Origin of the sequence: Streptomyces sp. NPDC047022, from assembly GCF_040644155.1 — a bacterium.
Lineage (GTDB): Bacteria > Actinomycetota > Actinomycetes > Streptomycetales > Streptomycetaceae > Streptomyces.
This window is the reverse complement of sequence record NZ_JBEYVV010000005.1, coordinates 168,812-226,482: the sequence shown is the minus strand read 5'-3', so window position 1 is coordinate 226,482 and position 57,671 is coordinate 168,812. Positions and strand designations below refer to the sequence as shown.

48 protein-coding genes and 3 pseudogenes (2 of these 51 running past the window's edge) are annotated in these 57,671 nt (G+C 70.8%); 31 read left to right on the top strand and 20 right to left on the bottom strand.

Features of this window, described 5'->3' with window-relative positions; genetic code table 11:
• The 13 genes from ABZ845_RS09085 to ABZ845_RS09025 all read left to right on the top strand — a co-directional run.
• A protein-coding gene (locus ABZ845_RS09085; RefSeq protein ID WP_360975063.1) for a condensation domain-containing protein crosses the window boundary here: on the top strand, positions 1–334 show its final stretch. It extends 1,001 nt beyond the left edge of the window; the window shows 334 of its 1,335 coding nt (coding positions 1,002–1,335); the start codon falls outside the window, past its left edge; it ends in the stop codon at positions 332–334.
• Between the two features lie 47 nt (positions 335–381).
• A complete protein-coding gene (locus tag ABZ845_RS09080) occupies positions 382–6,945 on the top strand; it encodes an amino acid adenylation domain-containing protein (RefSeq protein WP_360975060.1) in 6,564 nt (2,187 codons plus the stop codon).
• Positions 6,942–12,455 carry an amino acid adenylation domain-containing protein gene (locus ABZ845_RS09075; RefSeq protein ID WP_360975057.1) on the top strand — a complete coding sequence of 1,838 codons (5,514 nt, stop codon included), beginning with the start codon at positions 6,942–6,944 and terminating at the stop codon, positions 12,453–12,455. Before ABZ845_RS09080 ends, ABZ845_RS09075 begins: the two co-directional genes overlap by 4 nt.
• Complete coding sequence (locus tag ABZ845_RS09070) at positions 12,452–13,588, top strand: saccharopine dehydrogenase NADP-binding domain-containing protein (protein ID WP_360975054.1); 1,137 nt, start codon at positions 12,452–12,454, stop codon at positions 13,586–13,588. The genes ABZ845_RS09075 and ABZ845_RS09070 overlap by 4 nt, the downstream gene beginning before the upstream one ends.
• Positions 13,585–14,718 carry a Gfo/Idh/MocA family oxidoreductase gene (locus tag ABZ845_RS09065; protein ID WP_360975051.1) on the top strand — a complete coding sequence of 378 codons (1,134 nt, stop codon included), beginning with the start codon at positions 13,585–13,587 and terminating at the stop codon, positions 14,716–14,718. Before ABZ845_RS09070 ends, ABZ845_RS09065 begins: the two co-directional genes overlap by 4 nt.
• Positions 14,715–15,464, top strand: coding sequence for an alpha/beta fold hydrolase (locus ABZ845_RS09060; RefSeq protein ID WP_360975048.1), 750 nt, complete (start codon positions 14,715–14,717; stop codon positions 15,462–15,464). The genes ABZ845_RS09065 and ABZ845_RS09060 overlap by 4 nt, the downstream gene beginning before the upstream one ends.
• Entirely contained in the window at positions 15,461–16,105 is a 645-nt protein-coding gene (locus ABZ845_RS09055) for a class I SAM-dependent methyltransferase (protein WP_360975045.1), read from the top strand. Before ABZ845_RS09060 ends, ABZ845_RS09055 begins: the two co-directional genes overlap by 4 nt.
• 153 nt (positions 16,106–16,258) lie before the next feature.
• The gene (locus tag ABZ845_RS09050; protein WP_360975042.1) at positions 16,259–17,008 is read left to right on the top strand and encodes a glucose 1-dehydrogenase; all 750 of its coding nucleotides are present in this window, start codon (positions 16,259–16,261) and stop codon (positions 17,006–17,008) included.
• Between the two features lie 100 nt (positions 17,009–17,108).
• Positions 17,109–18,008: a methyltransferase domain-containing protein gene (locus ABZ845_RS09045; RefSeq protein ID WP_360975039.1), complete on the top strand. Its 900-nt coding sequence runs from the start codon at positions 17,109–17,111 to the stop codon at positions 18,006–18,008.
• Positions 18,008–19,249, top strand: coding sequence for a pyridoxal phosphate-dependent aminotransferase (locus ABZ845_RS09040; protein ID WP_360975036.1), 1,242 nt, complete (start codon positions 18,008–18,010; stop codon positions 19,247–19,249). The genes ABZ845_RS09045 and ABZ845_RS09040 overlap by 1 nt, the downstream gene beginning before the upstream one ends.
• Positions 19,246–19,968, top strand: a complete 723-nt coding sequence (locus ABZ845_RS09035) for a tryptophan 2,3-dioxygenase family protein (RefSeq protein ID WP_360975033.1) — start codon at positions 19,246–19,248, stop codon at positions 19,966–19,968. Before ABZ845_RS09040 ends, ABZ845_RS09035 begins: the two co-directional genes overlap by 4 nt.
• A gap of 280 nt (positions 19,969–20,248) precedes the next feature.
• The gene (locus ABZ845_RS09030) at positions 20,249–20,875 is read left to right on the top strand and encodes an AraC family transcriptional regulator (protein ID WP_360975030.1); all 627 of its coding nucleotides are present in this window, start codon (positions 20,249–20,251) and stop codon (positions 20,873–20,875) included.
• A gap of 10 nt (positions 20,876–20,885) precedes the next feature.
• On the top strand, positions 20,886–21,272 hold the full coding sequence (locus tag ABZ845_RS09025; RefSeq protein ID WP_360975027.1) for a VOC family protein: 387 nt from the start codon (positions 20,886–20,888) through the stop codon (positions 21,270–21,272).
• A 103-nt stretch (positions 21,273–21,375) separates the two neighbouring features.
• Here the strand turns inward: ABZ845_RS09025 and ABZ845_RS09020 are convergent, their stop codons facing one another.
• Entirely contained in the window at positions 21,376–21,666 is a 291-nt protein-coding gene (locus ABZ845_RS09020; protein WP_360975024.1) for an HPr family phosphocarrier protein, read from the bottom strand.
• The gene (gene dhaM / locus ABZ845_RS09015; protein WP_360975021.1) at positions 21,650–22,042 is read right to left on the bottom strand and encodes a dihydroxyacetone kinase phosphoryl donor subunit DhaM; all 393 of its coding nucleotides are present in this window, start codon (positions 22,040–22,042) and stop codon (positions 21,650–21,652) included. The genes ABZ845_RS09020 and dhaM overlap by 17 nt, the downstream gene beginning before the upstream one ends.
• Positions 22,043–22,103: 61 nt before the next feature.
• Between dhaM and ABZ845_RS09010 the strand changes: the two genes are divergently transcribed.
• The 5 genes from ABZ845_RS09010 (at position 22,104) to ABZ845_RS08990 (ending at position 27,440) form a co-directional block, all read left to right on the top strand.
• Positions 22,104–22,883 (top strand): IclR family transcriptional regulator, encoded by a 780-nt coding sequence (locus ABZ845_RS09010; RefSeq protein ID WP_360975018.1) that lies wholly within the window; start codon positions 22,104–22,106, stop codon positions 22,881–22,883.
• 332 nt (positions 22,884–23,215) lie between these two features.
• Complete coding sequence (locus tag ABZ845_RS09005) at positions 23,216–23,983, top strand: aquaporin (RefSeq protein ID WP_360975015.1); 768 nt, start codon at positions 23,216–23,218, stop codon at positions 23,981–23,983.
• Complete coding sequence (dhaK, locus tag ABZ845_RS09000) at positions 23,980–24,978, top strand: dihydroxyacetone kinase subunit DhaK (RefSeq protein WP_360975012.1); 999 nt, start codon at positions 23,980–23,982, stop codon at positions 24,976–24,978. Before ABZ845_RS09005 ends, dhaK begins: the two co-directional genes overlap by 4 nt.
• A 138-nt stretch (positions 24,979–25,116) precedes the next feature.
• A complete protein-coding gene (gene dhaL, locus ABZ845_RS08995) occupies positions 25,117–25,758 on the top strand; it encodes a dihydroxyacetone kinase subunit DhaL (protein ID WP_360975009.1) in 642 nt (213 codons plus the stop codon).
• Positions 25,755–27,440: a putative PEP-binding protein gene (locus ABZ845_RS08990; protein WP_360975006.1), complete on the top strand. Its 1,686-nt coding sequence runs from the start codon at positions 25,755–25,757 to the stop codon at positions 27,438–27,440. The genes dhaL and ABZ845_RS08990 overlap by 4 nt, the downstream gene beginning before the upstream one ends.
• A 225-nt stretch (positions 27,441–27,665) precedes the next feature.
• On the opposite strand, the gene adh is transcribed toward ABZ845_RS08990, so the two are convergent.
• From adh to xylB, 5 genes and pseudogenes are all read right to left on the bottom strand, one after another.
• Entirely contained in the window at positions 27,666–29,189 is a 1,524-nt protein-coding gene (gene adh, locus ABZ845_RS08985; protein WP_360975003.1) for an aldehyde dehydrogenase, read from the bottom strand.
• Between the two features lie 164 nt (positions 29,190–29,353).
• A complete protein-coding gene (locus ABZ845_RS08980; protein ID WP_360975000.1) occupies positions 29,354–30,631 on the bottom strand; it encodes a GAF domain-containing protein in 1,278 nt (425 codons plus the stop codon).
• Positions 30,632–30,836: 205 nt separating this feature from the next.
• Positions 30,837–30,935 (bottom strand): annotated as a pseudogene (locus ABZ845_RS08975) (N-acetylmuramoyl-L-alanine amidase); the annotation flags it as partial.
• 70 nt (positions 30,936–31,005) lie between these two features.
• Positions 31,006–32,214 (bottom strand): ROK family transcriptional regulator, encoded by a 1,209-nt coding sequence (locus tag ABZ845_RS08970; protein ID WP_360974997.1) that lies wholly within the window; start codon positions 32,212–32,214, stop codon positions 31,006–31,008.
• A gap of 17 nt (positions 32,215–32,231) precedes the next feature.
• Positions 32,232–33,677: a xylulokinase gene (xylB, locus tag ABZ845_RS08965; protein WP_360974994.1), complete on the bottom strand. Its 1,446-nt coding sequence runs from the start codon at positions 33,675–33,677 to the stop codon at positions 32,232–32,234.
• Positions 33,678–33,872: 195 nt separating this feature from the next.
• Between xylB and xylA the strand changes: the two genes are divergently transcribed.
• The 3 genes from xylA to ABZ845_RS08950 all read left to right on the top strand — a co-directional run bounded on the left by xylA (position 33,873) and on the right by ABZ845_RS08950 (position 36,039).
• Entirely contained in the window at positions 33,873–35,039 is a 1,167-nt protein-coding gene (xylA, locus tag ABZ845_RS08960) for a xylose isomerase (protein ID WP_360974991.1), read from the top strand.
• A gap of 133 nt (positions 35,040–35,172) precedes the next feature.
• Positions 35,173–35,679, top strand: coding sequence for a hypothetical protein (locus tag ABZ845_RS08955; protein ID WP_360974988.1), 507 nt, complete (start codon positions 35,173–35,175; stop codon positions 35,677–35,679).
• A gap of 177 nt (positions 35,680–35,856) precedes the next feature.
• Entirely contained in the window at positions 35,857–36,039 is a 183-nt protein-coding gene (locus ABZ845_RS08950; protein WP_360974985.1) for a hypothetical protein, read from the top strand.
• Between the two features lie 83 nt (positions 36,040–36,122).
• On the opposite strand, the gene ABZ845_RS08945 is transcribed toward ABZ845_RS08950, so the two are convergent.
• Together ABZ845_RS08945 and ABZ845_RS08940 are read right to left on the bottom strand one after the other, a co-directional pair.
• Complete coding sequence (locus ABZ845_RS08945; protein ID WP_360974982.1) at positions 36,123–36,995, bottom strand: hypothetical protein; 873 nt, start codon at positions 36,993–36,995, stop codon at positions 36,123–36,125.
• A 192-nt stretch (positions 36,996–37,187) separates the two neighbouring features.
• Entirely contained in the window at positions 37,188–37,721 is a 534-nt protein-coding gene (locus ABZ845_RS08940) for a PadR family transcriptional regulator (protein ID WP_360974979.1), read from the bottom strand.
• Between the two features lie 127 nt (positions 37,722–37,848).
• Here ABZ845_RS08940 and ABZ845_RS08935 point away from each other — a divergent pair.
• Positions 37,849–37,962 (top strand): annotated as a pseudogene (locus tag ABZ845_RS08935) (alpha/beta hydrolase); the annotation flags it as partial.
• A 111-nt stretch (positions 37,963–38,073) separates the two neighbouring features.
• On the opposite strand, the gene tnpA reads toward ABZ845_RS08935, so the two are convergent.
• Entirely contained in the window at positions 38,074–38,502 is a 429-nt protein-coding gene (gene tnpA / locus ABZ845_RS08930) for an IS200/IS605 family transposase (RefSeq protein ID WP_360974976.1), read from the bottom strand.
• A 54-nt stretch (positions 38,503–38,556) separates the two neighbouring features.
• Between tnpA and ABZ845_RS08925 the strand changes: the two genes are divergently transcribed.
• Together ABZ845_RS08925 and ABZ845_RS08920 are read left to right on the top strand one after the other, a co-directional pair.
• The gene (locus ABZ845_RS08925; protein ID WP_360974973.1) at positions 38,557–39,819 is read left to right on the top strand and encodes a transposase; all 1,263 of its coding nucleotides are present in this window, start codon (positions 38,557–38,559) and stop codon (positions 39,817–39,819) included.
• Positions 39,820–39,889: 70 nt separating this feature from the next.
• Positions 39,890–40,000 (top strand): annotated as a pseudogene (locus tag ABZ845_RS08920) (alpha/beta hydrolase); the annotation flags it as partial.
• A gap of 3 nt (positions 40,001–40,003) precedes the next feature.
• On the opposite strand, the gene ABZ845_RS08915 reads toward ABZ845_RS08920, so the two are convergent.
• Positions 40,004–40,603, bottom strand: a complete 600-nt coding sequence (locus tag ABZ845_RS08915) for a class I SAM-dependent methyltransferase (RefSeq protein ID WP_360974970.1) — start codon at positions 40,601–40,603, stop codon at positions 40,004–40,006.
• A 263-nt stretch (positions 40,604–40,866) separates the two neighbouring features.
• Here ABZ845_RS08915 and ABZ845_RS08910 point away from each other — a divergent pair, with 263 nt between their 5' ends.
• Complete coding sequence (locus ABZ845_RS08910; protein ID WP_360974967.1) at positions 40,867–41,472, top strand: ATP/GTP-binding protein; 606 nt, start codon at positions 40,867–40,869, stop codon at positions 41,470–41,472.
• A gap of 156 nt (positions 41,473–41,628) precedes the next feature.
• Here the strand turns inward: ABZ845_RS08910 and ABZ845_RS08905 are convergent, their stop codons facing one another.
• Positions 41,629–41,757, bottom strand: coding sequence for a hypothetical protein (locus tag ABZ845_RS08905; protein ID WP_360974964.1), 129 nt, complete (start codon positions 41,755–41,757; stop codon positions 41,629–41,631).
• A 378-nt stretch (positions 41,758–42,135) separates the two neighbouring features.
• Here ABZ845_RS08905 and ABZ845_RS08900 point away from each other — a divergent pair, with 378 nt between their 5' ends.
• Positions 42,136–42,759, top strand: coding sequence for a hypothetical protein (locus ABZ845_RS08900; RefSeq protein WP_360974961.1), 624 nt, complete (start codon positions 42,136–42,138; stop codon positions 42,757–42,759).
• Positions 42,760–42,908: 149 nt separating this feature from the next.
• Here the strand turns inward: ABZ845_RS08900 and ABZ845_RS08895 are convergent, their stop codons facing one another.
• On the bottom strand, positions 42,909–43,295 hold the full coding sequence (locus ABZ845_RS08895; RefSeq protein WP_360974958.1) for a hypothetical protein: 387 nt from the start codon (positions 43,293–43,295) through the stop codon (positions 42,909–42,911).
• A gap of 242 nt (positions 43,296–43,537) precedes the next feature.
• Positions 43,538–43,966: a PPOX class F420-dependent oxidoreductase gene (locus ABZ845_RS08890; RefSeq protein ID WP_360974955.1), complete on the bottom strand. Its 429-nt coding sequence runs from the start codon at positions 43,964–43,966 to the stop codon at positions 43,538–43,540.
• A 94-nt stretch (positions 43,967–44,060) separates the two neighbouring features.
• Between ABZ845_RS08890 and ABZ845_RS08885 the strand changes: the two genes are divergently transcribed.
• Positions 44,061–44,474, top strand: a complete 414-nt coding sequence (locus ABZ845_RS08885) for a roadblock/LC7 domain-containing protein (protein WP_360974952.1) — start codon at positions 44,061–44,063, stop codon at positions 44,472–44,474.
• A gap of 183 nt (positions 44,475–44,657) precedes the next feature.
• Entirely contained in the window at positions 44,658–45,620 is a 963-nt protein-coding gene (locus tag ABZ845_RS08880; RefSeq protein WP_360974949.1) for a DUF6397 family protein, read from the top strand.
• A 41-nt stretch (positions 45,621–45,661) separates the two neighbouring features.
• Here ABZ845_RS08880 and ABZ845_RS08875 read toward each other — a convergent pair whose 3' ends face one another.
• Both ABZ845_RS08875 and ABZ845_RS08870 read right to left on the bottom strand, forming a co-directional pair.
• A complete protein-coding gene (locus tag ABZ845_RS08875; RefSeq protein WP_360974946.1) occupies positions 45,662–46,534 on the bottom strand; it encodes an acyl-CoA thioesterase II in 873 nt (290 codons plus the stop codon).
• Between the two features lie 19 nt (positions 46,535–46,553).
• Positions 46,554–49,067, bottom strand: a complete 2,514-nt coding sequence (locus ABZ845_RS08870; RefSeq protein WP_360974943.1) for a DUF3516 domain-containing protein — start codon at positions 49,065–49,067, stop codon at positions 46,554–46,556.
• A gap of 144 nt (positions 49,068–49,211) precedes the next feature.
• Between ABZ845_RS08870 and ABZ845_RS08865 the strand changes: the two genes are divergently transcribed.
• Positions 49,212–50,006: a metal-dependent hydrolase gene (locus ABZ845_RS08865; RefSeq protein ID WP_360974940.1), complete on the top strand. Its 795-nt coding sequence runs from the start codon at positions 49,212–49,214 to the stop codon at positions 50,004–50,006.
• A gap of 106 nt (positions 50,007–50,112) precedes the next feature.
• On the opposite strand, the gene ABZ845_RS08860 is transcribed toward ABZ845_RS08865, so the two are convergent.
• From ABZ845_RS08860 to ABZ845_RS08845, 4 genes are all read right to left on the bottom strand, one after another.
• Entirely contained in the window at positions 50,113–50,583 is a 471-nt protein-coding gene (locus ABZ845_RS08860; RefSeq protein ID WP_360974937.1) for a DUF5709 domain-containing protein, read from the bottom strand.
• A gap of 267 nt (positions 50,584–50,850) precedes the next feature.
• On the bottom strand, positions 50,851–52,668 hold the full coding sequence (locus ABZ845_RS08855) for an ABC transporter ATP-binding protein (protein WP_360974934.1): 1,818 nt from the start codon (positions 52,666–52,668) through the stop codon (positions 50,851–50,853).
• A complete protein-coding gene (locus ABZ845_RS08850) occupies positions 52,665–54,485 on the bottom strand; it encodes an ABC transporter ATP-binding protein (RefSeq protein ID WP_360974931.1) in 1,821 nt (606 codons plus the stop codon). Before ABZ845_RS08850 ends, ABZ845_RS08855 begins: the two co-directional genes overlap by 4 nt.
• Positions 54,486–54,670: 185 nt before the next feature.
• Entirely contained in the window at positions 54,671–55,141 is a 471-nt protein-coding gene (locus tag ABZ845_RS08845; RefSeq protein ID WP_360974928.1) for a MarR family transcriptional regulator, read from the bottom strand.
• A gap of 195 nt (positions 55,142–55,336) precedes the next feature.
• Here ABZ845_RS08845 and ABZ845_RS08840 point away from each other — a divergent pair, with 195 nt between their 5' ends.
• Together ABZ845_RS08840 and mltG are read left to right on the top strand one after the other, a co-directional pair.
• Positions 55,337–57,145: an ABC transporter ATP-binding protein gene (locus tag ABZ845_RS08840; RefSeq protein ID WP_360974925.1), complete on the top strand. Its 1,809-nt coding sequence runs from the start codon at positions 55,337–55,339 to the stop codon at positions 57,143–57,145.
• A gap of 43 nt (positions 57,146–57,188) precedes the next feature.
• Positions 57,189–57,671, top strand: partial view of an endolytic transglycosylase MltG gene (mltG, locus tag ABZ845_RS08835; RefSeq protein WP_360974922.1) — the 5' portion only. The gene runs 354 nt beyond the window's last position; only the first 483 of its 837 coding nucleotides appear in the window; it begins with the start codon at positions 57,189–57,191; the stop codon falls past the right edge of the window.

Sequence of the window (57,671 nt, the reverse complement as noted above, 5' to 3'; positions counted from 1 at the left end):
CAACCAGGGTGTCCCGTATCAGCTGCTGCCGTTGCGAGAGGCGCAGAGCCAAGGCGCGAGAGCCGACGACATCGTTTTCCAGATGCTCGCCGAACCGGTCTACAGCACCACCGCGGGCGGACTCGCCCTGGAAGTCCTGGTGCCCGACGGAGTGGGCAGCCGATTCGAACTGGAATTGGTTCTCGTACCGCACCAGGCGGGATTCCACGTCCTGCTCTTCTACAACGAGGGACGGCTCGACGAGACATTCGCGACGGAATTGGTCGAGCGGTACGTCGCGGCCGCCGCACGTGTGTCCCGGAACACCGATCTGACCTTCGGCCGGATCTGCTGAGCACCGCGGGAAACCAGGGGATCTTCATGCGTATAACGCTCGATACGATGCGCAGGGCCGTCGCCGACCTCCTCGGCGAACCGCCCGGCGCCATCGGCGACCAGGACGACCTGACCGCCCTGGGGCTCGACTCGATGGCCATCATGACCCTCGCCGCACAGTGGCGCCGAGAGGGTGCCGAGATCCGCTTCGGTGACCTGGTGGAGCGCCCCCGACTCGCGCAGTGGTGGCGGCTGATGGCACGGAGCGCCGGTACGGCCGCCGACGTGGCGAACCCCGCCGGCGGCGACGCGGGCCCGCGGACGGCTCCACCGGACGAGCGCGCCCCGTTCCCGCTCGCGCCCATGCAGCACGCCTACTGGGTGGGCCGCGCCGACGGCCAGGTGCTCGGCGGAGTCGGCGGTCACTTCTACTTCGAGTTCGACGGTCCGGCCCTCGACCCGGACCGGCTGGACGCGGCGCTGCGCGCCCTCACCCGGCGGCACGCCATGTTCCGTGCCCGCTTCCTGCCCGACGGCACCCAGCGGATCACCGGCACGCCCACCGGCCTCACCGGCACGCACGACCTCCGGTCGAACGACGCCGAGCAGGCCGCCGCCGAACTGGACCGGCTGCGCGCCGGGCTGTCCCACCAGCGGCTGGACGCGGCCGTCGGCCCCCTGCTCGACGCCCGCCTGACCCTCCTGCCGGACGGCACGAGCCGACTGCACCTCGACGTCGACATGCTGGTGTGCGACGCGATGAGCTTCCGCATCGCCCTCGCCGACCTCGCACGGCACTACGCGGACCCCGAGTGGGCGCCCGGCCCCCTCGGCTACAGCTATCCGCGCTATCTGGCGGACCGGGCCGCCCGTCCGCCGGCCAACCTGGAACGGGACCGCGCCTACTGGGCCGGCCGGCTGCCCACGCTGCCTTCCGGGCCCCACCTTCCGCTGGCCGGTCCGCCGGAGCGGCTGGACCGGCCCCGCACCGGCCGCCGCGTCCTGTGGCTGGGACCGGAACAGCGCGAACGGTTCACCGCCCGCGCCCGCGAACAGGGCCTCAGCCCGGCGATGGCGATGGCCGCCTGTTACGCCGGAGTCCTGGCCGCCTGGAGCGCGGAGAAGCACTTCCTGCTCAACCTGCCGCTGTTCGACCGCGATCCGCTTCATCCGGAAGTCCCCGCACTCGTCGGCGACTTCACCAACCTGCTGCTGCTCACCGTGGACGCCACCGGTGAGGAGTCCTTCGCCGACCTGGCCCGCCGGATCCACACCGAGTTCCGTGCCGCCGCCGCGCACAGCGCCTACCCCGGCACCGACGTCCTGCGCGACCTGGCGCGCACCCGCCCCGGCGCCGCGCTCGCGCCTGTCGTCTTCACCTCGGCGCTGAGCATGGGGGAGCTGTTCGAGCCCGAGGTACGGCGGGCGCTGGGCCGGCCGGTGTGGCTGAGCTCCCAGACACCGCAGGTGTGGATGGACCTCCAGGTGGTCGAACAGGACGGCGGTATCAGGATCATCTGGGAGGCCGTGGAGGAGATCTTCCCCACCGGCCTGCTGGACGACATGGCCGGCGCCCTCGGCATGCTGCTCGACCGGCTGACCGCGCCGGACGCCGACTGGACCGAGCCCATGCCGGACCTGCTGCCCCCGGCACAGCGGGCGGTCCGGGCCGCCGTCAACGCCACCGACCGGCCCTGCCCCGAACACACCCTGCACGACCCGTTCTTCACGCTCGCATGCCGGGACCCGGACCGGCCCGCGCTGTTGTGGGCGGACGGCTCCCTGACCCGGGCGGACCTCGCCGGCCGGGCCCTGCGGCTCGCGGGGCTGCTCCGCACGCGAGGGGTGGCCCCGGGCGACACCGTGATGATCTCCCTGCCCAAGGGCCCACTGCAGATCGTCGCGGTCCTCGGCGTCCTCGCGGCCGGTGGGACCTACGTACCCGCCGGCATCGACCAGCCCGAACACCGCCGGAAGCTGATCGAGGCATCCTGCGGCGCGCGCCTGACCGTGACCGAGCGCACCCTCGACGAGGCCCTCGGGGCGACACCGCTGCCCGGGCCCGTCCCCGTATCGCCGGAACACATCGCGTACGTCCTCTACACCTCGGGCTCCACCGGCCGGCCCAAGGGTGTCGAGGTGCCGCACCGCAGCGCCGTGAACACCGTGACAGCGCTCAACGAACGGTTCGGTCTCGGACCCGGCGACCGCACCCTGGCCGTCTCGGCGCTCGACTTCGACCTGTCGGTGTACGACATCTTCGGCCCCCTGTGCTCGGGCGGCTCGGTGGTCTGCGTGCGCCGGCAGGACCGGCGCGACGCGCGTGCCTGGCTCGACCTGGTCCGCGGCCTGGACGTGACCGTCGTCAACTGCGTCCCCACCCTGCTGGAGATGCTGCTTGAGGCGGCCGAGGGCGCCGGCGCCACCGCCGGGATCCGCGTGGCCCTGCTCGGCGGCGACCGGGTCGCCCCCGACCTGGCCGCACGAGCCCGCCGGGCCTTCCCCTCGGTGCGTTTCGCCGGGCTCGGCGGCACCACCGAGACGGCCATCCACTCCACCGTGCAGGAGGTGAAGGAGGCACCCGCGCACTGGACGTGTGTGCCGTACGGCGTCCCGCTGCCCGGCCAGCGCTGCCGGGTCGTCGACCCGCGCGGCCGGGACTGCCCCGACTGGGTGTCCGGCGAGCTGTGGATCGGGGGCGCTTCGGTGGCCCGAGGCTACCGGGGAGACCCCGAACGCACCGCGGACCGGTTCGTGGAACGTGAGGGGCTTCGCTGGTACCGCACCGGCGACCTGGCCCGCTATCTGCCGGACGGAACCCTGGAATTCCTGGGGCGCGCCGACTTCCAGCTCAAGGTGCGCGGCCACCGGATAGAGCCGGGCGAGATCGAGGCCGCTCTGCGGGACCACCCGGCGGTGGCCGCCGCCGCCGTAGTCGGCATCGGGACGCCCGCGACACGACTGGCCGCCGCGATTGTCGTGCGGCAGCCGGCGACGGATGCGGCCCCGGCGTCCGCCCCGGCCGCCACCGGTCCGCTGCCGTCGGCGTACGAGCCGGGGCGGTCGCTCACCGACCTGCTGCGCGACCATCTCGCCGACCGGCTGCCGCCCGCCATGATCCCGGACGTGCTCACCCTGCTCGACGCCCTGCCGCTCAACGTCAACGGCAAGGTCGACCGCGGTGTACTGCGCGACATCCTCGCCGGTGAGCGGCCCGTCACCGGCCACGAGCCGCCGCAGGGCGTCATCGAGAGCAAGGTGGCCGGACTGTGGTGCGAACTGCTCGGCGTGGAGCGGGTCGGGCGTGGCGACGGGTTCTTCGAGCTGGGCGGCGACAGCCTGCTCGCGACCCGGCTGCTGACCCGGCTGCGCGCGGCCGGCCTGCACGGCGCTGATCTCGGCCGCCTGTTCGCCGCGCCGGTGCTGCGCGACTTCGCCGCGGATCTGCGCCTGGGCCGCCCCACCCGGCTGCCGCCGGTCACCCCCGACCCGGCGGCCCGCCACGAGCCGTTCCCCGCGACCGACATCCAGCGTGCCTACTGGCTCGGGCGCGGCACCGACTTCACGCTCGGTGGCGTCGGATCGTACTGGTACTGGGAGTTCGACGGCCGGGACGTGGACCTCAAACGGCTGGAGGACGCCTGGAACCGGCTCGTCGAGCGGCACGAGATGATGCGCGCGGTCTTCGACGAGGACGGCAACCAGCGCATCCTCGAACACGTCCCGGACCTCGCCTTCGAGGTCGGCGAAGCGCCCTCCGGCCACGCCGAGGAGGCACTGCGGGCCCAGCGCGCCGCGCTGGACCACCGGGTGTTCGACGTGACGCGGTGGCCGCTCTTCCACATCGCCGCCATCCGCTACGACGGCGACCGCACCCGTATCGCGTTCGGTTTCGACTACATCGTCCTGGACGCGCTGAGCATCATGACGATCTTCTGGGAGCTGTCCCGGCTGTACGAGGACCCCGCCTGCGCGCTGCCCTCCCTGGACGTCTCCTTCCGTGACTACGTCCTGCAGGCATCCCCCGACCCCGGGGAGGTCGCCGCCGACCGGGCGTACTGGACCGGAAGGCTGCCCGGACTGCCGCCCGCCCCGGCGCTGCCGCTCGCCGTCGCCCCGGAGCACGCCGGGCCGCCCCGGTTCACCAGGCGCGAGTTCTTCGTCCCGCCGAGGGACTGGCAGGCGCTCACCAGCACCGCGCGGAGCTCCGGACTGACCCAGTCGGCCGTACTGGCCGCCGCCTTCGCCGACGTCCTGTCCGCCTGGAGCGCACAGCCCGACGTCACCGTGAACCTGACCCTGTTCGACCGGCGCGAGGTGCACCCGGACATCAACAACATCGTGGGTGACTTCACCTCCCTGCTGCTGGTGGGCCACCGGCCCGAGGACGGCGAGGGCTGGGCGGACGCGGCGCGCCGCTTCCAGCAGCAGATCTGGGAGGGGCTGCAGCACAGTTCGGTGTCGGCGCTGTGGGTGCTGCGCGAACTGGCCCGGCGCACCGGGACGGCCGAGGGGGCCATGCCGGTCGTCTTCACCAGCACCCTCGGGGTCTCCGACCGGCTCGCCGACCTGACCATGCCCTTCGGGGAGCAGGTCTACGGGCTCTCCCAGACCCCGCAGGTGTGGCTGGACTGCCAGGTCGTGGAGCGCGACGAGGGGATCGCGGTCAACTGGGACGCCGTCGAGGAACTGTTCCCCGCCGGGCTGCTTGACACCATGCTCGCCGCCTACGAACGGCATCTGGCCGCCCTGGCCCGGGCCGACTGGCGGCGGCCCGTCCCCGTGGACCTCCCCCCGGACCAGGCCCGCGCCCGTGCCGAGGTGAACGCGACCGGGGCCGCGCTCAGCGGACGACTGCTGCACGAGCCCTTCTTCGCCCAGGCCGCCGCCGTGTCCGGGCGCCCCGCGCTGCTGTGGCGGGACGGGCGCCTGGACCACGGAGAACTCGCCGACAGGGCTCTGCGGGTCGCGGGCGCGCTCACGGCCGCGGGCGTGCGGCCCGGGGACTCCGTCGCGATCGTGCTGCCCAAGGGGCCCGAGCAGATCACCGCCGTGCTGGGCACGCTCGCCGCCGGCGCCTGTTATGTGCCGGTGGGCGTCGACCAGCCGTCCGTCCGCCGCACGCGCATCCTGCGGCGCTCCGGCGCCGTGGCCGTCCTCACCGACGTGGACCAGGTCGCCGCCGCCTGGCCGGACGGCATCGCGGTGCTGGACGTCCAGGACGCCCGGACCAGTGACACCGCCCTCGCCGCGCCGGTCGCCGTGCCGGACACCGCACTCGCCTACACCATCTTCACCTCCGGCTCCACCGGTGAGCCCAAGGGCGTGGAGACCACCCACCGCGCCGCCCTCAACACCGTCGAAGACATCGGTGACCGCTTCGAGGTCGGGCCGCACGACCGCGTCCTCGCCCTGTCCGCCCTCGACTTCGACCTCTCCGTCTACGACATCTTCGGCCTGCTCGCGGCGGGCGGCGCCCTGGTTCTGGTGGAGGAACGCGACCGGCGCGAACCGCACCGCTGGCTCGACCTGGTGCGCGCCCACGGGGTCACTCTGTGGAACACGGTGCCGGCGCTGCTCGACATGCTGCTGACCGCGGCCGCAGGAGAAGACGGCAACCCGCTGGAGCCGCTGCGTCTGGCGCTCGTCTCCGGCGACTGGGTCGGCCTCGACCTGCCCGGCCGGCTGGCCGCCCGGAACCCGGACTGCCGGCTCGTGGCGCTCGGCGGTGCGACCGAGGCCGCCATCTGGTCCAACGCGTACCCGGTGAGCGAGCCGCTGCCCGACTGGCCGTCCATCCCGTACGGACACCCTCTGCGCAACCAGCGCTTCCGCGTCGCCGATCCGACGGGCCGCGACCGCCCCGACTGGGTGCCCGGCGAGCTGTGGATCGGCGGCGAGGGGGTGGCCCGCGGCTACCGCGGCGACCCCGAACGCACGGCACGGCAGTTCGTGGCGCACGAGGGCGTGCGCTGGTACCGAACCGGGGACCTCGGCCGGTACCGGCCCGGCGGCATCCTGGAGTTCCTGGGCCGGGCGGACCAGCAGGTCAAGATCCGGGGGCATCGCATCGAACTCGGCGAGATCGAGGCCGCCCTGAACGAGCTGCCCGGGATCGCCCGCGCCGTCGCCTGCGTGGTGGGGGAGCGCCCCCGGCACCGGATCGCAGCGTTCGCCTTACCGGACGGCGAGGCGCCCCGGCCCGTCGAACTCCGCGCCGCCCTCACCGAACGGCTGCCCGGCTACATGATCCCGGAGCGGATCCGGATCCTGGACCGGGTGCCGCTGACCGCCAACGGCAAAGTGGACCGTGGCGCCCTCGCCGCCCTGCTCGAGGAGGAGCCGGGCCCCACCGACGAGGCGCCCAGGGGAGCGCTGGAGACCGCGGTCGCCGCGCTCTTCGCCGGCCTTCTGGGCGCCGAGCGGGTCGGCCGCACGGAGAGCTTCTTCGCGCTCGGCGGTGACAGCCTCACCGCCACCGGGGCCACCGAACGGCTGCGGCAGACCACCGGCGTCCGCCTCACGCTGCGCGAGTTCTTCTCGGCACCGACCGTCGAGGCGCTCGCCCGACTCATCGAGCACCGGAGCGCCGAGAGCGCCCTGATCCCCATGGAAGAAGGAGTGCTATGAACCTGGCCGGGCTCTTGGCCGAACTGGAGGCCAGCGGGGTCGAGTTGTGGCAGGAGGCGGGCACGCTCCGCTTCCGTGCCCCGCGCGGCGCCCTCACCGCGGAGCGGCGCGCCCTCCTGAAGGCCCACAAGGACGAGGTGCTCGACCTCCTGCGGGCCGGGGACGAGCGGGTCACCGTGACCGCGCGCCCCGCCGAACGCCATGCGCCCTTCCCGCTCACCGACGTCCAGACCGCCTACCTCCTCGGCCGCCGTGACGTCTTCGACTACGGCTCGGTCGCCTGCCACGCCTACGGCGAGCTGCGGTTCGCCGCCCTCGACCCCGACCGGCTGGAAGCCGCCTGGCAGGCTCTGATCGACCGGCACGACATGCTGCGCGCCATCGTCGAGGACGAGGGCGCGCAGCGCGTACTCGCGTCCACACCGCCCTACCGCATCGCGGTGACCGACCTGCGCCCGGCCGGGGCCGACGAGACGGAGGCCGCCCTGGCCGCCATGCGCGCGGAGATGTCACACCAGGTTCTGCCCGCCGGCACCTGGCCGCTGTTCGACCTGCGGATCAGCCTGCTGCCCGGCCACGCCCTGCTGCACCTGTCGATCGACTTCCTCATCGCCGACTACATCTCCCTGCACCTTCTCCTCGACGAACTGCGCACCCTGTACACCGATCCGGACGCCGCTCTGCCCGAACTGCCCGTCACCTTCCGCGACTACCTGCTCGCCGAACGCCGACTGCGCCAGAGCCCGCGCCGCGAACGCGACCGCGCCTACTGGCTGAACCGGATCGACGACCTGCCTCCGGCCCCGCCGCTGCCCCTGCGCGAGGGACCCAAGAGGAGTGGCCCGGCCCGGTTCGAGCGCCACCAGCTCTCCCTGCCGCCGGGGCGCTGGCGGGCGCTGCGCCGCCGGGCCGTGGAACGCGGGCTGACGCCGTCGGGTGCCGTCCTGGCCGCCTATGCCGAGGTGATGGGCCGATGGAGCGGACGCGAGCGATTCACCCTCGACCTCACCCTGCTCAACCGGCTGCCCCTGCACCCGCAGGTCGGCTCCCTCGTCGGCGACTTCACCTCCGTGGAACTGCTGGCCGTCGACCGCCGCCGGGGCACAACGTTCACCGAGCGCGCCACCGCCGTTCTGGAGCAGCTCTTCGAGGACCTCGACCACCGCCTGTTCACCGGCGTCGAGGTGCTGCGAGAACTCGCACGCCGCCGCGGCCAGCAGGCCGCTCTGATGCCGGTCGTCTTCACCAGCGCCATCGGCCTGCGCGACCAGGAGACGCCGGACGGCCCGCCGCACACCGCACACGCCTCGAACACCGCGGCCGCCGGCGACTCGCCGCCCGACGGCGCACTGGTGTACGGCATCAGCCAGACCCCGCAGGTGTGGATCGACTGCCAGGCCATGGAGCGCGACGGCTCCCTCGACATCAACTGGGACGTCCGCGCCGGGGTCCTGGACGAGACGGTGACGGCCGACATGTTCGCCGCCTTCCAGGACCTTCTCGACCGCCTGGCGGACAGCGACGAGGCATGGGAGTCGCCCGCGCCCCTGCGACTGCCGGCCGCGCAGCGGGAGCGCCGGCAACGGGCCAACTCCACCGACGCCCCCCTGCCCGACGCACTGCTGCACGAGGGCGCACTCGCCGCCGCGCTGCGCACCCCCGACGCCCCCGCCGTCATCAGCGGGTCCCACCGGCTCAGCCACGCCGATCTCGCGGCCCGGGCCGCCGCCGTGACACGCGCTCTCACCGACGCCGGCTGCGCGCCCGGCGAACCGGTCGCGGTCGTCGCGGACAAGGGCTGGGAGCAGATCGCGGCCGTGCTCGGCACGCTGGCCGCGGGCGCGGTCTACGTCCCCGTGGACACCCACCAGCCCGCGGCGCGCCGCGAGAGCATGCTGCGCGACGCCGGGGTCCGGCACGCGCTGGTCCGATCAGGCACGGGCCGACTGCCCACCGGAGTCACCGCGATCGCCGTGGACACACTCCCGCCCGAGCCCGCTCCCGCCCGGCTGCCCGAACGGCTGCGCACCCCCGACGATCTCGCCTACGTCATCTACACCTCCGGCTCCACCGGCAGCCCCAAGGGCGTGATGATCACCCACCGCGGCGCGGTCAACACCATCGAGGACATCAACCGCCGCTTCGCCGTGGGTCCCGGCGACCGGGTCCTGGCCCTTGCCAACCTGGGCTTCGACCTGTCCGTCTACGACGTCTTCGGCGTACTCGCGGCCGGCGGCTGCCTGGTCCTGCCCGACCCAGCCCGCCGCGCGGACCCCTCGCACTGGGCGGCACTCCTGGCCGAGCACGACGTCACCCTCTGGAACTCCGTGCCCGCCCAGCTCCACATGGTCGACGAATACCTCGGCACCAGCCCCGTCCCGCTGCCCCGCCTGCGTCTGGCCCTGCTGTCCGGCGACTGGATACCGGTACGGCTGCCCGACAGCATCCGTGCCAAGGTGCCCGGGCTGCGCGTGGTCTCCCTCGGCGGCGCGACCGAGGCGTCGATCTGGTCCATCCACCACCCCGTCGACGGCGCGGTCCCCGAGGACCAGCCGTCCATCCCCTACGGCCGCCCCCTCGCCAACCAGCGCTTCCACGTGCTGGACGCCGACTTCGAACCCTGCCCCGACCTGGTCGCCGGCGACCTCTACATCGCCGGCGCCGGACTCGCCGCGGGCTATCTGCACGACGAGGAGAAGACAGCCGAGCGCTTCGTACGGCATCCGCGCACCGGCGAACGCCTGTACCGGACCGGCGATCTGGGCCGGTATCTGCACTCCGGCGAGATTGAGTTCCTGGGCCGCAACGACCGGCAGGTGAAGATCCGCGGCCACCGTATCGAGGCGGCCGAGGTCGAGGCGGCGCTCCAGGCCCATCCCGCGGTCGCCGCGGGCGCGGTGATCGTGGACGGCGAACGCCCCCTGGAGCGCCGTCTCGTGGGCTTCGCACAGACCGCCCGCCTCGCGCCCGGCACCGTCGAGCGAACCGATGGCGCCCTGGTCGCGGCCGTCGCCGCGGAAGGCGAGGAGATCCGCTCCGGCGTGGACGCCGAACAGGTGGTCGCCTTCGCTCGGCGCCTCGACGAGGCCGCCCTGCTCGCGATGATGGACGTCCTCCAGAAAAGCGGTCTCTTCCCGGACGAAGAGACCCGGCACCCGCCGGCCGACATTCTGGCCGCCGCCAAGGCCGCCCCCAAGCACCACCGGCTGGTCCGGCGCTGGCTCGCCGCTCTGGTCCGCGAAGGGCACCTGGAACACCAGCCGCAGCACGGCTACCGCGCACTGCGCCGCGCCGCTCCGGGTGCCGTCGCCGAGGCATGGCGGCAAGTCGACACCGCACTGCCCTCCGCCCAGGACGGCTCGCAGCTCCTGCACTACTTCCGTACCGCGACCGCCCACCTGCCGCAGCTGCTGCGCGACGAACAGGACCCCGTGCAACTGCTGTTCCCCGAAGGCCGCATCGACATCCAGGAGGCCGCCTACACCCAGGGCTTCCTCAACTCCTACCTCAACCGCATCGCCACCTCGGTGGTGCGCCGCGTCGCCGACGACCACGCACGGCACGGCACGGTACGACTGCTGGAAGTCGGCGCCGGAGTGGGCGGCGTCAGCGTAGAGGCGGTACCCCGGCTGGCCGGAACCGACTGCTCCTACCTCTTCACCGACGTCTCGCAGTTCTTCCTGAACAAGGCCGCCGAACGGTTCGCCGACTTCCCCTGGGTGCGCTACGCCCTGTTCGACATGAACGAGGACTTCCGGCCCCAGGGGATCGAGCCGAACTCGCTCGACCTCATCCTGTGCGGCAACGTCATGCACTACTCCCGCGACGCCACCACGGTCCTGGACCGTATGCGGCAGATGCTGGCGCCCGACGGCTGGCTGGTGTTCATCGAGACCACCCGTGACAACTACCAGATCCTCACGTCCATGGAGTTCCTCTTCGACGCCACCGCCGGCGACTTCGAGGACGTACGCCACGGCAAGGACCAGACCTTCGTCACCCGGGACCAGTGGCTCGCCCTGATCGCCGAGGCCGGCGGCGAGCCGGTGCTCTGCCTGCCCGGCCCGGACGACCCGCTGTCGGCCATCGGCATGCACGTCTTCGCCGTCCGCTTCAAGGCCGACCGGGCCCGGGTCACGCCCACGCAGCTCTCCGCGCACCTCGGAGAACGGCTGCCCGAGGAGATGATCCCGGCGCAGATCCAGATCGTCGACGAACTGCCGCTCACGGACAACGGCAAGGTGGACCGGCGAACCCTGCGCACCTGGCTCACCCCCCGCCGCACCGCCGAGCGGATCCGCGGCGCGGATCCGCAGCCGATGACGGACCTGGAACAGCGCATCACCGCGCTGTGGTGCCGCGTCCTGGACACGCCCGCTCCGGACCGCGACGACACGTTCTACGAGGCGGGCGGCGACTCCCTGCTCGCCGCCCAGCTCGTCGGAGCGCTGAGGGAGGAACTGCCGGAAGCGGAACACACCCTCTTCGACGAACTGCTGCGCGAACTCCTCGACGGCGCGAGCGTGCACCGCCTGGCGCAGATCCTCACCACGGCCCCCACGCCCCGAGCGGCGCCCCAGGCCGCCGGCCCCGCCGCACCGGTGACCCTCGCGGCCTCCGGCGATCCCGGCGACCGGCTCTGGGCGGTCTTCCGCGAGGGCTTCCCCGCCGGCCCCGCCCTCCAGGATCTGTGCGACCTGCTGGAGGAGACCGGACCCCTGCTCGACGTCTCCGCCGCACACCCCCTCGGCGCCCATCTCGACGCCGCCCCGGGCACCGTGATCGAACGCGTCGCGCACGAGCGGGCCCGGCTGATGCGTGCCACCGGGCACACCCGCTTCCGCCTGGTCGGAGCCCACAGCGGAGCCCTGCTCGCGGCCGAGACGGCCCGGCAGCTCACCGAGGGCGGCGCCGACGTCGAACTGACCGTCGTCAGCAGCTACCCGCTGCCCGCGGCGGTCGAGGACCCGGTCCTCGCCGAGTACCTCTTCGCCCTCGGCAGCGGAGTGGACCCCGGCGCCCTGGGCTGGCCAGGGCAGCGGGCGACCGGCGCCGCCCTGGCCGCCGTACTGGCCCGGACGCCCGGCACGGTAGCCGCCGGGGCGCTCGCCGCACTGGACGGCGCTCTCGCCGACACCGCCGCCGCGTTCGCCCGTGCGGCGACCACTCCCGCCGACGAGCGGTGGGCACGTCTCGCCCGGGCCCTGGGCAGCAGCACGGAGGCGGTCCGGGACAGGTACGCCGCCCATCGCCTGCTCGCGCGGGCCGCGGCCGGCCACCGCCCGGACCCGTACACCGGGGACATCACCCTGCTCCTGCACCGCGACGACACTCCGCTGTGGCCGGCACTCGCCGCCGACGCCACCCGCTACTGGACGGAGCTGTGTCTGGGACGCCTGCGCACCCGGCACATCCCGGGGGACCACTTCACCTGCCTGTCCGCCGGCCACACGGCCGAACTGGCCGCCGCCCTGACCGCTCCCGCGACACACCAGGAGGGCACCCGGTGACCCGCACCCTCGCCGTCCTCGGCGGCTACGGCGCGGTCGGCGCGGTGGCCGCACGCGAACTGGCCGCCGCCCACCCCGAGGCAAGGCTGCGCATCGGCGGCCGTCGCCTGGCCGAAGCGACCCGCTGCGCCGACCGCCTCGGCGACCGGGCCGAGCCGTACGCCGTCGACCTGAACAACACCGCGTCTCTCGCCACGTTCTGCGCCGGCAGCAGCGTCGTCGTCAACTGCGCCGGCCCCTCATACCGCGTCCTGGACACGGTCGCCGCCGCCGCCCTCGCCGTCGGCGCCGACTACGTCGACGCGGGCGGTGACGAACCGGTGCACCGCGCGCTGTCCGAGCGCGATCCGGCCGGGCGAGGACGGGCCGCCGTCCTCACCGCCGGCATGATGCCCGGCCTCACCGGCCTGCTGCCACGGTGGCTCGCCGCCCAGGGCGTCGACGAACCCGAACGGCTGCTCGGTTACGTCGGCACCATGGACCGGCTCACCCCGGCCGGCGCCGGCGACTACCTGCTCAGCCTCGGCGGTGCCTACGGCGAGGCCCAGTCGGCGTGGCGCAACGGCACTCGCGTACTGCGCGTCCTGCAGCCGCTCAACGACATCGAACTGCCCTTCTTCCCGGGCACGGTCAGTGCCTATCCCTACCTCAGCTACGAGGTCGAGCGGCTCGCCCGCGACCTGGGGCTGGCCACCGTCGACTGGTACAACGTCTTCGACGGAGGCTCCCGGATGCTCAAGGCACTCGGACGCCTCCAGGGCGCCATGACCGGGCAGAGCGCACTGGAACCGGCCGCCCGTGAACTCATCGACGCGGCAGGGCTCGACCTGTTCGGACGGGACCCGTACCAGCTGTTCGTGCTGGAACTGACCGGCCGCAGCGCGGGCCGGGAAACGGTGCGCGCCTTGGTTCTGCGCGGCACCGACACCTATGAACTGACCGGCGCGGTCGCAGCCTTCGCAACGGGCGCGCTGCTCGCGGGCACGGTGCCCGCCGGGGTCCACTACGCCGCCGAGGTGCTGGACCCCGGCCTCGTCGTGGAACGGCTGCGGGCCCTGCCGGCCGTGACCTCGCTGGATCTCTTCGACCGCCCACTGGACGAGGTGTCGGCACCGGAGGAGGGCGAACTGTGAGCGGCGAGCGGCCCCGGATCGTGGTCGCCGGCACCAAGTTCGGCCGCGTCTACCTCGCTGGCGTCGCCCGTCCCGACTCCCCGTACGAACTCGCCGGCGTCCTGGCCCGGGGCGGCGAGCGCTCCGCGCGCATCGCCAGGCACTACGGTGTTCCCCTGTTCACCGAACCCGAACAGGTGCCCAAGGACGTGGAGGCATGCTGTGTGGTGGTCGGCGCCGGCATCAACGGCGGCCCGGGTGCCCGCCTCGCCGGGCAGCTCATGGCCCGCGGCCACCACATCCTCCAGGAACACCCCCTGCACACACGGGAACTGACCGACTGCCTGCGCACGGCACGGGAGCACCGGGTGGTGTACCGGCTCAACAGCCACTACGTGCACGTCGAGCCCGTACGGCGGTTCATCGCCGCCGCCCGCCGGCTGCTGGCCGAGCAGCGTGCCCTGCACATCGACGCCGTCTGCGCCTTCCAGGTGCTGTACACCCTCTTCGACATCCTCGGCCGGGCGCTGCGCGGGGTCCGCCCCTGGGCGTTCGGGCGGACAGCCGATCTGCCGCCCGAACTCGCGGACCTGGCCGGCTCGCCGCCCGTGTACCGGAGCCTGGACGGGGTGATCGCCGGGGTCCCGTGCACGCTTCGGCTGCAGAACGACATGGACCCCGCCGACCCGGACAACAACATCCACCTCTTCCACCGCATCACCCTGTACACCGAGGGCGGGCACCTCACCCTGCTCAACACGCACGGCCCGGTCATGTGGAGCCCGCGCCCGTACATGCCGGACGACATGCGTACGACCGTGCGCATGGAGGAGTCGCAGGCGGCCCACTTCGGCCACCTCAGCGCGGAACCCCTCGGGCCCGGCACCGGCCCCGACCACACCCGGATCCTCGGCGAGCTGTGGCCCGAGGCCGCGGTGGGAGCGCTCCGGGCGTTGCGCGAGGACATCGAGAGCGGCACCGACCCCGGCCGCGACGGTCAATACCATCTGACCCTGAGCAGGCTTACCCGCGAGGCCGCCGACCGCTTCGGACCCGTACGCCTGCACCGCGACCCGCCCACACCGCGGGTCCTGCCCGCCGCGGCCCTCACCGCGGGCGCGCCGGACCCGGGACCGGGGGGCCGCCCATGACTGCCGAGCTGGATCTGTGGTTCCGCCGCTACTGGCTTCGCCCCTCCGCACGGCGTCGGGTGGTGTTCTTCCCGCACGGCGGCGGTGCCGCCAGCTTCTACCGGGGCATGGCCAAACGCGTCCTGCCCGCGGCCGAACCGATGATCGCGCAGTACCCGGGCCGCGAGGACCGGGTGGAGGAGCGGCACATCACCGACATGGCCGAGCTTGCGGACCGGATCAGCGCCGCGCTGCTGCCCGCGCTCGACCGTGACTTCGTGCTCTTCGGGCATAGCATGGGCGCGTCCGTCGCCCATGAGGTGGCGCTCCGGCTGGAGTACGAGCACGGGGTGGCTCCGGCCCTCCTGTGCCTGTCGGGCCGGCCGGCTCCCCGCTACCACAGGCCCGGCGTCAAGCACCTCGACGACGAGGCCCTGTGGGAAGAGCTCGCCCGGCTCGGCGCGACGCCACCCCTGCTCCTCGCCAACCCGCAGGTACGCAAGACCGTCCTGCCGACCCTGAGGGCCGACTACCGCCTGGTCGAGCGGTACCGGCCGGGCACTGGCCCCCTGCTGTCCTGCCCCGTCGCCGCCTGTGGAGGCGACGACGACCCGGAGGTCACCCCCAAGGAGACCGAGGCGTGGTCCGAGGTCTCCCGGGGCGGCTTCACCTTTCGTCTCTTCACCGGCGACCACTTCTACTTCCGCGGCCAGGAGGACGAGCTCGTCGGCTGGCTGCTCACCACGACGGACCGGGAGTCCGCATGATCGTCAGGCCCACTGTCGAGGCATACGCCGAGACGCACTCGACGGGCGAACCGCCGTCGCTGGCCGCGCTGGCCGAGGAGACACGCGAGCGGTGCGAAGTCCCGCAGATGATGGTCGGCCCGTTGGAGGGCCGCTTCCTGGCCCTGCTCGTACGGATGCTGCGCGCCCGCACCGTCCTGGAGATCGGCACGTTCACCGGCTACTCGGCCCTGTGCATGGCGGCCGAACTCCCGCCGGACGGCACCCTGGTGACCTGCGAGGCGGATCCCGGACACGCCGGGATAGCGCGCCGTCACTTCGCCGCCTCGCCCTACGCCGACCGGATCGAGCTGCGGCTCGGCCCGGCGCTGGAACAGCTGGGGAGCCTTGAGGGGCCCTGGGATCTCGTGTTCATCGACGCCGACAAGCAGGGCTACGGCGACTACTACGACGCGGTGCTGCCCCGGCTCTCCGAGACAGGGCTCATCGCCGTCGACAACGTGCTCCAGTTCGGGGGCGTGGCGAACCCCCTGGACCACAAGCCCGACACCGTGGCCCTGCGGGCTTTCAACGAGAAAGTCCGTGACGATTCCAGGGTCGAACAGGTGATGCTCACGGTACGCGAGGGCATCACCCTGATCCGTCGAATCCAGCCCCGCTGAATTACCTGATCCGGTTCCGGAGAAGTCTTTTTGAACCGTGAAAGATTGTGCCGGTACCGGTGCGCCGGGCCTTAGGCTCCCGACGACGGGCGACAGCAAGCGGAAGCCGCAGACGATATCGAACTGCGGTAGAAAGCGAGCGGAATTCCCCTCATGAGCCTGCACGACAAGACCTTCCTCGTCACCGGCGCCGGCAGCGGTATCGGACGCGCCGTGGCACGGCAGTTGTTCGGCGCGGGCGCCCGCGTCGTCCTGGTCGGCCGCCGAGCCGCCGCGCTGTGCGAGACCGCCGAGGCGGCGCAAGACGGACAGGCGCTCGTGCATCCGGCGGACATCGCCCGGCCCGCCGCGGCGGCCCGTGCCGTACAGGCCGCGCTGGAGTGCTTCGGCGGGATGGACGGCCTGGTCAACAACGCGGGACTGGCCCGGTTCGGACCACTGGCCGACGCCGATCCGAGCGACCTGAACGCCATGCTCGACGTCAACCTGCTCGGCCCGGTCCACCTGATCCGGGCCGCCCTGCCCCCACTGCGCGCCGGCGGCGGATCCGTGGTCAACGTCTCTTCCGTCGGAGGTGTCCTGGCCATGCCCGACCGGGCGGTGTACGGCGCCTCCAAGGCCGCCCTGAACAGCCTCACCCGGTCACTGGCCCGGGAACTCGCCCCGCTCGTCCGGGTCAACGCGGTGCTGCCCGGCCCGGTCGACACCCCGATGTACGACGATCTCGGACTCGCCCCCGAACAAGTCGCGCGACTGCGCGACGACATGGTCGACAGCACCCCCCTCGGCCGCTTCGGAACCCCGGAGGACATCGCGTCCTGGGTGTGCCGGCTGCTCGACCCCGAGGCCGCCGGATGGGTCACCGGAGCCCTCATCCCCGTCGACGGCGGCCGCACGTCGTGATTCCCGCAACATTCCCGCATGCCCGTCACTCGTTTCCGTACAGCAGCCCGGCGCATGTCATACGTCACGACGGTGCCGGAGAGGCCGAGGGAGAGAAAGAATGAGCACCGAAGAGATTTCCACGGTCTACGGCCGTGAGGAATTCAAGCGCGTCGACGTCGGCGCCGTCATGCGCGAGGGCCACCCCGACATCAGCGATGGCGACCACCTCATCGTGGACCTGGTGGCCAGGAAACGTGAGACGGCAGGGCGCCCGCTGACCGTCATGGACGTGGGATCCGGGTCGGGGGTGCTCTCCGAACTGATCGCACAGCGGCTGCCCGACTGCCGTGTGATCGCCAACGAGATCGCGCCCAACCCCGCCCGGCAGGCCCGCGAACGACTGGCGGCACACCCTCGCGCCGAGGTCTTCACCGAGTCCTTCACGGACTGGAAGGAACCGCTCGACGTCATCGTCTCCTGGGGCAGCCACCACCATCTGCCGCACAGCCATCTCCAGCATGTGCGCGACCTCCTGGAGGAGGGCGGTGTGCTGATACTCGGCGACGAGTTCTGTCCCGAGTACTGCACGGAGGACGACGCCATACGCCTGAAGAACGCCGAGGTCATCGAGCTCGGCGGGGGCCATCTGCTCGCCAGCCGGGAGGAGATCGAGGAGTACCGCCGAAGCGGCACCGTCCCCGAGTGGTCCCGGATCCTGGAGGACCGCCGCAGGCGCACGCTGTGGAACTGGTACAAGTTCGTCATCGACTACGCCATCGAGCGGGACCGCTGGCAGGTGGCCATCGCCGAGATGCAGATAACCAAGGACGACATGGTCACGTCGTTCGAAGAGGAACACAAACTCTCGCCGCTCATCGTCGAGCACGAGCTGTCCGTGAACGGATTCGAGCAGGCCGCCAAGCACGTCATCGGCGACCGGCCCGCGGAGCTCCAGAGCTTCTTCGTCTACGAGTTCGTCCCGGGCGCCCTGCCCGTCGGCGCAGACGGCGACCGCTGATGGGCCCGGTCCCGCGCGCCGGCACCATCCCCCCGTCCTGTCTGCACGCGGTCTTCCGCGCCGCGGAGGAGCGGGAGCGGGCGACCGGCCGGCCTGTCGTCAAACTCCATGTCGGGGAACCGTACTTCCCGCCGCCGCGGGAGGTGGCCCTGGCCGTGGAGCACGCGGTGCGCGACGGCCGTACGGCCTACACGTCCGCCGAGGGCATGACCTCCTTGCGGGAGGCACTGGCGGTGAAACTGGAGACGGAGAACGGCCACCACACCAGTGCGGAACGGGTGTTCGTGACACCGGGCTCCTGCCAGGGGCTCGCCGCTCTGTTCCAGTCGCTGGCGGGGCCGGGCGACGAACTGCTGATGCCGGAGCTGCACTGGCCGATCCACCTCCAGCAGATCCTCCTCGCCGGATTCCGGCCCGTCTTCTACCCGCTCGGGCCCGGATACCGCCCCGACGTCGAGTCCCTGCGTGCCGCCCTCACCCCCCGCACCCGGGCCGTCCTGGTGAACTCCCCGGCCAACCCGACCGGTGCGGTGCTGGACGCCGAGAGCATGAGAGGCATTCTCGAACTCTCGCGCGCACACGACCTCCAGATCATCAGCGACGAGGCGTACGAGCACTTCGTGTACGAGGGCGACCACATCTCGTTCGCCTCGCTGGAGAACGGCGTGCCCGAGGACGAGCGGCGCGTCTTCAGTACGTTCTCCTTCTCCAAGAGCCTGGCGATGACCGGATACCGGCTGGGCTACGTGGTGACGCCGAACGCCGCCGCCGCGCACGCCATGCGCGTGGTGCAGGAGGCGAGCATCATCGGCCCCTCGACACCTGTGCAGTACGCCGGACTCATCGCGCTGAAGACACAGGACGCCGTACGGGCCAACGCCCGGATGGTCCGGGCCAACCGCGACCGGGCCCTGCCCGCCCTCCGCGAGGCGGGACTGCTCGCCGAACTCCCGCAGGGCGGCTGGTACGCCGTGATCGACGTAGGCTCCACCGGCGTCGACGCGGAGACGTTCGCCGCCGGCCTGCTGGAGACCCACGACGTGGGTGTGGCGCCGGCTGCGGGGTTCGCGCTGCGGCCCGTGCTGTCGGACGACGGCCGGGTGCTGTCGGCGGATCCCTCGGCCGAGGCCCGCACCCTGGTCCGGCTCGCGTTCTGCGGTGACCCCGACGAACTCGACACCGGCGTCACACGGCTGCTCACGCACGTGAGGCGGCTGCGCTCCCACGGCGGATCCCCGTGACCGGACCGGACTACGCGGGCTATCTGCGCCTGGAGCGGCTGCTGTCGCTCCAGGAGCCGCTGTCGCCGCCGGACGACGGTGCCGCCACCGGCTCGGCCGAGCTGTTCTTCATCGTGGCCCACCAGACCAGCGAGCTGTGGCTCACCCAGGTGCTGCACGACCTGGACGCGGCGACCGAGACACTGGTGTGCACCGACGGGCGGGCCGCGCCGGACGGCATCGAACTCGCGCTGGAACACCTGCACCGTGCCGTGGCGGTGATGGGCCTGCTGGAGGACACGGTACGGCTCCTGGAACGGCTACCGGTCCAGCGCTTCGCCGTGTTCCGGGCCCGGCTGGGCAGCGCCAGCGGAGCCCAGTCGCGCAACTTCCACGAGCTGGAGGTGCGCCTGGGCACCGCCGACGAGGGTGAGAGTCCCCTGTACCGGGCCTTCCTCAAGGCGCTCGCCGCTCGCGGCACCGGCGTGGGGGAGATCTGCCGCCTCGGCGCGTCAGGTGCCGGCGCTGCGCACCGCATGGCGGAGGCCCTCCTCGACCTCGGCTACCGCTTCTGGCGGTGGAAGGTGGCCCATCTGGTCCTGGTCGACCGAACGCTGGGCGGCCTTTCGGGCACGGGCGGCACCACGGGCGCTCCGTATCTGCTCACACGGGTCCGGATTCCCTTCCCGGAACTGCGGTCGGCGCGTGAGGGGCTGCATCGGCACGAGCCCGGCACCTGAACAGATGGCCGGGGCCGCGGGGTGCGGACGGGATTCGTCGCCGTCCGCACCCGGCAGACGAGGGTCAGGCAGGCCTGACGCCGCTCAGCGGTGGGAGAATGGCCGCGTGGATTTGCGTCAGGCATGTCGCGCGGCAGGCATCGGCGTAGTCGCCCTCAGCGAGCACACCGGCCCCCCTCGGTTGCACAGAGCCCTCCCGACTCTGTCGTCGCGCCTGGTCGTCAGCCTCGGGGCACCCATCGAAGTCCGGTACGGCGGGCATGCCCGGTGCGTTCCGGCCGTGGTCACCGGGATGATGCGGCCCGGCACGGCCACACCCTCCGTCGTTCTGAGGCCGCACCAGCCGATGGTGTACGTCGAACTGTCGCCCGTGGCCGCCCAACGCCTTACCGCAGTCCCGCTCAGCGAGGTGGACGCGGGTGGCGTCAGCGCCGATGTGCTGCTGCCGTGGGTGAGCCGGCTGAGCGAGGAGCTGGCGGCCTGCCCGGCCGACCAGCGGGGTCCGCTCGTGCGACGCAGGCTCCTCGAGCGCCTGTTACGAGCTGATCAGCCTGACGTGTCCCGGTACGCGCTCGAGACACTGAAGATCATCCAGGCCAGTCACGGACAGGTATCCGTCGAGGATCTCGCACGGCATGTGCACCTGAGCCCGCGGCGCCTGCGGCAGGTGATGCAGAGCGCGGTGGGGATCAGCCCGAAGTTCGCCTCACGTGTCGCGCGGCTGTCGGCAGCCGTCCGTCGTGCGGGGGACGGGGCCGGATCCTGGGCCCAGATCGCCGCGGAGAGCGCATACCACGACCAGAGTCACCTGGTGCGTGACTTCCATGACCTGATGCGGACGACACCGACCGCATGGCTCGCGGAGGAAGGCCGAAATCTACAAGGCAGGAGACTTCCTTCGCCCTGATCATCGAGCCATGACCAGTGAGCTTCAGCCCAAGTTGCTCGTGTCCGACGCCGACGCGGGAATCGACTTCTACACCAAGGCTCTGGGAGCCACCTTGACCTCGCGGGTGACCGACGACGCGGGAGTCGTGATCCATGCCGAACTCGCCCTGGGCTCCTCGGTTTTCGCGCTGGCGCAGAGCGTCGACGAGTGGGGCTGGCACGATCCCGGGTCCGTGGGCGGTTCACCCGTCCTCCTCATGATCGATGTGTCCGACCCGGGTGCCACGGCGGACCGGATGCTGGAGCTCGGGGGCGAGCTCGTGATCCCGGTCGAGGACCGCCCCTACGGCAAGCGACAGGGCAGGGTGAAGGACCCCTTCGGGCACTTGTGGGTGCTCAGCGGCGACCTCCGCTAGTGCCGCGGCACTGGACATCGGCCGGTCGCCCTCGCCGCCTCCACTGTTCCTCGCTTCTCGTGCCGGAAGCGGGGCTGATCAGGTGTCGCTGGGGGCGGCCGGGTCACTCGGCGTTCATCAGGATCCGACTCAGCGCCGTGACGGCCTCTTCGGCGTCATGGCCTTCGGCGCGGATGGTCACGGTGCTGCCGAACGTGGCGCCCAGGCCCATGACGGCCAGGACACCGGTCGGATTGACCGTCCGGCCGGCGTACTCCAGTCGTATGGCACTGGTGAAGCCTGCTGCGGCCCGGGCGAGTTGGCCGGCGGGCCGAGCGTGGAGGTTGGCGGGCAGAACCACAGCGGTCTCGTGCTGGGGCGCGGTCGTGGTGGTGGGCTCAGAGCTTGTGGACATGGCGGGCCTCCTCGGCGGCGTCGGCGACGGCCATCAGGTCGGCGCCGGATGCGGCGGTTACGACGGCTGCGACGGCTCCTTCGACGAAGGGCGCGTCGACGATCAGCACTTCGCTGCTGGGATGGTCTTCAAGGACAGTGCGGGCGGTCAGAACGGAGCTGCCGAGATCGGGCAGGACGATGACACCGGCTCCCTGGTCGACGCGGCGGATGGCGGCGAGGACGAGGTCGTAGCTGGTGCCGATCCGGCCGTCGTCGGTACCTCCGGCGATGGCTAGGGGGACCGTGTCGGAGCCGATCTGCTGCACCAGCAGGCGAAGGCCCGCGGCGAGCTCGGCGCTGTGGGACACGAGTACGATGCCGACAGATGCGCTCATGAACGGTTACCGTAGATGTCGGAACGCTGTTCAGCAATAGTGAACGAGGGGGCAATTTCCGATGGTGCAGGCGGTGCAGCGGGCGGTCCAGATCCTCCGGGAGCTCGCGTCCACCGGGCCGCGCCTGGGCGTGACCGAGCTGGCCGACCGCCTGGGCGTGGCCAAGCCGACCGTGCACGCGCTGCTGCGCACGCTGGAGGCCGAGGGGCTGGTGGTGCAGGACCGGGACAGCTCGAAGTACCAGCTCGGCCCCGATCTCGTACAGCTCGGCAATGCCTACCTGGACACCCAGGAGCTTCGCACCCGCTCGCTGACCTGGTCGGACCAGCTCGCGAACCGGGCGAACGAGGCGGTCTGGGTGGCCGTGCTCACCGGTGACCACATCATGGTGGTGCACCATGCCTTCCGCCCCGAGGGTGCCGTGCAGATCCTCGAGGTGGGCGCCGTCGTCCCGTGGAGCACATGTGCCCTGGGAAAGGCCATCGTGGCCTTCCTTCCGGCCCGCGAGCGTGAGCGCCTGCTCGAGGGAGAGCCGGCGGTGCTCACCGGCGCCAGCGTCACCGACCCGGATGAGCTGGCGGGCCAGTTGAAGGAAGTCCTCAGGGCGGGCTACGCGATCGAGGACCAGGAGTCCGCCATCGGGGACGCGGGTATCGCCTCTCCCGTATTCGACCGCTCCGGCGAGGTGGTCGGCGCTCTTGGCATCGTCGGCCCGGTCGAGCGGCTGCTGGCCGAATCGGCACGCCAGGAGCTTGCGGTCGCCGTCCGGGAGACCGCCCGCAACCTTTCCCGCGACCTGGGTGCCCCGCGCGGGGCGGCCGGACGCACCACGATGACCTGATCTGCCCTCGCGGGCCGGGAGCGCCCGTCGGCTTTCCCGCGTCCGATCCGGGTGACCCAGGCCCCACGGCATGCCGTGGGGCCTTCGTCGTATCCAGCGGAACGCGATGGCCGCCGAACCTCTTGACAGGCCGGAAACGTGGCCGTAATTTCCGGAACAACGTTCATCCATAGTGAACGCCATACAGCCGGAGCCTCAAATCTTCCCGGCTTCCCCCTGCGCGGCCGCCAGGTGCCCCGACCCTGATCACCTGGCGGTCACCTCCCTTCACAGCCCGCTCCACGCGGAGGAGGTGAGACGCCCAAGCCGACGCTCGGCGCTGGGCGCCTTCCATGGAAGAAAACACCTACCCACAGAAGCTTGTGGCCGAGCTGCTGGGCACCGCGATGCTGGTCTTCATCGGCGTCGGTTCAGTCCCCGCGACACTCATCGTCAACGGCAAGGCCCCGTTCACCTTCGCCGATCTCGGCATGATCTCGCTGGCGTTCGCCACGGTGGTCATCGCGATGGTCTACGCGATCGGCCACATCTCCGGCTGCCAGATCAACCCGGCCATCACCCTCACGCTCGCCGCGACGGGGAAGATGCCCTGGCGGGACGTCCCCGGCTACATAACCGCCCAAGTCGTCGGCGCGGTCCTGGGAGCCCTCGCGATCATCGGGGTGCTCGGCCACCAGGCCGTGACCGTCGGTCTGGGCATCGCCTCGTACGGCCCCCAAATCAGTGTCGGCCAAGCCTTCTTCGCCGAGGCCATCGGCACGGCCGTCCTCGCCTTCGTCGTCTTCGGCGCCATCGACCGCCGCTCGGCCGGCGGTTTCGCCGGGCTCGCCATAGGACTTGCGGTGTTCGCCGTCATCATGGTGGTCGGACCCGCCACCAGTTCCGCGATCAACCCGGCCCGCGTCGTCGGCCCCATGCTGGTCGGCCAGTTGTTCAACGGCACGGTCCATTGGAGCCAGTTGCCGGTCTACCTGCTCGGCGACGTCGGGGGCGCGGTCGCCGCCGGTTTCCTGTACGTCGCCCTGAACGCCCGTCGCGGTGTCGCCACCGCCGAGTCGACGACCGAGCCGGTCGCAGCCGCTGAAGGAGCCCTGTCATGAAGAAGTTCATCAACGCGCCGGAAGCGGTGCTGGCCGAGGCGCTGTCCGGGATCGCAGCCGCCCACCCCGGGCTGAAGGTCGACCTGGAGAACAAGGTGATCGCCCGCGCCACGGGTACCGGGCCGGGCAAGGCCGCCCTCGTATCCGGCGGCGGTTCAGGGCACGAACCCCTGCACGGCGGCTTCGTCGGACAGGGCATGCTGGACGCCGCCTGCCCCGGCGAGGTGTTCACCTCGCCCGTGCCCGGTCAGATGCTTGCCGCGGCCCAGGCCGTCGACGGCGGTGCGGGCGTGCTCTTCATCGTGAAGAACTACACCGGGGACGTCCTCAACTTTCAGATGGCCGCCGAACTGGCCGCGGAGGAAGGCATCACGGTGGAGACCGTCCTGGTCGACGACGACGTCGCCGTCCAGGACTCCACCTGGACGGCCGGGCGCCGAGGCACCGGAGCCACGGTCTTCGTCGAGAAGATCGCGGGCGCGCTCGCCGAACAGGGCGCCGACCTCGCTGCCGTGGCGGAGATGGCCAAGCGGGTGAACGCCGCCTCCCGGTCCTTCGCCGTGGCGCTGACCGCGTGTACCAACCCCGCTTCCGGCAAGCCCGGTTTCGACCTGCCCGAGGACGAGATGGAGGTCGGCGTCGGCATCCACGGCGAACCCGGTCGCAGCCGTGAGAAGCTCCGGCCCGTCAGGGAGGTCGTGGCCACCGCCCTGGACGCCATCCTCGCCGACCAGCCGCTGACGGCCGGCGACGAGACCATAGTCATGGTCAACGGCCTGGGCGGCACTCCGCTCATCGAGTTGTACGTGTTCTTCAACGAGGTCGCCGTAGCGCTCGAGGACAAGGGCGTGGTCGTCGCCCGCAACCTTGTCGGCAACTACGTGACCAGCCTGGACATGGCGGGTGTTTCTCTCACCGTATGCAAGGCCGATGCAGACATGCTGTCCCTGTGGGACGCGCCGGTGAACACCCCGGCCCTGCGCTGGGGCGTCTGAAACCGAGCCGGGGGCGGGGCCACGCAACACGCGGGGGCCGGGCGGGCCCCTCCCACTGCCTGCCCGCCCGGATCGCATCCCTCGCGTCATCCCCCACCCCCGGCTCACCCCACCACCGACAACCAGCCCTTACCGACCATGAACGGAGACCCCGTGGACACCGACCTCGCCCGCACGTGGGTGCAGGCCATCGCAGCCGCCGTGGACCAGCACAAGGACCACCTCACCCAGCTCGACTCGGCCATCGGCGACGCCGACCACGGCACCAACATGCAGCGCGGCTTCTCCGCCGCCGTCACGGCCTTGGCCGACTACGAGCCCGACACCGTCGGGGCCGTACTCGTCAAGACGGGCACCACCCTCATCTCCACCGTCGGAGGTGCCTCCGGACCGCTCTACGGCGGTGCCTTCCGCGCCATCGGCAAGGCCCTGGACGCCCCCACCGCCCCCACACAGCAGTTCGCCGCGGCGCTGGCCGCCGGGCTCGCGAGCATCGAGAAGCTCGGTGCGGCCTCACCCGGTGACAAGACCATGATCGACGCCTACGCCCCCGCACTGGCCGCCTTCCAGGAACAGGCCGATACCGGAGCCGACCTGGCCGCAGCGGCCGTGGCCGCCGCCGACGCGGCCGAAGAAGGCATGCGCGCCACCACCCCGATGCAGGCCCGCAAGGGCCGCGCCTCCTACCTCGGTGCCCGCAGTATCGGCCACCAGGACCCGGGCGCCACCTCCACCGCCCTTGTCTTCCGCGCCCTCGCCGAGACGCTGGGGGTCAAATGACCGGCCGACGCACCTATTCCGGACTCGCCGCCGCACCCGGGACAGCCCTCGGCGTCGTACACCGCACCGACCGTCCCTCCACCGGAACCGCACTCCCGCACCGCGACGGCGGCGATCCCACGCGACAGATCACCGACGCCTTCGACGCCGTCACCACCCGCCTGCTCGACCTGTCCACCTCGCTGCGCGAACAGGGCAAGGACGAACAGGCCGACATCGTCGAGGTCAACGGCTACATCGCCCAGGACCAGGATCTGCGGGACCGGGCCATCCAGGGCGCGAACGACGGCCGGCCGGTACCCGTTGCCATCCGGCAGGCCATCGACACCTACGCAGGAACCATCGCCGCCTTGGACGATCCCACTCTCGCCGAACGCGCCGCGGACGTCCGGCAGGTGGGCCGCCGCGTCCTGGCCCATCTCCACGGGGAGACGGATCCCGCGCCCGATCAGCCCCTCGTGCTGGTGGCCCACGAGATCGGCGCCGCCGAACTGCTGGAACCCGGCCAGACGGTGACAGCCGCGATCTCCGTGACGGGCGGTCCGAACTCCCACGCCGCGATCGTCGCCCGCTCGCTGGGAATTCCCCTCCTCCTGGGCGTCGACCCCCAACTGCTCGAACTGCCCGACGGGCAGGAGATCCTGCTCGACACCGATCAGTCCGGCGCGGTCGCCCACCCCCGTGACGACGAACGCTCCAGGGCCCTGCACGCGATGGAGACCGACCGGGCGCGCAGGCTCGCCCTCGCCGAAGAGCGGCACCTGCCCGCCGAGACACTCGACAAGCACCGCATCGTTCTGCGGGCCAACGTGGCCACCCCGGCCGAGGCCCGCGCGGCCCTGACCACGGGCGCCGAAGGCGTCGGTCTGCTCCGCACCGAACTGCCCTTCCTCGACCACCCCGCATGGCCCACCCGCGCTCAGCACGCGGCCACCCTCGTCCCCGTACTGCGCGCTCTCACCGGGCAGGTCGTCACGGCCCGTACGCTCGACTTCGCCGACGACAAACTGCCGCCGTTCCTCGCTCGCCCCGAGGGCGCGCGTCTCGGGCGCGGTCTGCCCCCCATGCTCGCCCGACCGGACGCTTTCGCCGACCAGTTCCGGGGCCTGCTCAGCGCCGGAGCCGACACCGACATGCGCATCATGATCCCCATGGTCGCGAGCGTCGACGAACTGCGCGCCTGCCGACGCCTCCTTGAGGTCGCAGCCACCGAAGCCGGCGTCCCGATGCCACCCCTGGGCATCATGGTGGAGCTCCCCGAAGCCGTCGCCGCGGCCGACGACCTCGCCAGGGAAGCCTCCTTCTTCTCCATCGGCAGCAACGACCTCACCTGTCAGATCCTGGACCTGGACCGGCGCGACCCCACTGCCACCCCCGCCATGGCGGCACACCCCGCCGTACTCGACGCCATCGCCCGTGTCGTCACCGCCGCCCACCGTCACGACCGTCAGGTCTCCGTCTGCGGTGACGCCGCCGCACACCCCCTCGTGACCCCCCTTCTCATCGGTCTCGGCTGCGACAGCCTCTCGGTCGGCCCCGCCGCACTCGACGAGGTCCGGGCCCGCATCCGCCGGCTGAGCCACGACACCTGTGCCTCCCTGGCCGCTGTCGCCCTCACGTGCGAAACACCCGAAGAGGTCTGGCGACTCGTCGAGCAGTGCTGCCTGCCGTCGCTGCCCTAGCGTCGCGACAGGCAACGTCTTCCCTGTCGCGACGCCCGGCACGAGCGGGACGGAGGCGGGACGAACTGGCCTGCCGGACGAATGGTTGCTGCTGCACCCCACGAGCAAAGCGCACCCGCGGAGGAGGCCCGGCCGAGTGCATGCGACGGTGGGACGAGCACGAGGATGCTGCAGAGGAGGGGCGCCTGCCGGGCATCTGCCTGGTCAGGCGCCCCTTTCCCGTGTCTAGAAGAAGCCCAGCTTCCTCGGCGAGTACGACACCAGGAGGTTCTTCGTCTGCTGATAGTGCTCCAGCATCATCTTGTGGGTCTCGCGGCCGATGCCGGAACCCTTGTAGCCGCCGAACGCCGCGTGTGCCGGGTAGGCGTGGTAGCAGTTCGTCCAGACACGGCCCGCCTGGATTGCGCGGCCCGCGCGGTAGGCCGTGTTGACGTCCCGTGTCCACACGCCGGCCCCGAGCCCGTACAGGGTGTCGTTGGCGATCTTGATGGCGTCGTCGAAGTCGCTGAACGACGTCACAGACACCACGGGACCGAAGATCTCCTCCTGGAAGATACGCATCCGGTTGTCGCCCTCGAAGATCGTGGGCTGGACGTAGTAACCGCCCTTCAGCTCGCCGTCGTGCTCGATGCGTTCACCGCCCGTGAGCACCTTCGCGCCCTCCTGCCGGCCGATGTCCAGATACGAGAGGATCTTCTCCAACTGGTCGTTCGACGCCTGGGCGCCGATCATCGTGTCCGTGTCCAGCGGGTGGCCGCTCTTGATCAGCTCGGTGCGGGCGACGGCCGCGTCCATGAACTCCGCGTACTGGCCTCGCTGGACCAGTGCACGGGACGGGCACGTGCACACCTCGCCCTGGTTGAGCGCGAACATCGTGAAGCCTTCCAGGGCCTTGTCACGGAACTCGTCGTCCGTCGACCAGACATCGTCGAAGAAGATGTTCGGGGACTTGCCGCCGAGTTCGAGCGTGACCGGCGTGATGTTCTCGGAGGCGTACTGCATGATCAGCCGCCCGGTGGTGGTCTCGCCCGTGAACGCGACCTTGGCGACGCGCGGGCTGGAGGCCAGGGGCTTGCCCGCCTCCACGCCGAATCCGTTGACGATGTTCACCACACCCGGCGGCAGCAGATCGGCGATCAGGCTCAGCCAGAAGTGGATGGACGCGGGTGTCTGCTCGGCGGGCTTCAGGACGACGGCGTTGCCCGCGGCGAGAGCCGGTGCGAGCTTCCAGGTCGCCATCAGGATGGGGAAGTTCCACGGGATGATCTGCGCGACCACCCCGAGCGGCTCGTGGAAGTGATAGGCCACCGTGTCGTCGTCGATCTCGCCCAGGGAACCCTCCTGGGCGCGGATCGCCCCCGCGAAGTAGCGGAAGTGGTCGATGGCCAGAGGGATGTCCGCGGCCAGGGTCTCCCGGACGGGCTTGCCGTTCTCCCAGCTCTCGGCCACGGCCAGCCGCTCGAGGTTGGCCTCCATCCGGTCGGCGATCTTCCTGAGGATGCCGGACCGCTCGGCGACCGACGTGCGACCCCAGGCGGGCGCGGCGGCATGGGCCGCGTCCAGCGCGCGTTCCACGTCGTCCGCGGTGCCGCGCGCGATCTCCGTGAACGGCTGCCCGTTCACGGGACTCGGATTCTCGAAGTACTGGCCGAGAGCGGGCGGTACGTACTCGCCCCCGATGAAGTGGTCGTAGCGGGCCTGGTAGGAGACGATCGCACCCTCGGTGCCTGGCGCTGCGTAACGGGTCATGCGGGTCTGCCTCCCGGGACAGCGCTGCCCGCCGTTGGGCAGCTCTCGCAGCGAGGCTAGGACGAAGGACGTTGCGAGCAGGTTGCGTCGCGGCTGTGTCGCACGGGCGCCGGAACAGGCAAAGGAAGGCCGGGGCAGCGGTAGCCGCGCGATCGCGGGCAGCGTCAGCGAGGTGCCGGACGCGTCCAACCCCCGGGAGCCGCGAGCTCCGACTCCAGCTCGCCAAGGCGCGCCCGTACGGCGGCTGTCGGACGCGCCGCCGTGAGCGCCCGCCAGACGCCGATGTCGTCCTCACCCCAGGGCGAACGCGCCCAGTCGGCCAGCAGGTCGGGGTCGCCGCGCGCGATGAGCGCCGCCCGCAGCGCGTCGCCGAGCCGCCGACGCAGCCTGGTCACCGCCGGCGCCTGCGAACCCGGCAGCAGCGGGCCCCGGTATGCCGACGCGGCCTCCGAGACCGCTCCCGAGTCCAGCCGCCTTTCGACGACGGTGACGTCGGAGACGACCGCGGCTGTGAGCCGGTAGGGACGCGAGACCAGCAGCCCGGGGCCGAGGATGCGGCGCAGTCGCGCCAGCTCGGCACGCAGCGTCACCGGTGTCACCGACTCGTCCTCGTACAGCGCGCACAGCAGTTCGTCGCCGGTCAGTCCCTCCGGGTGCCGGGTCAGCAGCACCAGTATCTCGCTGTGGCGTCGGCTGAGCCTGATCGTCCGGCCGCCGCCACGCAGGTGCGCCTCGTCCCGGCCCAGGGCGGCCAGTTCCCATGCGCCCGCCGGTGTCCGCACCGGTGACACAAGTGCCAGCTGGGACTCGGCGGCACGTGCCACGGCCTGCACGAACCCCAGACTGTGCGGGTGCGCGAGTCTGTCGCCACCGGTGATGTCCAGTGCGCCGAGCACCCGCCCGGTACGCGGATCGTGCACGGGTGCCGCCGCGCAGGTCCAGGGCTGGACCCGGCGCGCGAAGTGCTCGGCCGCGAACACCTGGACCGGCCGGTCCACGGCGACGGCCGTACCCGGGGCGTTCGTCCCCATCGCGGACTCCGCCCAGCGTGCTCCCGGCACGAAGTTCATGCGGTCCGCACGCCGCCGGGTCGCCGCATCACCTTCGACCCACAGCAGTCTGCCCTGCGCGTCGCAGACCGCCAGCAGATGCTCCCCGTCGGCAGCGAAAGGGCCGATCAACTCCCGGACGAGCGGCATCACCCGGGCCAGAGGATGGTCTGCCCGGTAGGAGCCCAGGTCGTCGTCCGTCAGCTCCACCTGTGCCGTGCCGTCCGGTCCCACGCCCGCCCGCGCCGAGCGCCGCCATGAGTCGGCCACCACCGGACGGACCCGCCGCGTCACCGTGCCGGCCGCGGTGAACGTCTCATGGGCGCGGCGCAGCTCCCGTACCCGCTCGACGGGATCGGACCCCGGTTCCAGGGCTACCCACGGATCGGTCAACTCGGCCTCCCGGGACGGCTGTGCGCTGGGGACATCGTCACTCCCGGCGTGGCCGCCGACAACCGTTTCGACCGTCATCGCCGGTAACGGGACGGGTGGGCCGGGGGAGGGCCCGGGTCTGTCCCGCTCCGCCTGCCGTGCCATGCCGGGCCGGTCCCGTCGCCCTCCGGGTCGGGCGGCGGAGACCAGCCGTATGTAGTGCGGCCGGTCCCGGATCGGTGTGGTCCGTGCCCGGGACCTCGTAATGCCCGGTGATGTGGGGCCCGTCCTTGGGGATGCCGCATCTGGTGCGGATCGCCGCAGTGGCGAAACACCGTCCGCCAAGGTTCGTCGAGCCGCTCCCGGCACTGAAGCCGGAAGATGGAGCACCGCCGCTATGCCCGTCCCGACAGCGCCGCCGGATCGTCGAGTACCGCCCGCACCACCGAGTGCGCCGCGCCGAGCAGCGGTCCCTCGGAACCCAGCCGTGAGACGGACACCGTACAGGCCGGTCCGGCTGTCCGCTCCGCCAGTTCGCGCTCCAGGGACGGCACAAGCCAGGGCGCGAGAGCCGCGAGCGCTCCGCCGAGCACGACCGCCTCGGGGTCCAGCAGATTGACCGCTCCGGTCAGCGCGATGCCGAGCGCGATTCCGGCATCGCGCAAGGCACGGCGCACCCCCTTGTCGCCCTGAGCCGCACGCTCGGCGAGTACTTCGACCCCGTTCTCGCCCGGCGCCAGCCCCGCCGCCCGCAGGACCGCCTCCTCGCCGGCGTACTGCTCCAGACAACCGCGCCCGCCGCACGCGCACGGTGGACCTTCCGGGCGCACGGGCACATGGCCGAGCTCGCCCGCGAAGCCATGCGTCCCGCGCAGCAGCCGCCCCTCCACGACCACCGCTCCACCGATGCCGATCTCCGCCGAGACATGCAGAAATTCGTGGAGGGCTCCGTCGCCGAGCCAGAGTTCCGCGAGCGCGCCGAAGTTGGCCTCGTTGTCCACGGTCAGCGGCATCCCGTCGGGCAGGTGCGGTGCCAGGTCGGTGTCGTGCCAGCCGAGGTTGGGGGCACGCACCACGGTCCGGGCGTCGCGCCCCACCAGACCTGGCACCGCGACGGCCAGTCCCGCAGGCCGCAGCCCGCTGCGTTCGGCCTCGGCGACGACCTCCCCGACCAGAGCGGTCAGTTCGGCGAGTACCGGCCGCGGCGGACGGCCACGATTCGTACCGTGCCGCACCGCCCGCGCTCGCACCACTCCGCGCAGGTCGACCGCGCACACCGCGAGGTGGTCGACGCCGATCTCGGCACCGATTCCGGCCGGCCCCTGGCCGCTGACGGCAAGGGCGGACCCCGGGCGACCGACCCGGCCGGGACGCTCCGGCCCCAGTTCCTCCAGCAGCCCGGCTCTGATCAGTTCATCGACCAGGGTGGAGACCGCCGCCCGCGTGAGCCCGATCCGGGAGGCGACCGTGGCACGGGACAGCGGTCCCTCGGCCCTGACCGTGTGCATGACCCGCGCCAGATTGCGGCGGCGCATGCCCTGCTGGGTGTCCGGCAGCCCGCGTCCGGGACCGGACGGATGGGCTCCGTGCGGTGGTGCGGTCATGCCTCCCCCGGATCTCGTCAGCGCTGGTCGGGCTCCCGCTCCAGCAGCGGTGCCGCGTCGGAGAGTACCCCGGTGATCCTGGCGAGCGTCGCCTCGTCCCACTCGACGGCCTCCAGCACCGGCCCGCGGGCGGTGCCCCAGCGCCGGGCGACCGAGGCCGGGTCCTCGCCCGTCAGCAGAGCGGCGGCCTGCGCGGCCGCGCCCAGCGCGACGAGTTCCTTGGCCTCGGGCACCTGGACGGGCCGCCCGGACAGGCGTCGTACGGTCTCCTGCCATGCCGTGCCCCTGGCGCCGCCGCCGATGAGCAGCAGCGGAGCCGTGCGGTCGGCGTCCGCGTCGAGGACCAGGTCGAGGGCGCCCAGCAATGCGTGCACGGCTCCGTCGTAGGCGGCCTGCAGCAGTTGTCCGGGCGACGTGTCGTGCCGCAGGCCGTGCAGCAGCCCCGCCGCGTGAGGCAGTGGTGGGGTGCGCTCACCGTCGAGGTAGGGGAGCAGCGTCACCCCCGAGCCGGGCTCGACCGCCTCTCGGTCCAGGCTCAGCAGTGTGGCGATCCGGTCGACGGCGAGCGTGCAGTTCAGGGTGCAGGCCAGCGGCAGCCAGTCGCCGTGCGCGTCCGCGAAGCCCGCCACCGTCCCGGTCGGGTCGACGGGGCGCCGCTCGGAGATCGCGTACACCGTGCCGGATGTACCCAGGCTCAGTACGGGAGCGCCGGGGCGCAGGCCGAGGCCCAGGGCTGCAGCCGCGTTGTCCCCGGTGCCCGGAGCGACCAGGGTGCCCTTGGAGAACGGAAGGCCATGGGCGGCGTGTACGGTGCCTGCCACCTCGCCGGGACGCACGACTCGCGGCAGCAGGGCGGGGTCGAGGCCCACGTGTTCGAGGATCTCCTCGTCGTACGCCTCCGTGGCGGAAGCCCACCAGCCGGTCCCCGATGCGTCACCGCGGTCCGTTGTGCCCTGACCCGTGAGACGTTCGGTCAGGTAGTCGTGGGGAAGCCGTACGGCAGCGGTCGCGCGTGCGGCATCCGGCTCGTTCTGCGCGAGCCAGGCCCATTTCGTGACCGTGAAGGAGGGCCCGGGGACGCTTCCCGTACGTTCGGCCCAGGCCTTGGGGCCGCCGAGCGCCGATACCAGACGGCGGGCCTGCGGCGCGGACCGCACGTCGTTCCACAGCAGGGCCGGGCGCACCGGTTCGCCGTTCACGTCCAGCGTGACCAGGCCGTGCTGCTGGCCGCCGATCGAGACAGCCGCGGCCTCGTGGGCCGCATTCCCGCACTGGTGCAGGGCCTCGCACAGGGCGTCCCACCACTCGCGCGGATCGCTCTCGCGGCCCGCGCCCGACGAGACTGTGTGCGACGCCTGGCCACTCGCCACCACGTCCCCGCTCGCCGCGTCGACGACCAGCGCCTTGGTGGACTGGGTGGACGAATCCACCCCGACGACGAGCGGGCCCTCGGCTGCTGACATCGGCTCTCCCTCTTCCGCGGCTCGCATGATCCGGCCTGCAGGGCGTGTCAGGGGACCCGTGGGCCCGCCGTGCACGCATCGTCACCATGGGTGATCTTCCCACAGAGGCGCTTCATCTCTTCCCAGAGATGTCCTCGCATACTAATTTGTTAAGTGCCATGACGAAATAGTCCTCAGCGAGCAAGGAGTCGAGGCATGAACTACCAGCCCACCCCTGACGACAAGTTCACCTTCGGACTGTGGACCGTCGGCTGGCAGGGAAGGGACCCCTTCGGCGACGCAACCCGGCGCGCCCTGGACCCGGTGGAGACGGTGCGGCGCCTCGCCGAGCTCGGTGCCTGCGGTGTGACCTTCCACGACGACGACCTGATCCCGTTCGGGTCCACGGACAGTGAGCGTGAGGCCCACGTCAAGCGATTCCGGGGGGCCCTGGACGCGAACGGGATGACCGTGCCGATGGCCACCACCAACCTGTTCACGCACCCCGTCTTCAAGGACGGTGCTTTCACCGCCAACGACCGGGACGTCCGGCGCTACGCGCTGCGCAAGACCATCCGCAACATCGACCTGGCGGCGGAGCTGGGCGCGCGGACCTATGTGGCCTGGGGAGGCCGGGAGGGCGCCGAGTCCGGCGCGGCCAAGGACGTGCGTGTCGCCCTCGACCGAATGAAGGAGGCTTTCGACCTGCTGGGCGAGTACGTCACCTCCCAGGGCTACGACCTGCGCTTCGCGATCGAGCCCAAGCCGAACGAGCCGCGTGGCGACATCCTGCTGCCCACGGTCGGCCACGCCCTCGCGTTCATCGAGCGTCTGGAGCGCCCGGAGCTGTACGGCGTCAACCCCGAGGTGGGCCACGAGCAGATGGCCGGCCTGAACTTCCCGCACGGCATCGCCCAGGCGCTGTGGGCGGACAAGCTGTTCCACATCGACCTCAACGGCCAGTCCGGCATCAAGTACGACCAGGACCTGCGCTTCGGCGCGGGCGACCTGCGTGCCGCGTTCTGGCTGGTCGACCTCCTGGAAGGCGCCGGTTACAGCGGACCGCGCCACTTCGACTTCAAGCCGCCGCGGACCGAGGACCTCGACGGTGTGTGGGCCTCCGCGGCGGGCTGCATGCGCAACTACCTCATCCTGAAGGAGCGTTCCGCCGCCTTCCGCGCGGACCCCGAGGTCCAGGAGGCCCTGCGTGCCTCCCGTCTCGATGAACTCGCGCAGCCGACCGCCGAGGACGGGCTCGAGGCTCTGCTCGCCGACCGGGGTGCGTTCGAGGAGTTCGATGTCGAGGAGGCGGCGGCACGCGGGATGGCCTTCGAGCGCCTCGACCAGCTGGCCATGGACCATCTGCTCGGGGTCCGCGGCTGATTCCGGCACCGTCCGTGGCGGCCCGCATGCCGTCGCGGGGAATACTCCGGAATCGTGCGATCCATGATATGAGTCCGTATCAACTGCTGTGCGGGGGTCGCGTCGTGCGCGGTTCGGGGCGACTCTGGTCGGCATGGCCATTCCGCCGCAGCCGCCGGACGACATACCTCCCGCGAAGCAGAGCGGCGGCTTCGGTCCGCCGAACGGAGGGGACGCGCCCTTCGAGGGCTACGCTCCCGTCTCCTACGGCCAGGGAACGCCCTCCGGAGCCCAACCCCCCGCGGGCTACGGTCCACCGCCGGGCGGCGACGGCGTGCCGCCCGGAGCACCGCCGACGCCACGGGGGACGCCGGGACCGCGGCGCACCTCCCTCTATCTCGCGCTGGCGGTGATCGTGGTCCTCGGAATCGTCGCCGTGGTCCTTGTGCTGAACGCCAAGGGCGGATCCTCGGAGCGGAAGTCGCCCACCCCTTCCACGGGCATCCCTTCAGGGCTGCCCGGCGGACTGCCCTCGGGCTTGCCGACGGACCTCCCCTCGGGCTTGCCGACGAAGCTGCCTTCGTGGGTGCCCAGCGGGTTGCCCAGCGGCCTTCCGAGTGACGTCGAGTCGTTCTTCGGTACTTCCGCTTCGTCGCAGTAGCAAGATGCGGCCGGATCCGACGCCGGTGTCAGGAGCAGTCCCGGGGGTGGCCGAGGAACGCTCCTCAGGGTTGTATCAGGGGTGGGACCTGGAACCGTCCACGGTCGGCACCCGTTCCCAGAGCGGAGCGGTGCCGCCGGGGCCCGCGAGCGGCTGTGGCCGCGAAGGAGGCGTCACATGTCGAAGAACGCGAAGATCGCCGCGGGGGGAGTGCTGGTCGGGCTCATTCTGTTGATCTGGCTGCCGTGGTGGGCAGCCCTGCTGATCGTGCTGGGGGTCCCGGCGGCCGCGTATCTCGCCCTGGACCCCTCCCAGCGGCGCAGGATGCGTCGCGTCGCCCGCAAGGAACTCGGCCGCTGAGAGGCGGGCGCCCCGTACCGCCGGGGTCGCGAGGATCGCTGTGGGGTTGTATGGACCCCACAGCGCAAGCCCCGCGTCCCGCCTCAAGCCGGGCGCACCGCCATCTTGTCCAGTGCCTCCAGCAGGCCGGGCAGCTCCGTGCCCCGGCCCACGGGGACGACCTCGCCGGGCTCCTCGTCAAGAAGGACGAAGGCGATGTCGTCGGTCCTGGCCACCATGGACCAGCCGGGGCCGTCGGCGCGCAGAGTGCGAGCGTCCCCCGGCGCGAACGAGGAACGGACGCGGCCGAGCGGCGGAGGGGTGTCCACGTACGCGCGCGCCTCGGCGAGGACGCGTCGTACGCCGCCGCGGGCCTTGTGCGCGCCCTCGTCCGCGGCGGGCTGCGCCGCGTCCTCGGCCGGGGGTTCTTCTGCCGGGGCCATTTCGTCCGGGGCCTCGTCGTCTGCGGATGCGAAATCCGCGTCGTCGAGCTGACCGCGCCACCTGGCCCACTGGAGCGCGATCTCGTCGGCTCCGAGGCGGCGCTGCGCGGGACCCCAGACGGTCGTGTCCGGCGGACAGAGCGGCTCGCGGTCGACGACGTCCGGCGCCGGATCGTGGGGCTCGGGCACATTGGGTGCCGCGACGGCCACCGCCAGCGGCCAGCCCGGCAGTGCCGCGACGACCGTCCGCTCGTCCGGCGACAGTTCGTACTCCATGCCGCAATCCCAGGAGGCGATCGCCACGGCCACCAGCGACACGTCATCGACCACAACCGTCCAACGCGCACCGTCGGCGTCCTGGCCGAGCACGAGGCCGTACCCGTCCGCCACCGGCGGCAGATCGAGAGCCGCACATGCTTCCGGATAGTCGTCGCCCAGAACGCTCGGGAACTGCGCCGGCGTCAGCAAAACCGCCGTCAGTACGTACAGCGCCTCGTCCTCGGCGTCGACGGCGTCCTGGTCCGTCCCGGCCATGCAGTCCTCCACTTGCGATCGCCCGTCGGCGCACCCTAATGCGCCCGCAACCCGCTTGTCACGAGTGCGAATCGCACGAGGAGCTGCACTTCTCCGGCCGCACGGGATGAAACGGCCAGAGGGGTGCCCCAGTCCTTGCACACAGGTTCGGCCTGGCGCCGGGTGTGGCCCCTCAGCCGCTGTCACCACCGATCAGCCGCTGTCACCACCGAGTGAGTCCAGCGTCGCCACCAGCCAGGCCATCTCGGCCTGGCTGGTGGCTCGTGCGATGGTGAGGATCCCGCGCCGGAAGGGATCGGCCACCTCCTCCGCACGCAGCGGACGGTCCCCCTCGTAGAAGAAGCTCGCGGGTTCTTCCAGGAAGGCGAGTCGCTGCCGCAGGACTGCGGCCTGTGCGGATGGATCCTCGAGGTGACCGAGGAAGGCGAGCAGCGTGAACCAGCGATTCTCGTCGGTGATGTCGCGTCGGACCGGTTCCGCGAGCCTGCGGCGCAACTCGTTCCTGCCCTCGTCCGTGAGTGTCAGAACGTGACGCGGAGCCGCGACCGAGCCGGGCTGTGTCGTCCGAGCCAGCAGCCCGGCCGCTTCCAGCCGCTTGATCGCGGGATACAACGTGCTCTCAGCTACGGGACGCACGTGCCCTGTCAGTGCGGTGATGCGTTTCCGCAGCTCGTAGCCGTGCAGTGGGGCGTCGTACAGGAAACCGAGGATGGCGAGCTCGAGCATGCGCACAGTCTGCCGCACCTCCGTAATATATCGCTCTCGATATACCTCACATCCGATGTATGTTCGGAAGGCGGCCGGAACCCGGAAGCGGTAAACGGAAACCGACGTAGGCACGAAGGAGATGCCGATGAGGCACGCACAGTTCGATGGCGCGGGGAGCCTGATCCGCTGGACGGAGACGACGGGGGAGGAACCCGCGCGTGTGTACGTGCACGGGCTGGGGGCCGCTTCGACGCTCTACCAATGATCTTGGCCAGTGCCCCCGCCTTCAGGCGGGGGGTGTAGGCCATCTCAGCCCTGCTCTGACCTCGGCGAGATGCACGGATCTGCACTGCTGGAACCCAGGCAGTGTTCATACGGGACGCCGCTGGTTCTCGATGTACTGGCGTACAACGGTCAGCGGTGCCCCGCCGCAGGAGTCGGCGAAGTACGAGCGGGACCAGAAATGCCCGTGCATGATCGCCCGATTGACCTGAGCCGTGTACTCCTGCCTCAGCCGGCGGGAAGAGACGCCCTTGAGGGAGTTGACCAGCTTGGACAGGGCGACCTTCGGCGGGTAGTGCACCAAGAGGTGCACGTGATCCTTCTCGCCGTTGAACTCCTTCAGCTCCGACTCGAAGTCCTCGCAGACGGCCCGCATGACTTCCTCGCAGCGTTCCAGCATGGCCGGGGTGAAGACTCCGCGCCGGTACTTCGTGACAAACACCAAGTGGGCGTGAAGGTGAGAGACGACGTGGGCTGAGCCCCTGTTATCGGGGGAAACTTCCCAACGTGGTGACATACACCAATGCTAAGCTGTGACTGTTCCGGCCAACACGCAGGACAGGTAGGGAAGTTGAAGCAGCAACGCGGTCACAAGGCCCGGCTTTACCTCACCCCCGCCCAGCAGGTCGCGGCCGACGAGCAGGGCCACGCCGCCCGCACCATGTGGAACCTCATCCACTCCTGGTGGACGATGCTCCCCAAGGATCGCCGGAACCTTGCCGCCGCCGACGCGGCCATACGCCAGGGCCGCAAGGATCTGCCCTGGCTCGCCGAACTGCCGGCGCAGGCCTCCCAACAGGTCCTCAAGACGTATTTCCGTGCCTGGGTGAACTGCTGGGAAGGCCGTGCTGACGCCCCGAACTTCAAGAGTCGTTTCCGGTCCCGCATGGCCATCGACATCCCGCAGGGCCGCGACCTCCAGATCGTGCGCCTGAACCGGCGCTGGGGCCGCATGTGGGCACCGAAGATCGGATACGTCCTCTTCCGATGGACCAAGGATCTGCCCGTCGGCAAGAGGGCCGACAAGCTGAACAAGGTCACCGGCGGCCGCCTGGTCAAGGATGCCGACGGCTGGCATGTCGTCTTCCGCGTCCAACGGGAGATTCCCGAACCGCAGCCGCATACCGGCCCCGCCGTCGGCATCGACCGTGGCATCACCAAGCCCCTCGCTTTTTCCGACGGCACGTTCCGCGAACACGGACCGTGGCTCATCGAGGGCGAGACCAAGCGGCTGCGCCGCCTCGAACAGGCATCAGCCCGAAAGCGGCACGCCCGCAGAAAGAACGAGCCCGCCTCCAACCGGCTTCGCCGCACCTATGACCAGATCGCCCAGCTCCGCGCGAAAGCCAAGCGCAGGGCTGTCGACTGGCAGCACAGGACCACCGCCGAGGCCGCCGAGACTTTCTCACGCATCGGGGTGGAAGACCTGGCCATCACGAACATGGTCAAGTCCGCCAGGGGAACCGTGGAGAACCCCGGCACCCGCGTCCGGCAGAAAGCCGGACTGAACCGCGCCATCGCCACAGAAGCGTGGGGCCGTACCGTGACGCTGCTGGAGTACAAGGCCGCGCAGCGCGGCGGCCAGGTGGTGAAGGTCCCCGCCCCGAACACCTCACGCCGCTGTTCGGCCTGCGGCTTCATCACCCCCGGAAACCGAGAGACGCAAGCTCGCTTCGTCTGCAAGGCGGACAGCTGTGGGTACGCGGTGAACGCGGACACCAACGCCGCACGCAACATCGATCACGCCGCCGGATTGGCGGTGTCAGGACGCAGAGCCGGAGCCGATAGGCAGGCCGAGAAGCGTCAACCACCCACCAGGCCGCACGCGGCCTGACATGGGATTCCGCCCCGTTCACGGGGCGGAGGAGATCAACTCCAGGGCGAGTTGAGAACTCGACGACAGCCGTGGCTTGCAGGCTGCCGGGGTGCGTGTGGTGACCGTGCCGGGCGCGGGGCACAACGTCATGTTCGACAACCCCGATGCTCTCGTGGACGAGTTGGCGCGACGCGGGTGAGGCTCAGCTCTCGCGGACGGCCAGGGCGAGAAAACGGGCGTCCTCGTCGACGTACGACGTCATCCGCCAGCCGGCGCCGGCCAGCAGCGGGCCGAGGTTGGCCTCGTCCCGCAGATCGTCAGGGGTGATCTGTCGGCCCTGGCGGGCCGCGAGGGCCGCACGGCCGATCGGATGGAACAGCGCCAGCAGACCGCCGGGCCGTACCACGCGGGCCAACTCACGGAGATTCGCGGCCGGGTGGGGGAGATGCGCGATCAGGCCGCCCGCGAATACCGCGTCGAGGGATTGGGCGCGCAGGGGAAGCGCGGCCACGTCGGCGAGCAGCAAGACGCCGTCCCGGTGCCGCCCGGCCTCTACCGCGGCCTCCAGCATGGCCGGTGTCAGATCGGCCCCCAGCACCACTCCCGTGGGCCCTACGGCCGCGCGGAGCGGGGTGAGCGCCCGGCCCGTGCCGCAGCCCGCGTCGAGCACGCGATCACCCTCGCGCAGGCTCAGACGACCGACCGCGGAGGCGTACGCCGGGCCGTCGTCGGGGAAACGTGTGTCCCAGTCGGCCGCGCGTGCTCCGAAGAATTCCTGGACATGTGTGTGGTCGTGGCTCATGTATCGCATGATTCCGCACCCCCGCGGACCACGCCTCTCGGATTGTCGAAGGGCCGAAGGAGCCGTGTGCCCGGCATGCGGGGCCGCTGCACGCTGACCTCGCGTCGGATTGCGCATCCTTTTGGACACTGAACGAACGGGAGGTGGTCACATCGGTCAAATAATGATCCAACCACCCGAAGGGGGGCACTGGTTGTCATGATGTTGACTTCGTGCAGATGCACTGAAGCCGACCGCTGTGGACACTTCCAGGAGAAGGATCGATGGTCTCCGAGCACTCCGACGTCACCGAGGACGAAACGTCGGCGCTGGCGTTGAAGATTCTGGTCGCCGGCGGATTCGGCGTCGGCAAGACAACCCTGGTGGGCGCTGTCAGTGAGATCAGGCCCCTGCGCACCGAGGAACTGCTGAGCGATGCCGGCCGGCGGGTCGACGACACCGACGGCGTCGACCACAAGGTCACCACGACCGTAGGCATGGACTTCGGGCGTATCACCATCCGGGCCGGGCTCTCGCTCTATCTCTTCGGCACTCCCGGCCAGGACCGCTTCTGGTTCCTGTGGGACGAACTGTCCAGGGGCGCGCTCGGCGCGGTCGTCCTGGCGGACACCCGAAGGCTTGAGGACTGCTTCCCGGCGGTCGACTACTTCGAGCACCGGCACATTCCCTTCGTGGTGGCCGTCAACTGCTTCGCCGGTGCCCGTACCTACGGTGTCCACGACGTGTCCCATGCGCTCGACCTCGACCCGGGCACACCCGTGGTGCTCTGCGACGCTCGCGACCGCGACTCGGGCAAAGAGGTGCTGATTCGTCTGGTCGAGTACGCCGGGCGAATGCACACCGCCCGGCTGCTGGCCTCCGTGGGCTGATGCACCAGGCACGTGGTTCGGAGAGCCGGAGAAGCCGCTGATGCGGCGTAGGGCCGCCGGCAGACGCACTCGTGCAAGCAGGGTGCGGTGGAAGGGTTCGACTTTGGTGTCGGTCCGGAGCCGCCGGGCGGCACAACACGGCCGAGCCGTGCAATCTCACCGCTCGAGGGCAGCGGTGACGGTGGAGATGCCGCCGGGGGCGGGGGCGTTCGGGGTGGTGTCGTCGCTGCCCGTGCAGTTGGTGAGCGACACCGCGGTGTCGACGTTGTAGAGGCCGCCTGGCATCCGGGCAGGGCGAGAACACCCTGGGCTACGGCAGGAGTCGTGGGCACTCCGCACCCCATGCCCCGGTTCCGGGGAGGCGGCCCCGCTCGATCTTACCGATCGCTGACAGCAACCCCGTGGGACGTCCGTCGGGTCCTGTCCGCATCTAACGTGATCGGTAAATCCCCGTGTGCGACCCGTCGGTGCAGGCCGCGCCGAAGTCCGGTTCGACTGCACAACCCCGAATATCGCCCGAAAGGCAGGAAGATGACTGTTGAGGCGCCTCCGGTCTGCGCTTACCCGGACTGCACCAACCATGCCGTAGCGGCGACGCCTGACGCTCCGGCGCCCCGATACTGCGCTCATCCCGAGCACAACGCACTCGGCGCCTTCCGTAAATTGCGTGCCAAGAGGCAGCAGCGCAAGGAAGAGAAGCGCCTGGCGACCGAGACCAAGAAGGCGGCACTGGCAGAGGCCAAGGTCCAGCCCTCTGCCGATGTCACCACGCCGCCCCCGGTCGCCCAGGCGCCTGAGTTGGGCACTCCCGAAGCCGAGGAGGCGGCGGAAGCCGTACAGGATGAGGCCGGAGGCCGCGACGCGCTCATAGCACTCATGTCCCAACTGGCAAAAGACCTGCCCGCCTACATCGAAGAGCTGGCCGTCGTCACGGACTCCGCCGCCGCCGAGGCGCGCATCGAGACCGTGACCAAGGCCTCGGCTCAGCGGATCCTGGCCGCCGAGCAGCGCGCCGCGCTGGGGGAGGAGGCCGCGGAGATCGCGATCGCCGAGCTGGACGATGCCAAGCTGAGGTTCGAGGAAGAGACCAAGAAGATCCGTGAGGAAACCGCGCAGCAGGTGGCCGACGCGGAGTTCGGGCGTGCCGAACTCGAGCGCTACCGCGAGCGGACTGGCCGGCTCGAGGAGCGTCTCGACAAGGTACGCGAGGAGGCGGACATGGCGCGCAGGGAGCGCGGTGACCTCGCGCTGGAGCTCGAGCGCCACTGCGCGGCACACAACCGGTAGTCATCGGTTGCAGCCGCCCTCCAGGTGAGCGGTCCGGGTCGGGGAGCCACGGCAACCGACGACAACGCGGCTGGGGGTACCCCATGTTCGAAGGGCTTGGGGGAGCGGTGCCAGGGCCCGCGAGCCCGGTCCGATCCGAACGAGAGGCCCTAGGCGTCGCGGAACGGATCGTCGTCCTCGGCCACGGCGGCCAGGACGGCGATCTTCCGGTGGCCCGCGTCATGCCACGGGGTGGCCGTGGCCCGGTCCCAGTGCGCGGTCCATCCGGGCCAAAGGCCGCAGGTTTCCCAGTCGTCCCAGCCGTCCGTGCGGCAATGGCCGGCGGCCGGATGCTCGCAGGCGGACCGGGCGGCATCCAGGGCGTGCTCGGGAGCGTCGGACCGGCCGACGAAGGTGTGCCAGCCTTCCCTGCCCGCTGGATGTTCGATCGGGACGGTGACCTGCCAGTACGCACACGGGAAGCATCGCGCCTCGCCGGAAGACGTGCCCGGCATCCGTAGGCGCAACCGGGTGAGGAATGAATCGGTGCCGGTCATCGGGGGGCCTCCTCTCAAAGGCGGTGTCACCGGGGTGTCCCCTGGTTCTCTAAAACGATTCAATACCCGCAAAACCGCGGAGAAACCCATACGCTCACCGATCTTTGCGGCGCCCTGACGCCCGGCATCCCGGCGCGGCGGGCAAACCACAGCGACCCGCCCGCCAGGAAGCAGGTGATCGACGAAACCGCCCACCGGCTCGCCCGACGCGCCTGCGCGATGAATACTCGCCTGACGCGGCACTAATCGGCGACGGCCGAATACGCCAGCACCTTTCCGACCCGGACCCGGACGAGCAGTTCTCCGGGAACGCCGTTGCGGGTCCCGAACTCCTCGCCCCTTTCCTCACCCATGTACCGCGCCCCGATACGGGTTGCCCAGTACCTCACCTCGTCGAGGTCCTCCGACAGCTCCGCCCGTCCCTGCAGTACGACGAAGTCGAACGGGGGCCGGTCGTCGTCCACGCACAGGGCGACCCTGCCGTCCCTGGCCAGGTTCCTTCCCTTCACGGTTTCCTTCGCGGTGTTGAAGACCACGTCGTCCCCGTCCAGCAGGAACCAGATCGGTGCCACGTGCGGACTGCCGTCGGCGCGAACGGTGGAGAGCTTCCCGGTGCGGGTGCCGTGCGAGACGAAGGCCCGCCATTCCTCGTCGGTCATCTTCTGTGCCATGGCTCCATCCTGCTTGCCCGGAAGGCGGCTGTGGTGAAGGCTGGCGGATCGGAGCCTCCAGCCAGGGGGAGCGTCGACACGGGGAGAGAGGACCATGACCCAGAACACGGAGCTCAGCTGGCTACTGGACGATCTGGCCGGGCGTATGCAGCACATACGGCACGCGTTGGTGCTGTCCACCGACGGCCTGGTGACCAGTACGAGCACGGGGCTTCGGCGGGAGGACGCCGAACATCTTGCCGCGGTCTCGTCCGGGCTCCACAGCCTCGCCAAGGGTTCGGGCCGCCACTTCGGCGCGGGTCAGGTACGCCAGACCATGATCGAATTCGATGATGCGATCCTGTTCGTCACCGCGGCCGGATCGGGCAGCTGTCTGTGCGTGCTCAGCGCCGCCGAGGCGGACATCGGCCAGATCGCCTATGAGATGACGCTGCTCGTCAACCGCGTCGGTGAGCACCTGCGCGTGGAATCACGAGAGCGGGAGCACACGCCCATCGTGGACCAGTGAGAAGACCTCCATATCTCGCGCCGCAAGCGCACGGAATACGACGGAGGGCCCCTCTGACCTGGGGCGGAGAGGCCTGTGGAGGAGTTGTCCACAGGCGACGACGGGGCTTCGCGGATCCGGCTACGGTTTTTCCCAGGCGAGCGCACCCGGCGCTCGCAGCGGACTCCACGGGGGAGAACTGCCATGTCCGGACGCACGATCACATCCACGCACACGCACACGACCACGTCCACCGTCTCCGGCGCCTCCGGTCACGCTGCGGGACCCGTGTCGCGCCGACTCCCACTGGCCCTGGACCGTGCGGCGCGGGAACTGGACTTCAAGAAGGGCGAGTTCGAGCTGGCCGTGCACCTCGGTCATGTGCGCACCGTTCCCGCCGGTCCGGGAGGAGGCCGCCGGGTCAACCGCGCGGAGATCGACCGCGTGCGCGGCGAGGACGGGTTCCCCGAGACGCTCCGGCGGCGGGTCAAGGCGGTGGCCACGCGGGATGGAGCGGCCCTGATGGAGGTGACGCCGGCCAGGTTCACGCGCCTCGGGCGTCTGGGCCTGATCGTTCCCGTGACGTGGTACCTGAACCGCTACCGAGCCGTGGTCTGGCTGTATCTGGCCGAGGAGCTCAAGGAGTTCGCCGCGGAGGAGACGAATGCGCGCTCGCTCACCGGCAGGGCGCCGAAGGGTCTGCGCGACCAGTTGGAGGCGGGCCTGGATCTGAGGCCCCGCAACTGGCGCGGGCGCTACCTCGGGTTCCAGCTGCGACAGACGGAGGACCCCTGGGCGAGGGCCGCGGTGGTGGCGTCCCTGCTGGATCCGGCGAGGGTGGAAGACACCGTCCGTGACCCTGGCGAGCGCGCGGAGCTGCATCGCCTCCGGCCCCCCTCCTTGGTCAACGGGCCGCCCGACTCGCCCGCTGCGCGGATCGCCGCGAGGGTCACGACTGCCGGCGACCCGGACGAGATCGGATGGCTTGTGGCCGACCTGAGGCAGACGGTCGGTGAGGCCCGGCGGGACCGGCCGCTCGAAGGGCCTGTGCCCGTGCGGGACCTCCGGGCGCCGGGGAGCCCGATCACCCGCCATCGGGATCCCGCGCGGCAGGAATCCACGCCGCCGCGGGGCGTGCTCGGGTGGCTTCGTCGCAGAGGCGCGTGACCGGCGCGGTGGGCGGCACGGCGACCTCGGCGCGCCCGCCGTCACCGCTCGATTCTGCGGAAGAGACCCTCCTGCACGACCGTGACGAGAAGGCGTCCCTGGAGATCGTAGATACGGCCGCGGGCGAGACCGCGGCCACCCACGGCGATCGGTGACTCCTGGTCGTAGAGCAGCCACTCGTCCGCTCGGAACGGCCGGTGGAACCACATGGCGTGGTCCAGCGACGCCATGTCGAAGCCTCGTGGCCCATACAGCGGTTCGACTGGGATGCGTACCGCGTCCAGGAGTGTCATGTCGCTCGCGTACGTCAGCGCGCACGTGTGTACGAGGGGGTCGTCGCCCAGTGGGCCGACGGCCCGCATCCAGACCGCGCTGCGCGGTTCGCTGTCCTTGATGTCCTCGGTGTTCCAGCGCAGCCGGTCGACGTAGCGGATGTCGAAGGGCTGTCGCCGGGCCATCCGCTCCAGCGCCTCGGGCAGAGCACCGAGATGCTCCCCCACCTCCTGCGCAACCGTCGGCAGCGACTCAGGGTCCGGCACCTCACGGACCGGCGGCAGCTGGTGTTCGAAACCCCCCTCTTCAGGCCTGTGGAAGGAGGCGGTCAGATTGAAGATCGTCCGGCCCCGCTGTACCGCTGTGACCCGCCGGGTGGTGAACGACCTTCCGTCACGGACCCGTTCGACCTGGTACACGATGGGCACGCCCGGAATGCCGGGGTACAGGAAGTACGCGTGCAGCGAGTGCACAGGCCGTTCCCCGTCCGTCGTGCGGCCGGCGGCCACGAGCGCCTGGCCGGCCACCTGGCCCCCGAAGACCCGCTGCAAGGACTCCTGCGGGCTGCGACCACGGAAGATGTTGACCTCGATCTGCTCCAGGTCGAGCAGGTCGACGAGCCTCTCGGCTGGGTTCGTCATGGGAAGGAGTCTCCTGTGCTCACAACTGGCCGACGGCGGTGACTCGGACGACAGCGCGGCCCTCCGAGTCGGAGGCCGCGAGGTCGATCTCGGCACTGATGCCCCAGTCGTGATCACCGTTCGGGTCGGCGAACGTCTGCCGAACGCGCCACAGCGCGTTCTCCGGCTCTTCCTCGATCATCAGCAGCTTCGGGCCGCGGGCGTCGGGACCGGTGCCGAGTTCGTCGTACTCGTCCCAGTACTTGTCCATGGCCGCACCCCAGGCCTCGGCATCCCAGCCTGCCTCGGCATCCATCTCGCCGAGCTCCTCGACGTGGTCGAGGGCGGCGAGCTCCACGCGGCGGAACATGGCGTTGCGCACCAGGACGCGGAAGGCACGCGCGTTCGCGGTGACGGGCTTGACCTCGTCCGCCTTCTCCTGGGCCTGCTCGGCCGTCAGCTCCTCCGGGTTGGCCAGTTGCTCCCACTCGTCCAGCAGACTGGAGTCGACCTGGCGCACCATCTCACCGAGCCAGGCGATCAGGTCCTCCAGGTCGTCCGACTTCAGGTCGTCCGGGACCGTGTGATCGAGGGCCTTGTAGGCGCTTGCCAGGTAGCGCAGCACGATCCCCTCGGTGCGGGCGAGCTCGTAGAACGAGACGAACTCCGTGAAGGACAGCGCCCGTTCGTACATGTCCCGGATCACCGACTTCGGCGACAGCGGATGGTCGCCGACCCATGGGTGGCTCTTGCGGTAGGTGTTGTACGCGTGGAAGAGCAGCTCCTCCAGCGGCTTGGGGTAGGTCACGTCCTGGAGCCGCTCCATGCGCTCCTCGTACTCGACGCCGTCGGCCTTCATCGCCGCCACGGCTTCGCCGCGCGCCTTGTTCTGCTGGGCGGCCAGGATCTGCCTCGGGTCGTCCAGTGTCGACTCGACGACCGACACCATGTCCAGCGCGTAGGAAGGAGACTCCGGGTCAAGGAGCTCGAAGGCCGCCAGCGCGAACGTGGACAGCGGCTGGTTGAGCGCGAAGTCGTGCTGGAGATCGACCGTGAGGCGCACGATGCGGCCGGTGGTGTCCGGCTCGTCGAGTTTCTCGACGATGCCGCCGTCCAGCAGCGAGCGGTAGATCGCGATCGCGCGCCGGATGTGCCGCAGCTGCTGTTTGCGCGGCTCGTGGTTGTCCTCCAGCAGATGGCGCATCGCCTCGAAGGCGTTGCCCGGGCGGGCGATCACCGACAGCAGCATCGTGTGGGTGACCCGGAAGCGGGAGGTGAGCGGCTCCGGCTCCGAGGCGATCAGCCTCTCGAAGGTGTTCTCCGTCCAGCCGACGAAGCCCTCCGGCGCCTTCTTGCGCACCACCTTCCGGCGCTTCTTCGGGTCGTCACCGGCCTTGGCCAGCGCCTTCTCGTTCTCGATGACGTGCTCGGGCGCCTGCGCCACGACAAGGCCCGCCGTGTCGAAGCCGGCGCGTCCGGCGCGCCCCGCGATCTGGTGGAACTCGCGGGCGCGCAAGGTGCGCACCCGGCTCCCGTCGTACTTGGTCAGGGCCGTGAACAGCACGGTGCGGATGGGGACGTTGACGCCGACGCCCAGTGTGTCCGTGCCGCAGATGACCTTCAGCAGACCGGCCTGGGCCAGCTTCTCCACCAGGCGCCGGTACTTGGGCAGCATTCCCGCGTGATGCACGCCGATGCCGTGCCGTACGTAGCGGGACAGGTTGCGGCCGAACTTGGTGGTGAAACGGAAGTTGCCGATCAGAGCGGCGATCTCGTCCTTCTCCTCACGGGAGCACATGTTGATGCTCATCAGCGCCTGGGCGCGCTCCACGGCCTGCGCCTGGGTGAAGTGCACGATGTAGACGGGGGCCTGCCGGCTCTCCAGCAGGTCGGTGAGCGTCTCCGTGAGCGGAGTCAGCCGGTACTCGTAGGAGAGGGGCACCGGACGGGTCGCGGAGCGGACCACCGACGTCGGGCGCCCGGTGCGGCGCGTCAGGTCCTTCTCGAACATCGAGACATCGCCGAGCGTCGCCGACATCAGGATGAACTGTGCCTGCGGCAGCTCCAGAATCGGGATCTGCCAGGCCCAGCCGCGGTCACCCTCCGCATAGAAGTGGAACTCGTCCATGACGACCTGGCCGACATCGGCCCTGCTGCCGTCACGCAGTGCGATGGACGCCAGAACCTCGGCCGTGCAGCAGATCACCGGTGCATCCGCGTTGACGGACGCGTCGCCCGTGAGCATGCCGACGTTCTCGGTCCCGAAGAGCTTGCAGAGCTCGAAGAACTTCTCCGAGACCAGCGCCTTGATCGGCGCGGTGTAGAAGGTGACCTCGTCCCGGGCGAGCGCCGCGAAGTGCGCCCCCGCGGCGATCATGCTCTTGCCGGAGCCCGTAGGGGTCGAAACGATCACGTTCGCCCCCGAGACGGCCTCGATCAGCGCCTCCTCCTGATGGGGATAGAGGGTGAGCCCGCGCTCCCCGGCCCACGACTCGAAGGCTTCGTAGAGGGCGTCGGGGTCTGCGGTCCGCGGGAGCTGATCGATGAGGGTCACGCCCCCATCTTGCCTGCCCCGGTACCGGATGCGGGAATCGGATGCCGACCCGATGATCACGAACGCTACGCTGTGTCGCCGGCAAGACGTCCGCGCACACGACAACTGAGCAGCGCGACAAGAAGAATGGGGCGGGAAGCGGCCATGATGGGACCAGCACACTCACTGTCGGGGGCCGCGGCCTGGCTCGGGGTGGGAGCGGCCGCCGCTGCGGCGGGCCACCCGATGCCCTGGCCGGTCCTTCTTGTCGGTGCACTGATCTGCGCGGGCGCCGCTCTGGCCCCGGATCTGGACCACAAGGCCGCCACCATCTCGAGGGCCTTCGGACCCCTCTCCCACTGGGTGTGCGAGATCGTCGACAAGCTGTCGTACGCCGCCTACAAATCGACCCGGAAGCAGGGCGACCCGCGCCGCTCCGGCGGACACCGCACACTCACGCACACCTGGCTGTGGGCGGTCCTGATCGGCGCGGGCACCTCCGCCCTGGCCATCACGGGCGGCCGGTGGGCGGTGCTGGCGATCCTCTTCGTCCACATGGTGCTGGCGATCGAGGGGCTGCTGTGGCGGGCCGCGCGCGGTTCGAGCAGCGATGTATTGGTGTGGCTGCTGGCCGCGACGAGCGCGTGGATTCTCGCGGGCGTGCTCGACAAGCCGGGCAACGGTTCGGACTGGCTGTTCGCGGCGCCAGGCCAGCAGTACCTGTGGCTCGGCCTGCCGATCGTCCTGGGCGCGCTGGTGCACGACATCGGTGACGCGCTGACGGTCTCCGGCTGCCCGATCCTGTGGCCGATACCGCTGGGCCGCAAGCGCTGGTACCCGGTGGGCCCGCCGAAGGTGATGCGGTTCCGCGCGGGCAGCTGGGTGGAGGTGAAGGTGCTCATGCCGGTGTTCATGCTGCTGGGAGGAGTGGGCTGCGCGGCGGCGCTCAACGTCATATGAGCGCGTCCTGGGCGGCGCGGTCGGCGTGGCGCCGGCTTCTCGTGGGGTCGCTGACCTGCCGCACGACGGCCCTGGCTCAGCGTGGTGGACGGGCGGTATCAGCCCGTCAGCCGGACAGGCTGTCCTCGTCGACGATGTGGACGGCTGCCTCCTCGGCCGAGGCCGCCGCTCCGTCGATGCCGACATCGGTGGCGATCAGCCCGTTCTCCTCGTCCTCGTGAGCCCCCTCGTTCGGGGCCACGAGTCGGCCGGAGCGGGCGTCGCCCACCTCGTTGTCCAGGGGTTCCCCGTCACCGTCGAGCCAGTCGCCGATCTCGTCGCCGTTCGGCATCGCGATGTCCGGGTTCTCCTCGGCGAGGCGCTCGTCCAGGGTCTCGCCGCGGTGGCCCTCGGCCGCGGTCACTCCCACATGCTCCACCGCCCAGGGGCGCTCCGGTGGTGACCACCCGCGATCGAGCGGGTCGCCGACCCCGTCGGCAAGGAGGGTGTCCTCGGCGTCGAGCAGCCCCGCGTCGTCCTGCACCTCGGATCCGTCGGGCTGGTAGACGTCGTCTCCCCAACCGTCGGTGCTGTCCACGGGAACACCTCCATATGGTGGGCCGGAACCGGGCGCCGCCACACACGACGGCGGACACGGGAGTCCATCGGCGCAGGCCGCTGTCTTCCAGCGGACGGCTGCGGCATGTCCCCCACGCCGGTGCCACTTCCAGACTTCCACCCCGCGATGGCACCGCGCAACGGCAGCCATCGAGGCGGCGACGGTGAATCCCTGCGCGGGCGGGGACGGGGCCGACCGGTGACTGCCATGCTCCGCTCCCTGGACGCACCGAGCCGTCGGTCGATGTCAGCCGTGCCAGGACCGCCACAGCGCCGCGTACGCCCCGTCCGCGGCGACCAGCTGGTCATGGCTGCCCAGCTCACTGATCCGGCCGTTCTCGACAACGGCGATGACGTCGGCGTCGTGCGCGGTGTGCAACCGGTGCGCGATCGCCACAACCGTGCGCCCCTCCAGGACGCGGGCCAGGGAGCGCTCCAGATGGCGGGCCGCACGGGGGTCGAGGAGGGAGGTCGCCTCGTCCAGGACCAGCGTGTGCGGGTCGGCCAGCACCAGCCGGGCCAGGGCGATCTGCTGCGCCTGGGCGGGAGTGAGCGCGAGGCCGCCGGAACCGACCTCCGTGTCCAGGCCCTCGTCCAGGGCGCGCGCCCAGCCGTCCGCGTCGACAGCGGACAGTGCGGCCCACAACCGGGTGTCGACGGCGTCCGTGAGAGCCTCGCTGCTCCGACGGAGACGGGTATGAGGTACAGCCAGGAGCAGATTGTCCCGAAGGGATCCCACGAAGACATGGTGCTCCTGGTTGACCAGGGCCACATGTGAGCGCACGTGCTCGGTGGGCATCCGCGACAGGTCGGCGCCACCCAGGGTGACCCGGCCGTCGCGGGGAGCGTAGATCCCGGCGAGCAGCCTGCCCAGCGTGGACTTCCCGGCGCCGGAGGGCCCGACCAGAGCGAGCCGGGTGCCGGGCGCCACGGCCAGTGAGACCCGGTGAAGTACGTCGACCCCGGCGCGGTAGCCGAAGCGCACCTCGGCGGCCTCGACGTCACGCCCGTCGGGTGTCAGCGAGGCCTCGCCCGCGTCGGGTTCGATATCGCGGACGCCGACCAGCCGGGCGAGCGACACCTGCGCGACCTGGAGCTCGTCGTACCAGCGCAGGATCAGGCCCACGGGGTCGACGAGCATCTGAGCGATGAGCGCGCCCGTCGTGAGCTGGCCGACGCCGATCCAGCCGTGCAGGACGAAGCTCCCTCCGATGATGAGCACCGACGCCAGGATGGTGAGGTGCGTGACGTTGATGACGGGGAAGAGCACCGAGCGCAGCCACAGCGTGTAGCGCTCCCAGGCCGTCCATTCCTTGATCCGGCGGTCGGACAGGGCGATGCACCGCTCGCCGAGGCGGTGCGCCTCGATGGTGCGTCCGGCGTCCACGGTCTCGGCGAGGACCGCGGCGACGGCGGCGTATCCGGCGGCCTCGGAGCGGTATGCCGAGGGAGCCCGCCTGAAGTACCAACGGCAGCCGATCACCAGCAGCGGCACCGCGAGGAGCACGACGCCGGCGAGCGGCGGGGCCGTGACGGTCAGCCCGCCGAGCAGGAGCAGTACCCACACCACGCCGATCGCCAGCTGCGGTACGGCCTCCCGCATCGCGTTGGCGAGGCGGTCGATGTCGGTGGTGATCCGGGAGAGCAGGTCGCCGGTCCCGGCCCGCTCCAGGACGCCGGGCGGCAGTCCCACGGACCGTACGAGGAAGTCCTCTCGCAGATCGGCGAGCATGCGCTCGCCGATCACGGCGCCCTTCAGCCGCACAAGCCGCACGAACACCGCCTGCACGGCCAGGGCGCACACGAACAGCGTGGCCGTGCGTGCCAGGTGCGGTGCCCGACCGCTGGCCGTGAGGTGTTCAACCACCGAGCCCAGCAGGTAGGGGCCGGCCATCGAGGCGACGACTGCGACCGTGTTCACCGCGATGAGCACCAGGAAGGACCGGCGGTGACGGCGGAACAGTTCGGTCACATAGGACCTTACGGTCGAGGGCGCCCCGACGGGCAGCGTGTTCGCCGTCGTCGGGGCCGCCGGGTCGTACGCCGGTGGCGCCACGCCGATCATGCCGTCTCCTCGATCTCTTCCAGTTCGGCCAGCATGTCGTCCGCCGTTACGCCCTCGGCGGTTCCGTCGCCTCGCGCGGCGGCCTCGTCGTCGGTCTCGCGGGTCACCACGGCGCGGTATCGGGGCTCGGTGTGCACCAGCTCGCGGTGGAGGCCCACCGCCGCCACCGATCCCTCGTGCACCAGCACGACACGATCCGCGTGGTCCAGCAGCAGCGGCGACGAGGTGAACACCACCGTCGTGCGACCTGTCCGCAGAGTCCCGAGGCCCTTGGCGATGCGCGCCTCGGTGTGCGAGTCGACCGCGGAGGTCGGCTCGTCCAGAACCAGCACCTGGGGGTCCGTGATCAGCGATCGCGCCAGCGCGAGCCGCTGGCGCTGTCCACCGGACAGAGACCGGCCGCGCTCGCTGATCCGGGCCCCCATGGGATCCCCGCCGGCCGGCGACGCCTGGGCGAGCGCGTCCAGGACGTCTTCGCACTGTGCGGCGGCGAGCGCCTCCTGGACGCCGACGTGGCCCGAGCGGGGCACGTCGAGCAGTTCGCGCAGGTTGCCGGACAGCAGCACCGGGTCCTTGTCCTGGACCAGGACGACGGCTCGCGCCGAGTCCAGCGGCAGTTCGTCCAGCGGAACCCCGCCCAGGAGCACAGGTGTGCCGGCCACGGCGGGATGGCCGCCCAGCCGTTCGGCGAGGGCGCCCGCCGTGTCAGGATCGCCGCAGACCACGGCGGTCAACTGCCCTGCGGGAGCCAGCAGCCCGGTCCGCGGGTCGTACAGGTCGCCGGCCGGCTCACCGGCTGTGCGGGACCCCTCGGAGTCGGTGGCCCGCTCGAGCGACAGCACCCGGGCCGCTCGCCGCGCGGACGGCCGGGAGAAGGAGTACGCCATGGCGATCTCCTGGAAGTGCTGCAGAGGGTAGGTGAGCAGCATGACCGAGCTGTACACGGTCACGAGTTCGCCGACCGCGATCCGGCCGTCCTGGGCGAGCTGCACACCCCGCCAGACGACCGCGATCATCAGCAGGCCGGGCAGCAGCACCTGGAGCGCCGAGATCAGCGACCACATGCGGGCACTGCGCACCGCCGCGGTGCGGACCTCCTGCGAGGCCCTGCGGTAGCGGTCCAGGAACAGTTCCTCACCGCCGATGCCCCTGAGCACCCTGAGACCCGCGACGGTGTCCGAGGCCAGTTCGGTGGCACGGCCCGCCTTCTCCCGCTGGACGTCGGCGCGCCGGGTGGCACGAGGGAGCAGCGGCAGCACGGCCAGAGCCAGCACCGGTACCCCGACCGCGACGACCACACCGAGCGCGGGCTGGTACACGACCAGCGCGACGCAGACCGCCACCACGGTGAGCGCCGCCGCGCTGAAACGCGAGACCGCCTCCACGAACCAGCCGATCTTCTCCACATCGCCGGTGGACACCGCGACGACCTCGCCGGCCGCGACCCGCCGGGTCAGTGCAGAGCCCAGCAGGGCGGTTCTGCGGGCGAGGAGTTGCTGGACCCGAGCCGCGGCGGTGATCCAGTTGGTGACGGCGGTTCGGTGCAGCATGGTGTCGCCCAGCGCGATGCCCGCCCCGCAGAGCAGGAGGAGTCCGCCCGTCCGGACGAGCAGCAGGCCCGAGCGTTCGACGACGGCCTGGAGGGCCGAGCCGACACAGAACGGCAGCCCGCAGACGGACATGAAGTGCAGCAGTCCCCAGGCGAGTGACCTGAGCTGACCACCGAGCTGGTTACGGCCGAGCCACCACAGGAATCGGAGACCCGAGCGCGTGTCCGGCGCACCGGGGTCGCGGTACGGAAGGTCTTGAATCTTCATGACGTCCCAGTGCTCGTGTCCGTTGACGGACGGGGCGCGGCGCGAGGTCGGGCCGGAGCGGTGCTCATACGCGTCCGCGAACGCCTCAGCAATCCGTGACAGCGTGGCGTCGGAGCGTGGTGGGACGCAAACGGTTTTCGGGCCCGCGCGGTGGCAGGGCCGTGGCGGCGATGCGCGCGTCCTCGTCAGCAGCGATGGTGGCGCTCGATCGCGGCGGGTGGATCGCCGCCCTCGACCAGAGTGTCGAGCAGAGTGCCGAGTGCCTGGCGCTGCTCTTCGGCCAGCGGAGCCAGGATCTCCTCCGCGGCCGCCCGGCGTGCTCCGCGCAGGGTGCGCAGCGCCGCACGGCCCTCGTCCGTGATCTCGATCCGGATCACGCGCCGGTTGCTGGGATCGGGGGCCCGGCGCACCATGCCGCTCGCCTCGAGACCGTCGACCAGTGTGGTCACCGCCCGCGGCACCACCTCGAGGCGCTCGGCGAGATCCGCCATGCGGGGCGGGGAGCCGAAGTGCGCGAGCGTGCGCAACAGTCTGGACTGGGCCGGTGTGATGCCAAGGTCGGACCGCTCCAGATGGCGCTTCTGAATGCGGTGCACGCGGCGAGTGAACCGCAGCAACTGCTCGGCGAGAAGGCCATCGGGATCGGGGGTGTTCATGCGGGAACAATATCAGGACGTAGTTCATTGTGAGTATAGGTAACAATGAGCTAGGATCCGTATCCATCGCTATCGTTCCCCTTGGAGCGCTCAGCGCTCAGCACTCAGCACTCAGCGCTCCGTCGCCCCGAATCGCCCGACAGTCGTCGGCGGCGCCGGAGACCGCCAACCGCACCCTCATCACCGTAGGAGCCCATGCATCCCGACCAAGCAGCCTGGACCCCACCCCCGTCACTCGCCGACATGGATGAACAGCCACGGCAGGTTCGCCGCATCCTGAAGCTGTTCAAGCCGTACCGCGGCCGCCTTGCGACCGTCGGCCTCCTGGTCGGCGCCGCCTCGCTGGTATCCGTCGCCACACCGTTCCTGCTCAAGGAAACGCTGGACGTGGCGATCCCGCAGGGGCGCACAGGCCTGCTGAGCCTGCTGGCGCTCGGCATGATCCTGAGCGCCGTGGTCACCAGCGTCTTCGGTGTGCTGCAGACCCTGATCTCCACCACGGTCGGCCAGCGCGTCATGCACGACCTGCGCACGGCCGTCTACGGGCGGCTGCAACGCATGTCGCTCGCCTTCTTCACCCGCACCCGCACCGGGGAGGTCCAGTCCCGCATCGCCAACGACATCGGCGGCATGCAGGCGACGGTCACCTCGACCGCCACCTCTCTGGTCTCCAACCTCACCAGCGTGGTCGCCACGATCGTGGCGATGGTCGCTCTCGACTGGCGGCTCACGGTCGTCTCACTGCTTCTCCTCCCGCTGTTCGTGTGGATCAGCCGCCGTGTCGGCAACGAGCGCAAGAAGATCGCCACCCAGCGGCAGAAGCAGATGGCCGCCATGGCCGCCACGGTCACCGAGTCGCTCTCGGTCAGCGGCATTCTGCTCGGCCGCACCATGGGCCGCGCCGATTCGCTCACGGCCTCCTTCGAGAGCGAGTCCGAGCGTCTCGTCGACCTCGAGGTGAGGTCGAACATGGCCGGGCGCTGGCGCATGGCCGTCATCACCATCGTCATGGCGGCCATGCCCGCCGTCATCTACTGGACCGCGGGCATGACGCTGCGGCTCGGCGGTCCCGCCATCTCCCTCGGTACGCTCGTCGCCTTCGTCTCGCTCCAGCAGGGACTGTTCCGGCCGACCGTCAGCCTGCTGTCCACGGGTGTCCAGATCCAGACCTCGCTCGCGCTCTTCCAGCGCATCTTCGAGTACCTCGACCTGCCCATAGACATCACCGAACCCGCCGACCCCGTCCATCTCGACCAGGTGAAGGGCGAGATCCGTTTCGAGGACGTCGAGTTCCACTACGACGACAAGAGCGGCCCGATACTCAAGAGCATCGACGTGAGCGTTCCGGCGGGTGGCAGCCTCGCGGTCGTCGGGCCCACCGGTTCGGGGAAGTCCACGCTCAGCTATCTGGTGCCGAGGCTGTACGACGTGACGGGCGGGAGGGTCACGCTCGACGGAGTCGACGTGCGCGACCTGGACTTCGACACGCTCGCCCGCGCGGTCGGAGTGGTCTCCCAGGAGACGTATCTGTTCCATGCCTCGGTCGCCGAGAACCTGCGCTTCGCCAAGCCGGACGCCACCGACGAGGAACTGTACGCGGCGGCGCGGGCGGCCCAGATCCACGAGCACATCGCCGCACTGCCCGACGGGTACGACACGGTCGTCGGCGAGCGGGGCCACCGGTTCTCCGGCGGCGAGAAGCAGCGGCTGGCCATCGCGCGCACCATCCTGCGGGACCCGCCGGTGCTCATCCTCGACGAAGCGACCAGCGCGCTCGACACGCGTACCGAGCACGCCGTCCAGGAGGCCATCGACGCCCTGTCGGCCAACCGCACCACGCTCACCATCGCCCACCGGCTGTCCACCATCCGGGGAGCGGACCAGATCGTCGTCCTCGACTCCGGTCGCGCGGTCGAACGGGGTACGCACGAGGAGTTGTTGGAACTGGACGGCCGGTACGCCGCACTGGTGCGGCGAGACGCCCGACTGGAGACAACAAGATGACGATATGCCGGGTTTGCGGCGATATGCGGGTTACCGTGCCCGCATGCAGACGAACACTCCGCCACAGACGCAGATCCGGCTGACACGCCGGGGCCGGACCGCTCTGATCGCGATCGGAGCCACCGTGGCGGTCACCGCCGTGGCCGTGCCGCTGCTGATCCTGGAGCACGAGGAGGAGGCCCGCGTCTCCCTCGTCATCCCTGAGGGCTGGCGCGCCAGCCGGATCTACCGGGCTGTCGACAAGGCGCTCCGGCTGCCGCCCGGTTCCACGCGGAAGTCCCTGGCCAAGGCTCACCTCGATCTGCCGAAGGCCGCGCACGGCAACCCCGAGGGCTATCTCTTCCCGGCCACGTATCCGATCCATGAGCAGGAGACTCCGCAGTCCTTGCTGAAGTACATGGTGGACACCGCGAAGAAGAGGTTCAGCCACGGCACCATCACCGCGGGCTCCCAGTACAACCCGATGAGCGCCTACCAGACCCTCACGATGGCGAGCATCGTGCAGTCGGAGGCCGCGACCAAAGAA

Coding starts and splice junctions, on each gene's coding strand:
- ABZ845_RS08850 (WP_360974931.1), bottom strand. CDS start 54,485: ATGAAGATTCAAGACCTTCCGTACCGCGACCCCGGTGCGCCGGACACG.
- ABZ845_RS08990 (WP_360975006.1), top strand. CDS start 25,755: ATGACCGGCCGACGCACCTATTCCGGACTCGCCGCCGCACCCGGGACA.
- ABZ845_RS09055 (WP_360975045.1), top strand. CDS start 15,461: ATGATCGTCAGGCCCACTGTCGAGGCATACGCCGAGACGCACTCGACG.
- xylB (WP_360974994.1), bottom strand. CDS start 33,677: ATGTCAGCAGCCGAGGGCCCGCTCGTCGTCGGGGTGGATTCGTCCACC.
- ABZ845_RS09045 (WP_360975039.1), top strand. CDS start 17,109: ATGAGCACCGAAGAGATTTCCACGGTCTACGGCCGTGAGGAATTCAAG.
- ABZ845_RS09025 (WP_360975027.1), top strand. CDS start 20,886: ATGACCAGTGAGCTTCAGCCCAAGTTGCTCGTGTCCGACGCCGACGCG.
- ABZ845_RS08970 (WP_360974997.1), bottom strand. CDS start 32,214: ATGACCGCACCACCGCACGGAGCCCATCCGTCCGGTCCCGGACGCGGG.
- ABZ845_RS09005 (WP_360975015.1), top strand. CDS start 23,216: ATGGAAGAAAACACCTACCCACAGAAGCTTGTGGCCGAGCTGCTGGGC.
- ABZ845_RS08875 (WP_360974946.1), bottom strand. CDS start 46,534: ATGACGAACCCAGCCGAGAGGCTCGTCGACCTGCTCGACCTGGAGCAG.
- dhaK (WP_360975012.1), top strand. CDS start 23,980: ATGAAGAAGTTCATCAACGCGCCGGAAGCGGTGCTGGCCGAGGCGCTG.
- ABZ845_RS09050 (WP_360975042.1), top strand. CDS start 16,259: ATGAGCCTGCACGACAAGACCTTCCTCGTCACCGGCGCCGGCAGCGGT.
- dhaL (WP_360975009.1), top strand. CDS start 25,117: ATGAACGGAGACCCCGTGGACACCGACCTCGCCCGCACGTGGGTGCAG.
- ABZ845_RS09060 (WP_360975048.1), top strand. CDS start 14,715: ATGACTGCCGAGCTGGATCTGTGGTTCCGCCGCTACTGGCTTCGCCCC.
- ABZ845_RS09040 (WP_360975036.1), top strand. CDS start 18,008: ATGGGCCCGGTCCCGCGCGCCGGCACCATCCCCCCGTCCTGTCTGCAC.
- ABZ845_RS09080 (WP_360975060.1), top strand. CDS start 382: ATGCGCAGGGCCGTCGCCGACCTCCTCGGCGAACCGCCCGGCGCCATC.
- ABZ845_RS08855 (WP_360974934.1), bottom strand. CDS start 52,668: ATGATCGGCGTGGCGCCACCGGCGTACGACCCGGCGGCCCCGACGACG.
- ABZ845_RS08915 (WP_360974970.1), bottom strand. CDS start 40,603: ATGAGCCACGACCACACACATGTCCAGGAATTCTTCGGAGCACGCGCG.
- ABZ845_RS08950 (WP_360974985.1), top strand. CDS start 35,857: ATGTCGAAGAACGCGAAGATCGCCGCGGGGGGAGTGCTGGTCGGGCTC.
- ABZ845_RS08885 (WP_360974952.1), top strand. CDS start 44,061: ATGACCCAGAACACGGAGCTCAGCTGGCTACTGGACGATCTGGCCGGG.
- ABZ845_RS08955 (WP_360974988.1), top strand. CDS start 35,173: ATGGCCATTCCGCCGCAGCCGCCGGACGACATACCTCCCGCGAAGCAG.
- ABZ845_RS08840 (WP_360974925.1), top strand. CDS start 55,337: ATGCATCCCGACCAAGCAGCCTGGACCCCACCCCCGTCACTCGCCGAC.
- ABZ845_RS08890 (WP_360974955.1), bottom strand. CDS start 43,966: ATGGCACAGAAGATGACCGACGAGGAATGGCGGGCCTTCGTCTCGCAC.
- ABZ845_RS09075 (WP_360975057.1), top strand. CDS start 6,942: ATGAACCTGGCCGGGCTCTTGGCCGAACTGGAGGCCAGCGGGGTCGAG.
- adh (WP_360975003.1), bottom strand. CDS start 29,189: ATGACCCGTTACGCAGCGCCAGGCACCGAGGGTGCGATCGTCTCCTAC.
- xylA (WP_360974991.1), top strand. CDS start 33,873: ATGAACTACCAGCCCACCCCTGACGACAAGTTCACCTTCGGACTGTGG.
- dhaM (WP_360975021.1), bottom strand. CDS start 22,042: ATGAGCGCATCTGTCGGCATCGTACTCGTGTCCCACAGCGCCGAGCTC.
- ABZ845_RS08945 (WP_360974982.1), bottom strand. CDS start 36,995: ATGGCCGGGACGGACCAGGACGCCGTCGACGCCGAGGACGAGGCGCTG.
- ABZ845_RS09020 (WP_360975024.1), bottom strand. CDS start 21,666: ATGTCCACAAGCTCTGAGCCCACCACCACGACCGCGCCCCAGCACGAG.
- ABZ845_RS09010 (WP_360975018.1), top strand. CDS start 22,104: ATGGTGCAGGCGGTGCAGCGGGCGGTCCAGATCCTCCGGGAGCTCGCG.
- ABZ845_RS08940 (WP_360974979.1), bottom strand. CDS start 37,721: ATGCTCGAGCTCGCCATCCTCGGTTTCCTGTACGACGCCCCACTGCAC.
- ABZ845_RS08845 (WP_360974928.1), bottom strand. CDS start 55,141: ATGAACACCCCCGATCCCGATGGCCTTCTCGCCGAGCAGTTGCTGCGG.
- ABZ845_RS08865 (WP_360974940.1), top strand. CDS start 49,212: ATGATGGGACCAGCACACTCACTGTCGGGGGCCGCGGCCTGGCTCGGG.
- ABZ845_RS08905 (WP_360974964.1), bottom strand. CDS start 41,757: ATGCCAGGCGGCCTCTACAACGTCGACACCGCGGTGTCGCTCACCAAC.
- ABZ845_RS08895 (WP_360974958.1), bottom strand. CDS start 43,295: ATGACCGGCACCGATTCATTCCTCACCCGGTTGCGCCTACGGATGCCG.
- ABZ845_RS08880 (WP_360974949.1), top strand. CDS start 44,658: ATGTCCGGACGCACGATCACATCCACGCACACGCACACGACCACGTCC.
- ABZ845_RS08910 (WP_360974967.1), top strand. CDS start 40,867: ATGGTCTCCGAGCACTCCGACGTCACCGAGGACGAAACGTCGGCGCTG.
- tnpA (WP_360974976.1), bottom strand. CDS start 38,502: ATGTCACCACGTTGGGAAGTTTCCCCCGATAACAGGGGCTCAGCCCAC.